Origin of the sequence: Clostridioides sp. ZZV15-6597 (assembly GCF_020657815.1) — a bacterium.
GTDB lineage: Bacteria > Bacillota > Clostridia > Peptostreptococcales > Peptostreptococcaceae > Clostridioides.
This window is the reverse complement of sequence record NZ_JAGWCT010000025.1, coordinates 1-46,684: the sequence shown is the minus strand read 5'-3', so window position 1 is coordinate 46,684 and position 46,684 is coordinate 1. Positions and strand designations below refer to the sequence as shown.

Below are 46,684 nucleotides of genomic sequence, written 5' to 3'. Positions count from 1 at the left end.
CAACAGGAGCAGATGGAGCAGTAGGTCCAACAGGAAATACAGGAGCAACAGGAGCAGATGGAGCAGTAGGTCCAACAGGAAATACAGGAGCAACAGGAGCAGATGGAGCAGTAGGTCCAACAGGAGCAGTAGGAGCAACAGGTCCAACAGGAGCAGATGGAGAGGTAGGTCCAACAGGACAGACAGGAGCAACAGGAGCAGATGGAGCAGTAGGCCCAACAGGAGCGACAGGAGCGACAGGACAGACAGGAGCAACAGGAGCAGTGGGAGCAACAGGCCCAACCGGAGCAGATGGAGTAGCTGGAGCAACAGGGGCAACAGGGGCAACTGGAGTAGGTGGAGCAGTAGGTCCAACAGGGGCAGTAGGAGCGACAGGTCCAACAGGAGCAGTAGGTTCAATAGGTCCAACAGGAGCAACTGGAGCCAATGGAGCAACAGGTCCAACAGGGAATACAGGAGCAACTGGAGCCAATGGAGCAACAGGTCCAACAGGAAATACAGGAGCAACTGGAGTATTGGCATCGAACAATGCACAATTTATAGTTTCATCTCCAAGTTTAACAAATAACTCACTAGTGACGTTTAACTCATCATTTATAAATGGAACAAATATAACTTTACCAACAAGTAACACTATAAACCTTGCAGTTGGAGGTATATATAATGTATCCTTTGGTATACGTGCTACACTTTCACTTGCAGGATTTATGGCAATTACTACTAATTTTAATGGCGCAGCTCAAAATAATTTTATTGCAAAAGCAGTAAATACTCTTACTTCATCAGATGTAAGTGTAGGATTGGATTTTTTAGTTGATGCTAGAGCAGCAGCTGTTACTTTAAGTTTTACATTTAATTCAGGCACAACAGGAACTTCACCATTTGGATTTGTTTCAGTCTATAGAATACAATAATTAGTTTTATAGGTGAAGAAAAAAGATAAATAAAATCTCAATCTATTAGATATTCAAATTGATAAATCTGAATATCTAAGTAGATTGAGATTCATTATGTATAAAAACTACCCTAATATATCTGACATTTTATAAAGCCCAGACTTTCTACCAACTAAAAATTTAGCTGCAACAATAGAACCATCTGCAAAGACTTCATCAGATTGAGAATGGTGACTTAATGTAAGAACTTCATTATCTCCTGCAAATATAACATCATGGTCACTGATTATATTTCCACCTCTTATAGAATGGATTCCAATTTCATTTGCTTTTCTTTTGCAATCTCTACCATATCTTCCATATTTATTTTCACTTTCAGGTAAGACCTCTTTAATTGCATTGGCTATCATAGTAGCAGTACCACTAGGAGCATCTTCTTTTCTATTATGATGCTTTTCTATGATTTCTATATCAAAACCTTCTAACATTTTTGATGCATCTTTAACTAATTTTATTAAAATATTTACACCTAGAGATGTATTTGAGGATAATAATATAGGAATATTTTTTGATGCTTTTTCTATTTTATTTAATTCATCCTCATCATATCCAGTAGTAGCTAATACTACAGGTGTATTGTTTTTTAGTGCATATGACAAGATTGGGTCTAAAGTTTCATGATGTGAAAAATCTATTATAACATCAGCTTTTTCAGTTACATCAGTCATTGTTTTATAAAGCTTCGTATCTCCATGATAAGCATTTTCATCAGCAGACCTAGCTACACCACAAACTAACTCTAATTCACTATCTTTTTTTACACATTCTGCTAACACTCTTCCCATTGTTCCATTATAACCACTAATTATAACTTTTAACATAAAATCCTCCTATGAAATTAATAAAAATTTGTTATATTTCTATAGGTTTATTTTATCACTAATATAATTTATATAAAATAATATTAGTGATAATAAACTTATAATTTACTGGATATTAAAAAAATTGTATTTAGATTTAATATGTATTAAATATAAGTTCATATATCATAAAATTTACTTAAAAATCAATACTAATATGTTAAAATTACTAAAGATGTGTCTTTAAAAATATATAAATCTAGAGTATTAATTTTAAACTCAACAATTTGAGCATTAAAAGTGATATTATTAAATTAGAAGTATCTTAACTTAATATAATAAGATGGGAGAGATGGCTATGTTAAAGGAAGAAAAAACTTATCAAGAAAAGGATGCTAAAGCATTTAATGGAGTAGTAGCTTTGATAATGATTATCTTATTTTTAGTAGTTTCAATAGGTGTTATGGTTTTTGGAATAATAAAACTTGACAATGGATTCACTGGAATAGGTTCATTTATGTTAGTTTTAAGTATTTTATTTATTGTGATAGATTTTATACTGTGTTTTGGACTAAAAATGATTAATCCAAAAGAGGCTATTGTTCTAGTTTTATTTGGGAACTACTATGGAACTATAAAAAAAGAAGGATACTATTGGGTAAATCCATTTTGTTCAGCAGTAAATCCAACATCATCAGGAATTAATGTATCAAAATCTTCATCTACTGAAAAAGTAGATATATCCTCTAATCCAAGAGGAAAGAAAGTATCTTTAAAAACAATGACTCTTAATAATGAAAAACAAAAAGTTAATGATTTATTAGGAAATCCTATTATAATAGGTGTTGTTGTAATTTGGAAAGTTATAGATGCAACTAAAGCTGTATTTAATGTTGATAATTATAATACTTTTTTATCAATTCAATGTGATTCAACTATTCGTAATGTTTCAAGACTTTACCCATATGATGTGTCTGAAGATGGTGATGAAAAATCTCTTCGTGGTAGTAGTCAAGAAATAGCAGATAAATTACAAAAAGAGTTACAATCTAGAGTAGATATTGCAGGAATTGAAGTATGTGAAGTAAGAATTACTCACCTTTCTTATGCACCAGAGATTGCAGTAGCTATGTTACAACGTCAACAAGCAGAAGCTATAATAGCAGCACGTAAAAAGATTGTTGAAGGGGCTGTAAGTATGGTAGAGATGGCATTAACTAATTTAAGTGAGAATAATGTTGTGACTTTAGATGAGGAACATAAAGCTGCTATGGTAAGCAATTTATTGGTTGTTCTTTGTGGTAATAAAGATGCACAACCAGTAGTAAACAGTGGTTCAATTTATTAGTATAGAAGTAAATACCAATTAAGAGCATTTAACTATTGTGTAAGTAAATCAAGAGTGTTTAACTTGTATATATGTAAATCAGTAAATTAAGGATATTTTAATTAGTGTGTAAGGAAACCAATAAATTAAGAATGTTTAAATTGCATGCAAGTAAACTAGTAAATTAAGGGTATTTAACAAAGATAAATTAAAAGGCTATAAAAAGAGGAGGGTGTCTCAAAATGAACTTTTTAGTTCATGAGACACTCTTTTTTGTATGAAATCAAATATATTTTCATCATTTCAACAATGAAAAAGAGGCTTATCTCTCTATTTTGAGACAGCCCCTTTTAATTAATAATATTATTTCTAATTAGTCTAAATTTCTAAGGTCTTCCATAAGTTTAGTCTTGTCAGCCGTTTTTTCGTCTTTCATTTTTATAACTTTAGCAGGAGAACCAGCAACAACAGCACCAGCTTCTACGTCAGTAGTTACAACAGCACCAGCTGCAACAACAGCACCTTTACCGATTCTAACACCTTCAAGAACAACTGCATTAGCTCCTATTAAAACATCATCTTCAACTATAACAGGAGTAGCAGAAGGTGGCTCTAAAACACCAGCAACAACAGCACCAGCACCTAAATGAACATTTTTACCAAGAGTACCTCTAGCACCAATAACAGCATTCATATCTACCATAGAACCTTCACCAACAACAGCTCCTATATTTATAACAGCTCCCATCATTACAACAGCATTTTTTTCTATAGTAACCATGTCTCTTATTATTGCACCTGGTTCGATTCTTGCATGTTCACTTAAAGTATTTTTTAGAGGAATAGCAGAATTTCTTCTATCATATTCTACATGAGTATCTATTATATCGTTACCATGTTTATCTAATACTTCCATTATATCCTCATAGTCACCTACAAATACATAAGAACCATTGTTTCCAAATACTTTAAATTTATCAGTTGATTGGAAATGTAAAGAGTTAGTATTTACATATACTTTAACAGGTGTTTTCTTTTTAACTTCTTTTATATATCTTGCTATTTCATAAGCATCGTTTAAATTTACCATTTGTTAATTCTCCTTGTATTTCATTATATTTCTTTTATTATATACTCATATATACTAATTTATCAACTTTAGTATATACTTACTATTATTTATTTTTTAATAGCATTATTATTTTAGCATAATATTGAGTAAATTTATTTATTATATCATATATCTTTTACTTGTGTATATTTTTTATTTGTGATATAGATTTTTACTATCCTAACATACTATCCATGTTATAAAATCCTGGTTTTTGTTTAACTAAGTATTTAGCAGCAGCTATAGAACCACTTGCAAAAATACCACGAGATTGAGCTTGATGACTTATTGTAAGGACTTCGTTATCTCCAGCAAATAGAGCATCATGTTCACCAACAATATTTCCACCTCTTATAGCATGGATACCAACCTCATTTGGTTGTCTTTTTGCACTACGCCCATATCTACCATAATTATTTTCAACGTTTGGTAAAACCTCTTTTATAGCGTTAGCAATCATAACAGCTGTGCCACTTGGGGCATCTACTTTTCTGTTGTGATGTTTTTCTATTATTTCTATATCGAATCCTTCTAATAATTTAGCTGCATCTTTAACCAATTTCACTAATACATTTACACCAAGAGACATATTATATGATTGGAATACAGGAATAACTTTAGCCGCTTCATGTATTCTATTAATTTCTTCATCATTATATCCAGTAGTAGCAATTACTAAAGGAGTTTTAGTTTTTAAAACATAAGATAAAATATTATCTAGATTAGAGTGATGAGAAAAATCTATAACTACATCAGCTTCTTCAACTATAGTATTCATATCTTCATAAATTTTAAGATTGCCTTCACAGCTATCCATACCTCTAGCTGCAACACAAACTAATTCTAGTTCACTATCATCTCTTATAGTATCGGCTAAAATCTTGCCCATTTTTCCATCATAACCAGTTGCTATAACTTTTAACATAATTTCCTCCTATGATTAAGGGCTAACTTTTGACCAAACTTAGTTTTTTATCATGCATTAATTTGTACTATGCATTAACTTTTAGTCCAAAGTTAACTAATTCTTTCTTTAATACCTCTAAGTTTGCTGGGTCCATTTCTGCTAGAGGAAGTCTTAAATCTCCAACATTGAATCCTAATAAATTCATTGCAGTCTTAACTGGTATAGGATTTACCTCTATAAATAAAGCAGCGATTAAAGCATCCATACCAAGTTGTAATTTTCTAGAACCTTCTATATCGCCTTCAAAGAATTTAGCCACTAAATCGTGTGTTTCTTGAGGGCAAACATTAGCAAGTACTGATATAACTCCTTGACCTCCTAAAGACAATAAAGGAAGTATAGTATCATCGTTACCAGAGTAGATAGCAAAGTCATCTGGAACTAAGCTAGCTATTTCTGCAACTTGTCCTAAGTCCCCACTAGCTTCTTTCACAGCAACTATATTATCTATCTTAGCAAGTTCAACTATAAGACTAGGGCTTATATTAACACAAGTTCTTCCAGGTACATTGTAAAGTATAATTGGAAGTTTAACACTGTTAGCGATTGTTTCAAAATGACGTTTAAGTCCAGCTTTATTGGCTTTATTGTAATAAGGAGTTATTATTAATAGAGCATCTACTCCTAGTTTTTCAGCTTCTTGACTTAAATTAACTGAGTGCATAGTATCATTAGAACCACTTCCTGCTATAACAGGAACTCTTTTATTAACTTTTTCAACAACATACTTAATAGTAGCAAGTTGTTCTTCATCGGTCATAGTATTAGCTTCACCAGTAGTACCACAAGCCACTATAGCATCAGTACCGTTAGCAATTTGGTACTCAACTAATTCACCTAATTTGTCGAAATCAACTTTGCTATCCTTTGTAAATGGAGTAACTAGAGCAACAGCAGAACCTTTAAATATCATAAAAAATCAATCCCCTCTTTTTTAGTTTTGTGTTTTATATTACAGTTACTTCTAATGCTTATTTTTACTTATTATTAATATTTTACAAAATCATATATTTATACAAATTTGTATACTATACTAAATCATATGATATAGCCATTTCAGCTATTTGGATTGCATTAGTTGCAGCACCTTTTCTTATATTGTCAGCAACAACCCAAAGGTTTACACCATTATCAACACTAAAGTCTCTTCTAATTCTTCCAACAAACACTTCATCTCTATCATCAAATTCTACAGCAGTTGGATATTCATTTTTAGCAGGATTATCAACTACTACAACTCCTGGAGCTTCTTCAAGTGTTTTTACTAAATCTTCTAATTCAAATGGATTATTAAACTCAATGTTTATAGATTCGCTATGACCATTTTTTACTGGAACTCTTACAGTAGTTGCAGTTATTTTTAAGTCGTAGTTATCAAGTATTTTCATAGTTTCGTTTACCATTTTCATTTCTTCCTTAGTATATCCATTTTCAGTAAATGAATCTATATGAGGAAGACAGTTATAAGAAATTTGATGTGGATAGAATCCAGTAGGATTACCAGTCATTCCTTTTTCTAAATCTTCAACCCCTTTAACACCAGAACCAGATACAGCTTGGTAAGTAGAGTAAACAACTCTCTTAATTTTGTATTTGTCATCTAGAGGTTTAAGAGGAACCATAGCTTGTATAGTAGAGCAGTTTGGATTAGCTATTATACCTTTATGTTTTTTTATAGCTTCTGGATTTACCTCAGGAACAACCAAAGGAACATCTGGATTCATTCTCCATTGACTAGAGTTATCTACTACTAAGATTCCATTTGATGCAGCTATTGGAGCATATTTTTCACTAATGCTTCCTCCAGCAGAGAATAATGCTATTTGTATCCCTCTATCAGTAAATGAAGTTTCTTTTAACTCTTCTACTATATATTCTTTACCACAAAACATTACTTTAGAACCAGCAGATTTAGAAGAAGAGAATAAAAATAGATTTTCTATTGGAAAATTTCTTTCTTCTAATACTTTTAAAAATGTTCTACCTACCATTCCAGTAGCACCAACTATTGCCACATTTACTTTTTTCATATTAAATTCACCCCAATTTTTAATTATTAAAACATTATTTGATTTTAGTTATACAAGTAAGATATGTTAATATTTTTATATATCTAAATACTTTAATATTATATTAACAACTTTAATTATATACAAAAAACGTACAAAGGTATACTTTGTACGTCTAGTTTATCACTCAAAGTAAACCTTGTAGCTCACCACCTACACAAATAAGTGACAGTATTACACATCTTATGTGTAATCCCAGAAAATATTATTGCGAGAAATATTTTCTTCGGCTATAAATCCTTTTTCCAATCATTAACGCTTGCCAGCTCCTATTGGATACTCTTATTTACAGCTACCTCTACCCTAGGTTAATAGGATATTAAAATTTGATTATTCTAATAATAATACATATTTTAGAAAAAATCAACTTATTTATAGAAATATTGCTAAAATTTAAATCCAAAATTTGTCAATTCTTGTTTTAAGATATTAAGATTAGCTTCTTCCATTTCAGCTAAAGGAAGTCTTAAATCTCCAACATTAAAACCTAAAATATTCATAGCAGTTTTAACTGGAACTGGATTTACTTCTATAAATAAGGCAGCAATTAAAGCATCCATATCAAGTTGTAATTTTTTAGAGCCTTCAATGTCACCTTCAAAGAATTTAGTTACTAAATCATGAGTTTCTTTAGGACAGATGTTAGCAAGTACAGAGATAACACCACTTCCACCTAATGATAATAGAGGTAATATAGTATCATCATTACCGGAGTATATAGCGAAGTCTTTAGGCACTAATTTAGCTATTTCTGCAACTTGAGCTAAATCTCCACTAGCTTCTTTCACAGCAACTATATTATCTATTTTAGCAAGCTCAGCTACAACAGATGGCTTTATATTTACCTTAGTTCTTCCTGGTACATTATATAAAATAATTGGTAATTTAACGCTTTTTGCTATTGTTTCAAAGTGAAGTTTAAGACCTTTTTCATTAGTCTTATTATAGTAAGGAGTTATGATTAAAAGACCATCCACTCCCAATTTTTCAGCTTCTTGGCTCATATGAACAGACAACATAGTATTGTTTGAACCAGTACCTGCTATAACTGGTATTCTCTTATTGACTTTTTCAACTGTATATTTTATTACAGCAAAAATCTCAGATTCACTCATAGTAGTAGCTTCACCTGTTGTTCCACAAACAACTAATGCATCTGTGTCATTTTCAATATGGTATTCGATTAATTCACCTAACTTTTCAAAGTTGACATTGTTATCCTCCGTAAATGGAGTAACTAAAGCAACAGCAGAACCTTTAAATAACATATAATCAAATCTCCTTTTTTATTTAAATTTAATTTTTTAAGTACAATAATAATTATAGTACAAATTAATTAATTTTAATAGGCATAGTTAATATCTTAACTGTATAAAGTAAGATATTTATATTATATTAATATTAAAAAAATTTTAAATAAATGTTTTATTCTCAAAATATGCATATTAATTTAATAAAATATACCAAAATGGAAATAAAAAATAAATTTTATGCGAATTTAATAACTAATAATTAATATATTTAGGTTATAATAAATATGTGCGTAAAAATAAATAATAAGCATTAACATAGAAAATTTAGGAGGAATAATATGGATACTTTAAAGGAACTTTTTAAAATAGGAAGTGGACCTTCAAGTTCTCATACTATGGGGCCGCAAAGAGCAGCGGAAAGATTTAAAAATGAAAATCCAGATGCAGAAAGTTTTAGAGCAATATTATATGGTAGTTTAGCTGCTACAGGAAAAGGTCACTTAACAGATTATATAATTGAAAAAACTATAGCACCAAAGAAAGTTGAAATCGTTTGGGAAGAAGACATAATAAAAGATTTTCATCCAAATGGAATGAAGTTTGAAGCTTTAGATAAAGATGGAAATGTGACAGCTGAATGGACTGTATATTCTGTTGGTGGAGGAACTATAGCAGAAGAAGGTCAAAGAAACAGTAAAAGCAATAGTATATATCATCTAGACACTATGGATGAAATAGTGAAGTGGTGTAAGGAAAATAATAAAACTTTAGTTGATTTTGTATTAGAATGTGAACCATCTGATATAAAAGACTATATAAAAACTATAAAAGATGCTATGAGAAAATCTATTGATGATGGACTAAGCACAGATGAAGTAATACCAGGTAAATTATTATTAAAAAGAAGAGCAAATAATTTTTATAAAGCGTATCAAGAAGATAAAAGTTTTTCGACACTTGTATATGCATATGCACTGGCAGCTTCAGAGCAAAATGCTTCTGGTAATATAATAGTTACAGCACCAACTTGTGGTTCTGCTGGAGTAATACCAGGAATATTCTTTGCAATGCAAGATTTCTATAAATACGATGATGAAAAAATAATTGAAGCATTACTTGTGGCTGGAATAATCGGAAATATAATAAAAACTAATGCATCAATATCTGGTGCGGAAGTAGGATGTCAAGGTGAGGTTGGAGCAGCTTGTTCGATGGCAGCAGCGGCAGTAGCGTATTTAAAGGGTGGTACTATAGACCATATTGAATATGCAGCAGAAATAGCGCTTGAACATCATCTAGGAATGACTTGTGACCCTGTATATGGATATGTTCAAATTCCATGTATAGAAAGAAATGCAATGGCAGCTCAAAGAGCTTATGATGCAGCTAAGTATGCATTATTAACTGATGGCTCACATTCTGTCTCCTTGGACCAAGTCGTTGAAACAATGAAAGAAACGGGTATTGATATGATGGATAAATACAAAGAAACTGCAAAAGGTGGACTTGCTAAACACTTCTTCTCTTGCTAAAATTAAAAATTTTTTAATAATAATTCCCCTGTTTTGATTTATGAAACAGGGGAATTATTATTAATGGTGAATTATTTAATAATGCAAAATATTTTTATATTCAATTTAGCTTTTTATTTTTAAATATGAAAGTATGTTATATAATATTTTAATTATAAGAGATATAGAAATATTTTTATAATAAATTATAATTTGGAGGAGATTACATGAGAGAGGCATCGTATTTACAAGAACAACTTTATAAGCATAGGAATGCATTAAATCCTATTGCAGAAATTGGAAGAAAAGAGTATAAGACTTCAAAATATATAAGGGATTATCTTGATAAAATAGGAGTTGAATATGAAGTTTACTTAGAAACAGGAATAGTAGGTGTGATAGAAGGGAAAAGACCAAGAAAAGATATAGCTTTCAGAGCTGATATAGACGGTCTTCGTAGTGAAGAAGGTGTAAAACACTTATGTGGCCATGATGGACATGCTACTATATTGCTTGGATTAATTGAGTATTTAAATGATAATAAAGAAGATTTAAATGATAATGTTGTATTTATATTCCAACCAGCAGAAGAAGGGCCAGGTGGAGCAAAAGCATTGATAGATGCAGGTGTGCTTAGAAAATACAATGTTGATGAGATATATGGGCTTCATATATACCCAGAATTACCAGAAGGTTATGTAGGTACAAGAGAAGGATACTTCATGGCTCAAATAGGAGATATTGATATAGAAATAGTGTCTAAAAGTGGACATGGAGCTATGCCACAAAATGGAATTGATGGTATAGTTATAGCTTCAAACTTTATAAGTTCACTTCAAACTATAGTATCAAGAAATATAAGCCCAATAGACAATGCAGTGTTGACTATAGGTAGAATTGAAGGAGGGGCTAGAAGAAATATAATAGCTGAAAATATAAAGATGGAAGGGACTATTAGATGCTTTAGTCCAGAAGTGTATGAGAGAATGAAACTTAGAGTTAAAGAACTTGCTAGAGGCTTTGAATTGTCTTATAACTGTAAGGTAAATATAAATATTATGGATGATTATATAGCTGTTAAAAACGATAAAGACTTGTATAAAGAGTTTGTAGAAGCTGTTGGAAAGGATACGGCTATAGAATTAGACCCACTTATGATATCAGAAGATTTTTCTTACTATCAAAAAGAAGTTCCAGGGCTGTTCTTTATGTTGGGCTCAAGAAATGAGAAAAAAGGATTTGTAAATGGACTTCATAATATAAACTTCAACTTTGATGAAAAGATATGTGTGGATGCACTAAATGTCTATGCAAAATTATTAAAATATAAAAAAGCAATAGATTAAAATATGTTAAGCTTTGTAATGAATAAGTTGTAGATAGTCTGGATAAAAAGGTCAATTTTTTTGATAAGATTGTAAATAACTATGATAAGACTATAAATAATATGTTGAAATTATAAATAACACATACTTAGAAAGAATAATTTTAAAAAGTCATAAATTTAAAATACTTAAATTTGAAAACATATGAATTGATAAATACCCCTTACTTATTTGTATAAATTTCTTTTAATTGACAAAAATACAAATAAGAAGGGGTGATTTTTTTGAAAGAAAATATGAAAAGAGAAAAGAAGATAACTAATGGCAAGAATACTAAAATATTGACAAATGATGATATAATGAAATATGAGATAGCCTCAGAACTAGGTCTTATGGACAAAGTTGGAGAACGTGGATGGGCAGGGCTTACAGCTAAAGAAGCTGGAAGAATCGGAGGTATGCTTACATCACGTAAAAAGAGGCTAAGAAAGATTGTGGAGGGGCAGAATAAAAAGGATGAGTCAATATAGTGATTTTGCGTTTGTATATGATGAACTTATGAATGAAGTTGATTATGATGGATGGGTTAAATATATAGAAGATATAATAGATAATGAAGGTGTAAAAGTAAAAAATATATTGGAATTAGCATGTGGTACAGGTAATCTCACAATTCCATTAACTAAAAAGAGCTATGATATAGCTGGGATTGATATATCTGATGAAATGCTTAGTGTAGCAAGAGAAAAGGCAGAAAAAGAAGGCGTAGAGTTAGTTTTACTTCAACAAGACATATCAGAGCTTGACTTTGATATATCCGATTTGGACTGTGTGCTTTGTGCCTGTGATGGATTTAATTATATAACTTATGATGATGATTTAGAAAATGTATTTTCAAAAACATATGAATTATTAAAGAAAGATGGAATCTTTATATTTGATATAAGTTCATTTTATAAATTAGCCAATATATTAGGAAATAATATGTATGGAGAAAATAGAGAAGATATAGCTTATATGTGGCAAAATTACTTTGATGATGAAGAAAATTTGATTGAAATGGAACTGACATTTTTTATTAAAGATGAAGATGGAAAGTTTGAAAGATTTGAAGAAGTACATCAACAAAGGGCATATACTGAGGATGAAATAGTTGATATGCTTAAAGAATCTGGATTTAGTGATATAAAATCTTATGGAGATTTTACATTTGAAAAACCTAATGAAGAAAGTCAAAGGATATTCTTTGTATGTAAAAAATAAAGCTTTTCTTGTTATGTACAAAAAGAAGTGTTATTAATATAAAATATTATTGCTGGAGATATAAAATATTATTGATAAAGATATAAAATATTATTGACAGAGATATAAAATGTTATTGGTAAAAATAAAAGAGGCAAAGTTTTCTGTATTAAAAATTAAAGTAATTTAAAGTAGTAATATAGAAAAATAGTATGATTAACAAAGTGTGGAGGAATACAAATGAAAGATTATGTACTAAGAGCGACATCAGGAAATGGTCAAGTTAGAGCATTTGTTGCAACTACTAGAAATACAGTAGAAGAAGCTAGAAGATTACATGAAACTACAAAAGTAGCAACAGCAGCACTTGGCAGGACATTAACAGCAACATCTATAATGGGATTGATGATGAAAAATGACAGTGATAAATTGACTGTAATAATAAAAGGTGGTGGACCAATTGGAACTATCATCGCAACAGCAAATTCTAAGGGAATAGTAAAAGGCTATGTAGGAAATCCTCATGTAGAAGTTGAAGATTATCCAAATGGAAAGTTGAATGTTGCAGCAGCCGTGGGGACAGAAGGTGTTGTAAAAGTTATTAAAGACTTAGGTCTTAGAGAGCCATACAATGGAACTTATCCATTAGTAAGTGGAGAAATTGCAGAAGACTTTACTTACTACTTTGCAGTGTCAGAACAAACTCCATCAGTGGTAGCTTTAGGTGTTCTTACAAAAGAGGATGAAGTTGAGTTTGCTGGAGGATTTATAGTTCAATTAATGCCAGATGCAGAAGAAGAAACTATCGCAAAATTAGAAGAAAATGTAGCTAAATTACCTTCAATAACTAATATGTTAAAGGAAGGAAACTTACCAGAAGATATATTAAATAGAGTTTTAGATGGTTTGGAGCCTAAAGTACTTGATACTTGTGAAGTTGGATTTGAGTGTGAATGTTCAAAGGAAAGAGTAAAAACTGCGTTAGTGGCAATAGGGAAAAAATCTTTGGCTCAAATAATAGAAGAAGATAAACAGGCAGAAGTTGGATGTCAGTTCTGTAATGAGAAATATATGTATAGTGAAGAAGAATTGATTGAAATTTTAAAGGAAATGTAGACTATGAAAATAGTCGTATTTATATAGCAATTAAAGTATAATTTATCAAAAATAGATATATTTATATTAAAAATAAGCTTAATAAATTTTAAGAATTAAGAAGCTTTCTAGCTGTAATGTTTGCAACATTGCAGTTAGAAAGCTTTTTTATTTTATTATAGTTCGTATCAAAGATTGTATGAAACAATAAAATATTGTAAAATAATTTGTATATTTCAACCTATTTGCCACAAAGGTTTATAAGATATTTGAATTGATAAGAAGGAGAAAATTTTAAATATGGAAAATAAAACGAAGCACATAGGAATAAGTATATTAATATTATTAATGATATTTTTAATTGCAAAGAATTTTAATGGAAAACTTGAAATGCCTATTCCTGAAAGTAATAGTAGAAAATTTAAATCGGCAGCAGTATTTTATCCTCAACACCAAGATGATGAGGTCCTATGGGGAGGAAGTGCCATTATTGATGCTATAAAACAGTGTGGTGTTGATAATGTATATGTGGTACTAGTATCAGATGGTTCTGGGGTTAACGTTTTTAGGGCTAATACAAAGTTTAGAAATCTGACCAGAAAGCAAAAAGAAGAGCTTAGGAACAATGAATTTAAGTCAGCATTAAAAGAGCTTGGAGTAAAACCACAAAATATAATTATACTTGCTGATATAGACAAAAAAGAGGGGACACATTATAAGTTAATGGAAAAGACAATATTAGATTTTGAAAATAAATTTAAGGGTGATGTAACTCATATAGCTCATCATTATAAGTACGATGACCATATAATGCATAGAAAAAATGGGGAAGTTTTAAAGAAGCTTAAACGTGAACGTAAGATAAAAGATGACTTGTATTTTATAAAACCAAAATATGTAAAGTACATACCAAGAAATGAAAGAGCCATCTATAAAGCAATGAATTTTAATGACTATAGTAAGGTCAAAAGTGCGTGTTATGAATATAAGGTTGTAAATTCAAAACGAAAAATGTATGGTATAGGGTATATCTCAGCACATAGCTATTTTGAACATCTTTTGGATGACCCTGAATTTACATCTGTGTTAAGTGAAGATTAATTTTTAGTGATTATGAACTTTGTTTAGTTTTTTGTATTAATTCATATTAAATATAAGAATTGCTTGTAAAATAATTAAATATTAGAGTAATTAAATATTAAAACAATTAAACATAAAGTAACTAAACATTAAAGCAATTTAATATTAAAGTAATTTAATATTAAATTAATTGAACATAAAGCTATCTTAAAAATATTATTTACTAATGATAAAAAAGTATTTGAGAATAATAAAAATATATTATTATTAAACAAGGTTTAGTATCTCAGTTGTGATTTTAAAAATCATTTTGAGGTACTTTTTTTATCCTCTTAATAAATTTATATGGATTTTTTATATGAAATTTTAAACCCTACAGTATACAACCATGGGATAAGTTACGTGCTATAATTTGCTATAAAAACAATTTAGGAGGATACAGTATGAGTAATGAATTTATAGTTTTAAAAGGATGTAAGGAAAATAATCTAGATAATATTTCATTAAAAATACCAAAAAGAAAAATAACCATATTTACAGGTGTATCTGGTTCTGGAAAATCATCTATTGTTTTTGAAACAATTGCAAAAGAATCACAACGTCAATTAAACGAGAGATTTAGTACTTTTGTAAGAAGTTTTTTACCTAAATATGGAGAAGTTAAAGCTGATTGTATAGAAAATTTATCAACACCAATTATTATAGACCAAAGTAGACTTGGAGGTAATTCAAGGTCAACTTTAGGTACTATCAGGTTATTAAAGATATAAATGAGCCAGAAGCACAACCTCTAATTAAAGGGATACTAGAAAAACTAAATAACATCATAGATATAGGTCTAGGGTATTTAACTTTAGATAGGGAGACATCATCACTATCAGGTGGAGAATCTCAGCGTATAAAGATGGTAAAATATTTAAATAGTAACCTTGTAGATTTGATGTATATTTTTGATGAACCAAGTATAGGTCTTCATCCAAGAGATGTTTATAAATTAAATAATCTTCTAAGAAAATTACGTGATAAAGGAAATACAATTATAGTTGTTGAGCATGACCCAGACGTGATTAAAATTGCAGACCACATTGTAGATGTAGGTCCAAAAGCTGGGAGGTATGGTGGTAAAGTTGTATATGAAGGAAGTTATGAAAAGTTGCTTTCAAGTGGGACATTAACAGGAAATGCCTTAAATAAAGTTCTTTCTATTAAGGAAAATGTAAGAGAACATAGAGGATATTTAGAGGTTAAAAATTGTAATCAAAACAATTTAAAAAATATATCTATAAAGATACCTAAAGGTGTATTAACTTTAGTGACAGGAGTAGCAGGAGCTGGTAAGAGTACATTAATTAAACATGAATTTTTAAAGCAAAATACAAATGCTGTATTAATAGACCAAAGCTCTGTATCAGCTAATTCTAGGTCAAGCTTAGCAACATATAGTGGAATTATGAACGATATAAGAAACATTTTTGCAAAAGCAAATGGTATTAAAGCTTCTTTGTTTAGCTCAAACTCAGAAGGAGCTTGTGATAACTGTAAAGGGTCTGGAATAGTACACACAAATCTTGCATTTATGGAAAGTATAAAAAGTACTTGCAATATTTGTGAAGGGAAAAAATTTAAAAAAGAAGTTTTAGAATATAGATTTCAAGGGCAAAATATAATAGAACTTCTTGAAATGTCGGTTTCAGATGCGATTGAATTTTTTAGTTTAAAATAGATTAAAAAGAAATTACAGTGCATTGAAAAAATGGGAATCGGATACCTTACTTTAGGGCAAACTCTAGATACATTATCTGGAGGAGAGTGTCAAAGATTAAAACTTGCTAATGAATTAAATAAGGAAAGTTCAGTGTATATATTAGATGAGCCGACAACTGGGCTTCATATGGCTGACATTGAAAATTTTATAAATATAATTGAAGAGATTGTAGATAATGGAAATACAGTTATCATAATTGAACATAATATAGATGTAATTAAAAGAGCGGATTGGATTATCGATATGGGTCTTGAAGGAGGGACAAAAGGTGGCAAAGTAATCTTTGAAGGAACTCCAAAAGAATTGTCTAACAATAAAATATCACTAACAGCAAAATATATAGTATAATAAATAAAATACAATAAATATAGATGATATATGAGTAAATATAATGGGTATATAATATGATAGTTAAGTTTAACAATAATAAATAATATGATAAATATTCAAATTTAATTAAATATAGTGTCAGAAGTCCGTTTAAATAGTAAGTTTTTAACGGCTCTGACATTTTTTATTATTTTCATGAAGATTGACAAGGTGGGATTTTCTATTAGTTACTTTTTAGTGCCTACTTGAAAATTTGATATTATGACCTTAACATGTAATTTATGGAATAATTTATTTAGTGTGGTACGATGAGAGCTATCACTAAACTATAATTTTATAATTTGAATCTTATTAAGTAAAACTCATAAAAAGGAGTGGAAGTAATGCTAAACGATATGCTAACACTATTATCTGAAAGAAGTGATTTTTTTATAAAACTATCCATCGAACATTTGACAATTTCTATTATTTCTATAGTAATTGCAATTGTTTTAGGTGGTATAATTGGTATCGTTGTAAGTGAATTTCATAAGTCGTCTAAGCCAATATTGGGGACTATTAATTTTCTATACACCATACCATCTATTTCTATGTTGGGTTTTTTGATACCATTCTCTGGAATTGGAAATACTACAGCTGTTATTGCTCTTACTATATATGCATTATTACCTATGGTTAGAAATACATATACTGGAATTACTAATGTAGATAAAAATATTCTTGAAGCAGCGAAAGGTATGGGAAGTACAGACTTTCAGATACTATATAAAATAAAACTTCCGCTAGCCTTACCTGTTATTATGTCTGGTATTAGAAACATGGTTATTATGACAATTGCATTGACTGGTATTGCTTCATTTATAGGTGCTGGTGGTCTGGGTGTAGCTATATATAGAGGAATCACAACAAACAACACAGTAATGACAGTCACTGGAAGTATTCTTATTGCTCTATTGGCTTTGTTATTTGATTTTATTCTAGGATTAGTAGAAAGATTTTTACAAAGAAAAAGAAAAAAGAAAAATAGGAAAAAAGTATTTGCCATTCTAGGAAGTCTTATCCTTATAATAACTATCTTTACATCTTACTTCTTTAATTCTGCAAAGACTCAAACTATTCATATCGCTACAAAACCAATGACTGAACAATATATTCTTGGTGAAATGCTGGATATTTTAATTGAAAAAAATACAGATTTGAAAGTAGAAATCACACAAGGTGTAGGCGGAGGAACATCCAATATTCAGCCAGCTATGGGCAATGGAGAATTTGATATTTATCCAGAGTATACAGGGACAGGCTGGAATATGGTACTGAAGAAAAATGAACTATATACTGAAAATATGTTTGAGAAGTTACAATCTGAATATAAAACTAAACTTAAAATGCAGTGGACTGGTATGTATGGTTTTTCTAATAGTTATGCGTTGGCAGTTAGAAAAGAAATTGCAGATAAATATAAACTAAAGAATATTTCAGATTTAAGAGATATATCTTCTAAATTGACATTTGGTGCAGAGTATGATTTTTATGAAAGAGAAGATGGCTATACTCCACTATGTAATACCTATGACCTACACTTTAAAAACACAGTTGATTTAGATATTGGACTTAAATATCAGGCAATTAATGAGGGAAAAATTGATGTAATGCCTATATTTACAACTGACGGACAGTATAGTGTTTCAGATGTTGTAGTCTTAAATGATGATAAAAGCTTTTATCCATCTTATCAATGTGGAAATGTTATTCGTTCAGAGGTGTTAGAGGAACATCCAGAACTTTCAGCAGTATTCCAGATGGTTAAAAATATTTTAACTGATAAAGAAATGGCTAAATTGAATTATGATGTAGAAAATAATAATTTAGAGCCTAGAGAAGTTGCACGCGAGTTTTTGAACAAAAAGGGACTTTTATAATTGGAGGAAATATAATGACACCTATTATACAATTTAAAAATATTGAAAAACGATATAATGATAAAACAATCATAAATAATCTCAATTTAGATATAGAAAAAGGCGAATTTTTAACTGTTATTGGGTCATCTGGAAGTGGAAAAACAACACTTCTAAAAATGATTAATGGTCTGATTTTGCCAGACACGGGAGATATTTTAATTAACAAAACAGACATTAAAAATGAGGACTTAATTAAATTAAGAAGAAAAATAGGCTATTGTGTTCAGGGAAGTGTTCTTTTTCCTCATATGACTGTTGAAGAAAACATTTCATATGTGCCAAATCTCCTTAATCGAAAAAATAAGTCAGAGATAAAAAATGCTGTAGATAAATGGATGCAAATCGTGGGATTAGCAAATGATATGAAAACAAGATACCCATCTGAATTATCAGGTGGTCAGCAACAGCGTGTAGGGATTGCACGTGCTTTAGCTTCTTCACCAGAAATCTTATTGATGGATGAACCTTTTGGTGCTGTTGATGAAATTACACGAAAACAGCTACAAAAAGAGATAAAAGAAATTCATAAAAAAACAGGAATTACAATTATCTTTATTACACATGATATTTATGAAGCCTTGATTTTAGGTACAAAAACTTTGGTATTGAATCATGGAGTCATTCAACAATATGATACTCCTGAAAATATCTTAAATGCCCCTGCTAATCAATTTGTAGACCAATTACTGAATGTAAAAAAATCTATAACAAGCTATGATGATTTAAAAGAATAAAGTTAATCTAAAAATTAAATTATGATAATACTAAAAAGCTATTGACCTTGAGTTAACTTTAAGTCGTATACTAAAAATGTAAGAATAGTTAAGCAAGGCATAGGAGGTATTAAATATGGATATAGAAAAAGATTTAGGTACAGGAGCAGTTTTCCCTATTGGGGAAGAAAACAAAGCATTTGCACAGTATTTTACAGGAGAATGTTATTTAAATATGCTTACTACTACTGGTGTGGGAATCGGGAATGTGACTTTTGCTCCTTCTACAATTAATTCATGGCACATACATCATAAGGGTGGGCAGATTTTACTTGTAACTGGAGGTAGAGGATATTATCAAGAGTTTGGCAAACCAGCACAGGAATTGCATGCAGGTGATGTAGTTAATATACCACCAGATGTAAAGCACTGGCATGGAGCTGCACCAGATAGTTGGTTTCAGCATCTAGCTGTAGAAGTCCCAGCAGAGGGAGCTTTCAATGAATGGTTGGAGCCTGTATCTGATGAAGACTATGGCAAACTAAAATAAAACATTTATAAACTTATAAACAATAATGAGTGTATATTAGTTAAAATTACTAAATATACACTTTTTTTATTTTGAATTAATAAAAACTTAAGATAATAATAGTTTTTTAGAAAATAAAATTAGTATAATAAAATAGGGAACCCAATGATTTAATGTGTATAAAAAATATGGAGGAAATAAAATGGAAACTATAATGGTTGTAGAAGATGATATTATGCTTAATAATGGTATATGTTTTAACTTACAAAGTGATGGATTTCGAGTTGTACCAGCATATAATCTAGAAGAAGCTAAAGAAAAATTTGAGAAAGAAAAAATAGATTTAATGATATTAGATGTAAATCTTCCTGATGGAAATGGATTTGACCTGTGCAAAGAAATAAGAACTAGTTCAAAAGTAGGTATTCTGTTTTTGACAGCCTGTGATATGGAATCTGATATTGTAAATGGATTTAAGATAGGAGCAGATGATTACATAACAAAGCCATTTAGTATAAATATATTGCTACAAAGAATAAAAGCATTGCTTAGAAGATGTAATATTGAAATGCAAGAAGAGGTCTTATTTGAGGGAGAATTTGAATTTAATTTTGCTAATATGACTGTAAGTAGGAATGGCGAAAATATAATTCTTTCACCCATAGAATATAGAATCGTAAAGAAATTGGTACAACATAAAAATGAAATAGTCACAAGACAAGCATTGATAGATGCCATATGGGACAATGATAGTGAGTATATGGAAGAACATGCATTGACTGTAAATATAAATAGATTGAGAAAGAGAATAGACCAGAAGACATCTAAACATAAGTACATAAGGACTATTTATGGAATAGGGTATATGTGGGTTGGTGAACAAGATGAAAAATAATAAAAATTTAAGTAAGAACTATTACAAAAACATTTCTATTATATATTTCATAGTATCATGTCTATCCTTAATAATAATAAGAATGCAAACTAACAAAATTTTATATATGCATCCTGATTTAGCTGAATTTATTGTAAATATTAATTGTATAATTTTAATTTTTATATTTACTATGTTTTTCTTATCACTATTTTTTGTATATAAAATAAGAAAAGACATAGTTGAATTTAGTAGCAATATTATATATAACATAGATGAATTTATATCGGGTAATAAAAATATTCTCTTTGATTTAAATAAAGATACTTTAACTGCCAAAGTTCAAAATAAAATTAAATATATGATAGAGGTTATGGAAGTTAAAAATAGTAAGTATTCAGCGGAAAAAGAAAATATAAAAACTTTGATATCAGATATATCGCATCAAATAAAAATACCAATAGCTAATATATCTATGTATAATGAAACTCTAATGCATAAAGAATTAGATAGAAAGAATCAAGTATTGTTTTTAGAAAACATGCAAAGTCAGGTAAATAAATTGGACTGGTTAGGAAAAGCCCTTATAAAAATTTCTAGATTAGAAACTGGTATTATATCTTTGAATACGACTAAAAGTAGAATAAGTGATACTATTGCAAGCGCATTAAGTGGAGTGTTTTTAAAATTAGAAGAAAAAAATATAGTACTAGAAATTGATTTAGATGATAAAATTGAAGTTTGCCATGATAAAAAATGGACTAGTGAAGCTTTATTTAATATTATAGAAAATGCAGTAAAATATACCCATGAGGGAGGAAAAATAAGTATAAAGGTTGACAAAATGGATATATTCACTAAAATTATCATAAGTGATAATGGAATGGGTATAGATGAAAGTGAAATAAACAATATATTTAAAAGGTTCTATAGGAGTATAGAAGTTGGAAATATAGAAGGTATTGGAGTGGGATTGTACTTAGCAAGAGAAATTATAAATAAACAGAATGGATATATAAAAGTAGATTCTCAAAAGAATATTGGAACTACGTTTAATGTTTATATGAAAAATTAGACTCAGCATTTATTTAAAATTGAGGATTATAATATATAACTTGAAAATAAAATCAAAAATTCTTAGAAGTAGTGTATATAGTGTTTGTTAGATAACATCATATGCACTATTTTTAGTTTCACTTCAATAAATATCACAAAATATCTCAAAATTGTTATAATTCATATCTAAAATATAACAGTACTGTGAGGATTAGAGAGGTACTTACATGATAATATCTAAGTAAGGAATCAATAAGCATGAAATTTTAATATACAATTAGAAAATATATAAAATAAAGTAAGAGGGAGATATGATTATGAAAATACTGGAGACTAATAATTTAAAAAAATATTATGGTAAGGGTGAAAATATAGTAAAAGCTTTAGATGGAATAAATATAAGTATAAATAGAGGAGAATTTGTAGCTATAGTAGGGACATCAGGAAGTGGAAAGAGTACCTTGTTACATATGATAGGGGGACTTGATAGAGCAAGTGATGGAAAAGTAATTGTTGATAATAATGATATATTTGTTATGGATGATGAAGAACTTACAATATTTAGAAGACGTAATGTAGGATTTATATTTCAAAATTATAACTTAGTTCCAATACTAAATGTTTATGAAAATATAGTATTACCTATAGAACTTGATGGGTGCAAAATAGACACTAAATATATAGATGAAATAATAGACGTTTTAGGACTAAGTCAAAAAGTGGATGACCTTCCAAACAATCTATCAGGAGGACAGCAACAGAGAGTAGCTATTGCAAGAGCTTTAGCAACAAAACCATCAATAATACTAGCTGATGAACCAACAGGGAACCTAGATAGCAAAACAGAACAAGATGTGTTAGGGCTTCTAAAAGTTACTAGTAGTAAATTTAGCCAAACTATAATTATGATAACTCATAATGAACAAATTGCTCAAATGGCTGACAGAATTATAAGGATTGAGGATGGAAAAGTTGTAAATAGAGGTGAGAACAATGTTACAAAATAACAATAAGGAAATTATAAAAAAATTAAGTGATAGAAGTTTTAAAACGAATAAAATGAGAAATATAGTTTCAGTTCTTGCAATAGTGTTAACTACAGTTTTGTTTACCTCATTGTTTACAGTAGGATGTAGTATGTTGGAAGCTTTTAATAATTATCAAGCTATGGAATATGGGACAAAGAGCCATGTTCAATTTCAAGATTTAAGTAATAGACAGATTGACATTATAAGAAAAGATAGTTCAGTAGATAAAAACAGTATTGGAATAGTAAAAAATATAGCAAGTTTAAAAAATCCAGAGTTTTCAACGCAGGCAGTGAATTTAACTGTTTATGATAAAAAAAGCCTTGAAAGTGCTGTAAATGTAGAGATGATTGAAGGGAGTTTACCAAAAAATAATGATGAAATAGTCATGCCTACAAAGATATTAGATATGATAGATGTACCTCATAAAATAGGTGCTGAAGTAAAATTAATAATTCCAAAAACTGAAGATGGAGTACTAACTAATGAAAAAGAAACATTCAAATTTAAACTAGTTGGATATTTTGAATACAAAACAGCTATAGCAATACCTCTTCATGATGTATTTACAAGTGAAGCCTTCTATGATAATTACAAGAAAACACATGAGGTAGCTCCTACAAGTGTATCCTTCAATTTTTTTAATGATAAAGATTTGCAGTCTAAATTTGATAAATTAATTGAGAAAATCCAACCTTATTCAGGAAAAGCAACTATAAATCCCATATACTTAAGTAAACAAGCAACTACTTTCAAAGAAGTTGTTAAAAATGTATTGCCAATAATCTTAATTGTAATACTTATACTTTTAAGTGGATATTTATTAATATATAATATTTTTTATATTTCAGTTGTTAAAGATATAAAATATTATGGCTTATTAAAAACAATAGGGACATCACCGTATCAATTAAAAAAACTGATTATTAAACAAGCTAATAGATTATGTATAGTAGCTATACCAATAGGTTTAGTATTGGGATTTTTACTAGGGATGGTATTTGTTCCTCTGGTTGGTAAGTTTATGGAGGGATTAAATAAAACTGCATTTGAATATTTCAATCCGTTAATATTTGTATTTGCTGTTATATTTTCATATGTAACTGTTAGATTGTCATGCAGAAAACCTGCTAAGATTGTAAGTTCTGTATCTCCTATAGACGCTGTAAGATATAGTGATAAAAGTAATAGGATTAAACGTAAGTCTAAAAGTGGGAAACATGGTTCTAAAATTCATAAGATGGCATTTTCAAATATATTTAGAAATAGACGCAAAGCTATTCTAGTTTTAGTTTCTATGTCACTAAGTTGTATAATATTTTTGACTGTATCTGCAATTATAAGTAGTTCTAACCCAGAAAGAGCAGCTGAAGGTATGATGTTAGGGGATATAGAAATACGTCATGGGCTTGCAGATACTGCGAAATTTGAAGATAACGAAGTTGCTCCAATTGATGAAAATCTTATAAAAGATATTAAGAATCTTGATGGAGTGAGTAATGTAAGTAAGGTGTACAAGGATTTAAGTTATATAGTTTATGAAGGGGATTTAAAAGATGAAGTGTTGACTCAAAAAGTAGATGAAGAATATAAAAAGCAATTTCTTCAAGGCAGAGACCCAGAAGAAATTGCAGAAAATAATGGTTTTTTAGCTTCAGATACAGTTGGATTATCTTCAGGTAGATTATTAAGTAAACTATCAAAAAACAATAATATATATTCTCAAAAGAATTCTAAAATACTGTCAGGTTCTATAGATGAGAAAAAATTTGATGAAGGCGGATATGTAGTAATTAATGGACATGAAGGAAGTAAAATAAAAGCAGGAGATAAAATTAAGTTTAGATATTTAAAAGGAGATACTATAGGGGAAGGATATATAGATAAAGAGTTTAAAGTCATGGCAGTTTTTGATGGTGCACAAAATTTTAATATGGGAATGTACATTAATGAAAATGACTTTAAAAATATGGTTATAAAGCCATATGTAGAAAGTCTGGTAATTGATACAAATGGTGATGTGAAGTCTGTTGAAAATAAAATAAATAATTTGAATAAGAAATACAATAATCCATATACAAAAGTTTATTCAAAAAATATCTATATAGAAGAGGCAAGAGAGAGTCAAAAGGTTATAAAGATTGTAGGTATGAGTGCAGTGTTTATAATAGGATTAATTGGAGTACTAAACTTTATAAATACTATGATAACAAATATAATGTCTCGTAAACAAGAGTTTGCAATGATTGAGGCAGTAGGAATGACAAGAAAACAGCTTCAAAAAATGATAATGCTTGAAGGTTTTTATTATGGGGTGATAATAACTATTGTAAATCTTACTTTTGGAAGTATGGCAACATTTTTAGGATTTAATATTATGAAATTAAGATATTCTGTGTATGCTTATCCAGTAGGAGCACTTATAATAAGTATATTAATAGTATTTTTAATAACATCTATAGTGCCTTTAATAGTTTATCATAATGTTTCTAAGGATAGTATTGTTGAAAGAATTAGAGAAGCTGAATAAGTTTATATGTATAGAAAAAAGGGTTCTTATAGGTAAGAGCCCTTTTTAAATGTCAGTTTTGTTATAATGTTTTATTTTTTTAGTATATCACTTTTGCTTAATCCATTTGATTTACCTAGAGGAGTCCATTGGTGGTTAGCCATAAATTTATATGCAAATCTAGGAAAGTTAGGTGAGATAAAAATAGTATCTTTACTAGAAGTGTTACTATCTATGTTGTTACTAAGTATATTCTTTGATAGTTCTCCTAATAAAGTTTCTAAGCTTTTTTTTGGACCTTTACCTAAAGGAACAGATTTTAATGAACCTATCATTTCTCCAGCACCAATTCCGATTCCTTGAACCCATGTAAAGTTAGCCTTTTTACACCAATTTTCTATCATTTGAATTGCTAAGTGAGTTTGTTGTCCCTCATAGAATCCACAGTTAACTATTGCATATACTGGAATAGATTTTTTATTTTGTTTCTTTGCAAGTTCTTCACATTCCTCTAAAAAACTAATTAAATGAGAAGGAATACCATCTACATAAAGAGGAAATGCAATTATTAACCTATCACAATTAAGTATGGAATCAATAGCTTTAGGATACTTAGATACATTGTCTATTTTAAATGTGAAAATCTCATTATCTTTTTGTATAAGTTTTTCTACCTCAGATAAAAAGTATTGTGAATTATTTTCTTTTACTTTTGGACTTCCATTTATCATTACTATATTCATAAAGATTCACCTCTTACATCTTGTGGATTTTTAAAAAATGAAACAGAATGTTCCTTCATATTGAGATTTACAGCATTTGCACGTATTAGATTAGTAGCAGTATCTTTTTCAGCATCTGTAATATAATCTCCATAGAATAGAACCTTTAAATTTATCTGTTTTTCATATCTATTCTTATGATGCATTTCATTATTCTTCATTACAAAGTATGGAAGTACATAGCTTATACTTCTATCAAGTATATTTTTAATAAATGGGCTAAAGCCACCATAACAACATCTACTTAGTATAATAAGTTCATCAGAATCAGCTATCAATTTACCCATATTTCTGTAATAGTCTTTTATGACGCATGTAGTAGGTGTTTTAATCCAACAACCAAAGCAACCAATACACTTATGGATTTCTTCATTGTTTGAAAGTACTTTTATATTGTTATCAAGTTTAGGTAATAAATTATCTAAATCTTTTTCAGTTAAATCATGTATTAAAAGTCTCATAAATTTTACCCCCTTTATATTATGTAGGTTGACTTTTATAATTCTATCCTACAATTTTTTTAATAAATCATTACACCAATTAATTACAAAACTATAATAGTCAACTCCATAAATCATTGTGAAATACATACATGTGTATTGGTCAATACAACAATTTTGTTCCACCTCAGTTTTTTGTGCATCTAATTTATTTAAAAGTAATTCAACTTCAGCTATTAACATTTTTAAGTTTGTTTCAATTATTTCTTTAGGTAAGTACTCATAAAAAAATATGTTAACAAGGTGCTCATGCTTTGTTTTAGAAAATTTAATTGGTTTTTTTAACCATTCGAGAAAGTATGATTTCCCTATATCAGTTATAGAGTATAGTTTTTTTAATTTACCACCATCTATAACTTCACAATAGTAGATATAACCTTTTTCCTCTAATCTTTTAAGTGCAGGATAAATACTGCCAAAGCTAGCATCAAAAAAGTATGAAGTACTCGTTGACATTCTTTGTTTTAAATCATATCCACTTAATTCTTTTTCCATAAGAAATCCTAAAATAATGTATTCTAACATAGTGCCTCCTAGTATCGTTTATGTATATATTGTTTAGTTATATATCGAATTGATATATTAATTATTACAAATAATAGGTAGACTGTCAATATGTTTTTAAATTAAATTTTAAACAGAAATACAGATTATCTCTTAAACACTAGGTTTATTGTCAATATCTTAAGTTTTAAGAGTTGAATTTACTATTAATCTACAGCTTACGTAAGAGCTTTGATATGACAATATGATTAAAAGCATATAAATTATTTGAGTAATGCACAAAACCGCAGATTATATATAATTCACTAATTAGTGATATATAACCTGCGGTTTTTCTTCGTTGAATTTATAGCTAACACCCCAGACAGTCAATATATATTGCGAATTATCTGGGTCCAGCTCTATTTTTTTCTTAGATTTGTACGAATGACGATGTTAGATTGCTTTCAAATTTTCTAGTCAGTTAATCATAAAGATAAACTGAAACTTGTGAACTCCATGTTATGCCAATAATAGATTTACTCATTTGATAGCAAAAATAATTTTTTTGTAGTGCTGGCATTCCTAATTGTTACTTTGTTATTAACTGAAGAACTTGCAATTTTATACCACCTTGTTTTTGATAATGTAGCTCTTGGCGCAGACCAAAAAATCACATTCTTATAATAATCAACCTGTTCATATTCTGGTTTGGCTTCTCCAACAGCTTTATATACTTCTTCAATAGTGACAGGTGGAATAGGGAAGATAGCTTGATGTATCACTTCTTCATCAGAATTTATATCCCACCATTTGGGAGTGTTATCCAAAGCTTCTGAAAATTCTTTTAGTGAAATGATTACTATAGGGACATCTAACATAAATCTTTCTTCTATCATGGTTTTACATAGTCTACTTATTTCACTTTTATCGTTGTTTTCACTGGAAAAAAGAACATTTCCACTATTGATATAGGTGCTAACATTCAAAAATCCCATATCTTCAAATGCCTCCTTTAATAATGGCATTGACACTTTGTTTTTACCGCTAATGTTTATACCACGTAAAAGAGCAATATATTTTTCCAACCTAAAGAACCTCCATATATTATAAATAATCTTCGCTTACCTCCAATGCTTAAATACTACAATCTCAGCATCAGAACCATAACCGCTATACTCAGATACCATGAGATATTTTTCGTCAGCAATAATTCCATAATATCTGTCACTGTCTTTTTTGCAAAGCTGATTTCCAAAATAAATTTGTAAATTTTATTTTATCGAGTACGCCTTATCCACTTAGTGAGTATTTTACAGTGGATAGGCTTACATCTTTTTCACAGGTCTAATGTACTTAAAATACTGTTCTGGGTCATAATAAAAGTACATGATTCTTCCAGGGGTAATATCAGGACAGTAACCCTTACCAGTGTAATCAAAAGTTGCCATAGCCGTTTCAATCTTTTCTTCCACACTGCAATTTTCCTGTTCATAATTAAACGGACCATGTTCAAAGATAATATACTCAGCTTCGGGAATATCAACCATAAGCATTTGTGGTGGCAGTTCCCCTTTATAATCAAAAGGAAGTCGTACGCCCCAACACTCTGTACGAAGAATACCCCAATCGCAGAGCCTGCCGTCCGAATCGTTCATGTAAGCCATAATCTGACCGCTTCCGCAGTTAACTTCACTTCCACCATCATCGTCCAATTTACCCTTGATACTGTCGAGCAAACCACAAATTGTTTCGTGGTCCTGTTCTGGAATAAGGTTTTGCTTTCGCCAAAAATCCCAATACCCGTTACTCTCATTATTTTTAATGTACAAAAATTTGTGAGCAGGTATGGTTGCGAAATAAATCTTGACACCATCTGTTGATTTAATCATACCTATTTCTCCCAATCCTAAAAAGTAGCGGTCAAAAGGGGTTATTTTTGTACGAAGAACGACTGGCTTAGGATTTTTTCGATATTCACTTGGAGTTACACCATAAGTTCCTTTGAAAGCTCTGGTAAAAGCTTCATGCGATGAAAATCCAAAATCAAAAGCAATATCCAATAGACTTTTATCACTGTCCCGAACCTCTTTTAATGCAAAGGCTAATTTTCTATTCCGCAAGTAATCTCTAAACTGCATACCCGATATCTCTTTGAACTTTTTCGTTGTATAAAATTCAGAATATCCCAATTTGCGAGAAAGAAAGCGTAGCGTTAAGACTTCGCCATTGTAATTTTTAATACATTTGTCAATCTCGTCAATGATTATCTGAATTTGTTGTTGCCACTCATACATTTAACTATTCACCTCGTTTCAATCACCCTATATTCATTATAACGAAATAAAGAAGTTATGGCTTGATTTTACTTGCTGTCACTTGATTTTAATTCTATCCATTTACGTATTGTCTAATTTACAATATTACATTACATCGATATGATAGATTAAAAGTAGGTTTTAATTTGCCTTGGTGTTAATTTCAACTTTTAATAGTGAAAATGACCGAATAGCTGATAAAATGAAGCTATTTAGATATATAAGAAGATTTAAAGAGATAATCAAAAATTTATATAAAGTTTACAAAAACTCAACAGGAATTAGGAATTATGGACTATTGACAAAGTATAAATTTAGCAGTAAAATAATTGCATGAGCAAATAGATTATTGCGCTCGCAATTAAAATATAAATAACAATATAAGGAGAAAACATGAGAGAGCTATTAAAATGGGTTTCCATTATAAATAGATATAACACAAACTATATTGACAGAAAATTGGCTGATATTGGAATTAACAATAGCCAATATTTTTATGTATTACACATATGTAGCAATCCAGGTATTACACAGGATACTATATTTAAAAGAATTCTTGTAAATCCTAGTAACATAACAAGAGCTTTGGCAAACCTAGAAAAAGAAGGATTTATCACTAGAGAGCCAAGTGTTAAAGATAAAAGAACATGGCATTTGTATCCTACAGAAAAATCTTTGGCATGTTACGATGAAATAATAAAAATAACGAATGGGTATGTAGAAGAATTGTTAAGTTCATTTGAAAAAGAAGAGCAAGAGTTGTTCATGTCAATGTTAAAAAAGACTGCTTTTATAGCCATTGATATGAATGAAGAAGCAAAATTGGAGGCGAAGGAAGATGGAAGAAAAATATAAAGAACCATTGGAGTATGAGAAAGTTTCAAAATTATTGACTAAGTATGCAATACCCAGTATTATAGCGATGTTAGTAAGTGCCTTATATAACATTGTTGACCAAATTTTTATCGGGCAAGGTGTTGGGGTATTAGGTAATGCTGCTACAAATGTTACCTTTCCACTAACAACAATATGTACTGCAATTGCTTTATTGTTAGGTATTGGAGGAGCATCTAAGTGTTCATTAGAATTAGGAGCTAAAAATTCAGAAAAAGCTACAAAAGCAGCAGGAAATTCTATTTGCTTGATGGCTATATTTGGAATAAGTTTATTTATAATAGTATCAATATTTTTAACACCACTGTTAAAATTCTTTGGTTCCACATCAGAAATATTACCTTATGCACACACATATACAAAGATTACATCAATTGGATTGCCATTTCTTATAATGTCTACTGGAATGAGTAAGTTGATACTTGCTGATGGAAAACCAAAAGCTTCTATGTTTTGTATGTTGGTAGGAGCAGTTATCAACACCATTTTAAATCCACTATTCATATTTGTGCTTGATATGGGAATTGCTGGGTCTGCTTTAGCTACTGTTATTGGGCAACTTATATCTTTTGGAATTAGTGTTTATTATGTAATGAATTTTCAACATATTAAATTACATAAGAAGAGTTTTAAATTAGAGAGTATGATTTATAAACATATATTTGCACTAGGTTCAAGTTCATGTTTTAACCAATTAGCAATGACTGTAACACAAATAGTTATGAATAATACACTAGCATATTATGGAGCAATGTCAGTTTATGGAAGTGAGATTCCACTTGCTTGTGTTGGTATCATTATTAAAGTAAATATGATTTTTATATCTATAATTATTGGTATATCACAAGGAATGCAACCAATCATAGGATACAATTATGGGGCTGAAAAATATAATCGTGTAAAAGAAGCTTATAAGATGGCAGTAGGAAGTGCAACTGTTATATCTGTTATTGCATTCTTATGTTTCCAATTATTTCCACGACAAATTACATCTATATTTGGTAATGGGAACGAAACTTACTTTATATTTGCAGAACATTACTTTAGAACTTTCTTGTTATTAACATTTATAAATGGTGTTCAAATAGTATCATCAACTTTCTTTACATCAATTGGGAAATCAGTACTGGGACTTTTTACTTCTTTGACTCGTCAGATTCTGTTTTTAATTCCATTAATAGTGATTTTACCGATGTTTATGGGTATTGATGGAGTAATGTATGCAGGGCCAATAGCTGACGCCGCTGCTGCAATGGTATGTATATATTTTGCAGTTCATGAAATGAAAGCATTGACTATAAAGCAAAATAAAGTGGTGAGTAATCATAAGGAGATTGTAGAGGTATAAGATAATCTTCAATAGTTCTAGTAGTATAGTAAGCAAATTATTTTTTATGGTAAGTAAATTGTTTTTATTGAATTTACTTACCATATTTTGGTTATAAATAGTTATTTATCTCCATTCAGTTACATCATTTAATTTTAATCTAGGTCTTTTTGATGGTTGTTCATCAGGATAACCTAAGGATATTGCTGCAACCAATTGACTATTTGTATCTAACCACTCACATAATTTATGATATGCAAAGTACACATCACAAATCCAAAGACTACCTAGGCCTAACTCTACAGCTGTAAGAGACATATTTTGAATTGCAGCTCCAATTGATTGTATATTTGCCATTTCATAAAAACGTTCTTCAGCAGATAAGTTTTCTAAAGGTGACTTTCCTAACTTGTTTAAAATAAAAATTGTTATGGGGGCTTGTTTCATAATTTCAACAGTATAATTTGCTCCTGCAATATGTTGGCGACTTTCTGGAAGAAGTCCATTGTTATCAATTTCATTTTGAATACCTTTGCTCATAGCTCTAAGCATAGATTCTTTTTCTTTTTCAGTGACAACAATAAATTTCCATGGTTGTCTATTTTTAGATGAAGGTGCATTTATTCCAGCTTCAATTATTTTCTCTATAGTTTCATGTGAAATACTTTGATTTTTATATTTTCTAATGCTACGTCTTTTCGATATAGAATCGCTTATCATTGTAGTAACCTCCATTTAGTTTTGTTAATTTTTCAAGTATGGTTTTTTATTTTAAAGATTATATTAGTTTTAAACATATATTTACATAAAATATGTTTATATAAAATATATTTACGTTATGTTTACATAAAACATATTTGCATATAGAAAAATTGTTTTAATTATTTTATCATTAATTTAGAAAAAAGTCATTGTCTTTAGAAGTAGAGCATAAGAATTCTGGTAAAAATAACACTAAAAATTTAATATAGTTTTATCAAGGTATTAGTACTTGTATATTTACATTAAGTGATTAATATACTATAATTATCTAAACATAAACATAAACATAAACATAAACATAAACATAAACATAAACATAGACATAAACATAGACATAGACATAGACATAAAAACAAATATAAATACTGATGAGGTGATGTAATGAGATTGGATATGGATAATCTGTTGTATATACTAGTTTATATGACATTATTAGTATCTATCCTTGGATGCATAATTTACTTTTGTAAAGACCTCTTATATCATAGAGTTAAATATGTTTTGATAAGAAATATATTTATAAATAGATTTACATATTCTGAAAAAAGATTGCCTAAGCATTATATTGTTTTTCAAAAATATGATATTTGGAGGTATTATAGTATATTTTAATTTGAAATGATTCTATTACAGTTCAAGAATTTAAAATAAAAGGAGAGAATAGAATGGATTTCATTTCAAATATACTACAAGAGGTATTAAATATATTATTTAGTTTTACAGGAGATTTTGGGATTGCAATAGTACTTATAACTTTAATAGTAAAGTTGGTACTAATGCCATTGTCATTAAAACAAAGATTTTCTATGAAAAAACAACAAGAATTGGCAGAAAAAATGGAACATATAAAAGAAAAATATAAGGATAATGCTAAAGAACTTGAAAAGCAACTACAGATACACTCTGTAGAAAGTATGAAGAGTATGATTGGGTGTTCCACGATTTTACTACAAATGCCAGTAATATATGCACTGTATCATGTATGTTTAAACATGCCAAAGGGATTTACAACAGTTATAATTCCTTGGATTGCTAATTTAAATACAGCTGATAATTTATTTATACTACCTTGTATATACACATTAACTATGCTAGCTCCAAATTTGATAAATTATATACCATATTTTAAGGTGAATTCTCAAAGAACATTTAATAAACAAACGGTTATAATGACTACTATAATGAGTCTTATATTAACTGTTAGAACTCCAGTAGCCTTAGGTCTATATTTTATAACAAGTGCAATTTATACATTAATTGAAGAGATTTGTTTTAGCATATATTTTAATCAAAAAAATAAACTAGCATTAAAATAATATAATAAGTATTTTTAAAATTTTTAGCCTGCCAACATGAAGCAAAGTTGGCAGGCTATTTTTATAAATTGGTAGATTATTTTTAGAAACATGTTATTTTCTAAAAAACAGTTACAAAATAAATAAATTAATATAAACTAAAATAAAGTTAAAAAACTGAGGTGATAAAATAATAATGGCTAAAATACTAGTTGTAGAAGATGAAAAAAGAATGCAAGATATTATTGTAGAATATATGCAAAAAGGAGGGTATACTTGCATAACTGCTGATGATGGAGTAGAAGCACTTACAATACTAAAGAATACTGATATAGATTTAATGATATTAGATATTATGATGCCATATTTAGATGGATTCTCAGTATGTAGAGTTTCACGTGAAATGACTGATATACCTATTATTATGTTGACAGCTAAAGGTGAAGAAGAAGATAAATTAAAAGGCTATGAGTATGGAGCTGATGATTATATAACAAAGCCATTTAGTCCAAAGGTACTACTAGCAAAGGTGACAGCCTTACTTCGTAGGTATACTGTCGATATTCCAAAAAGTTCATTAAGTGTAGGTAAGATATTTATTATACTGAAGTCAAGGCAAGTATATGTAGAAGATAAACTTATTGATTTAACATATAAGGAATTTGAATTATTACGTTTATTTGTGGAAAATCCTAATCAAGTTTTTTCTAGAGACAAACTATTGAATTGTATATGGGGATATGATTTTGAAGGAAATACACGAACTGTAGATACACACATAAAAACTCTGCGTAAAAAACTTGGTAATGAAGGTCATCATATAGTTACATTAATTCGTTCAGGATATAAGTTTGAGGTTAAATAATGGATAATTTAAGAAAGTTTATAAATAAATTAAAGAATGTAAATATGTCAAATTGGATTAAGACAAATTTTGGATTATACTCAGTGAGAAAGAAAGTATTTTTTCTTTCTAAATTAGCAGGAGCAACTATTATATTGTTTTATCTTATTGTTGAGGAACTTCCAGTAAATAGTAAGTTTGGATTTTGGATTTGGTTTATAGTAATGATTATATTTATTTTAGGTATTGATTTTTTATTGGGAAGGTTTATTTCAGAGCCGATTACTTCTATAAATAAATCTGCAAAGAGTATGTCACAACTAGATTTTTCTAATCCGTGTACTGTTAATACGAATGATGAATTTGGAGAGCTTTCTAGGAGTCTAAATACAATGTCTACAAATTTACAACAGGCTTTGTTAGAACTGGAAGATGCAAATATCCAACTTGAAAAAGATGTAAATAAGGAAAGAATGTTATTAGAGCAAAGAAAGGAATTAGTGGACACAATTTCACATGAAATGAAAACACCACTTGGTATTATTCGTGCCTATACAGAGGGTCTTATGGATGAAGTTGATGAAGAGAAGAAGAAGCTTTATATGAACATCATTATAGAAGAAACTGATAGAATGAACAATATGATTGTATCTTTATTGGATTTATCTGCTTTAGAAGCAGGAGTCTCTAAACTCAATCCAGAGCGTTTTGATTTTATAGAATTTGTTGAAACTGTAGCAGGGCGTCTATTAATTGATGTTCCAGATATTGATTTTTATTTTACTTATGATTTGCCAGAAAATAAAGTTTTTGTTGTTGTAGATAAAATGAGAATGGAGCAAGTAGTAGAAAATTTAATTATCAATGCAAAAAAGCATGTTAAATATAATGGCAATTTAGACTTATCTGTTATATGCTGTAATGATTTACTTGTTTTTAAGATTTATAATGATGGTAAGACTATAGATTTAGATGAGATTCCAAAGATTTGGTCTAAATTTTATCGTAGTACTGAATCTCAAAGAAAAGGTGGTTCTGGTCTAGGGCTTGCTATTGTTTCACAAATACTTACAATGCAAGGTTTAAAATATGGAGTTAAAAATCGTGATAAAGGAGTAGAGTTTTATTTTATGATTCCAGTTGATGATGAGTGAAGAATAGCTTATAAATCATAAAAGATAAAAAATAAAAATACCTAATAAAAAAAATTAATAAAAAGTCTTGATGAGAAGTATTTAATAAAAAGTCCTGTTTTCTTGGTGAAAACAGGACTTTTTATTATTTCACTTCGATTTCACAAGAGAGACACTTTGATTTCACTTAATGGCAATAAAATAAGTTAAAGAAATAAATAAAACATAATCACTAAGTAAAACAGGAGGGTGAGGTATTTGTGAAATGGTATACGTGGTTAATTATTGTATTAATAGTTTTAATTTCTATTCCATTTAAAGTTAAATTTATAAAATGGTGGGATAGACGACAAAAAGAAAAAAAGGACAAGGAGGATTATGATATATGATAAAAGTCAAAGAACTGACATTCTCTTATGGAAAAGATAAACAGATATTACATGGACTTGATTTTGATGTAAAAGAAGGTGAGATATTTGGATTTCTTGGACCTAATGGTTCAGGAAAATCCACAACACAAAAAATTTTAAATGGAGTTTTAAAAGGGTATGGTGGTCAAGTGTCTCTTTTTGGCAAAGAAGTTGAAGAATATACAGACTCTTTATATCAAAAGATTGGTGTCCTATTTGAGTTTCCATATTTATATACAAATTTAAGTGCAATTGACAACCTTGAATATTTTTCATCTTTTTATCCTAAGAGACAGAGAAGAGATATAGGTGAGATTTTAGATTTGTTAGAGTTTAAGAAAGAGTTCATAAACAAGCCTGTATCATCTTATTCAAAAGGAATGAAACAACGTATCAGCATGGCAAGGGCATTGATAAGTAATCCAAAACTGTTGTTTTTAGATGAGCCTACTAGTGGGCTTGACCCATCTGGAGCTGTATTGTTCCGTAAAATTATTGAAGAGGAACGAAAAAAAGGAACAACTATATTTTTAACTACTCATAATATGTTGGATGCTGATTTAATGTGTAATAGAGTAGCTTTCATTGCAGATGGCAAAATCATAGCAATAGATAGCCCTAAAAATCTAAAGGTGAAAAACAGTAATAATAAGGTTGAAGTTGAGTTTATACATCATGGTAAACGAGAGGTTAAGAGTTTAGATATAGAGGAATTGGAATCTGGTATGACTTTTGAGTATGATGAAATAGTGAGTGTGCATTCAAAAGAACCGACCTTAGAAGAAATTTTTATTAAATATACAGGAAGGATGTTATATTGATGTATTCTAAATTTTTTACTTTAATGAAAAAAGATTTACGGATGATTATTTATGGCAAATTCTTTATATTAGCATTTTCATCTCTTATACTTTATTCATGCTATATTAATTTTGGCTATATAAAATTTATGGATGAAGATTCCTATCACAATAGTGTTTATATGTACGAACCAGAGAATACAAGTGTGTATGAATCTCCATTAATTCATCCTGTTTCTTCTATTGATGAATTAAAATCAAAACTATCTGAAGATACAAATGCAGTTGGGATTGATGCTAGTGGGAATAGAGCAAAAGTAATTTTGCATGAAAGTCTTGAAAGAGTTGATAATTATAGAGCTGATTATGCATTGTCCTTGTTACTATCAGAAAAAGATAATGATGTAAAAACATCAGGAAAAGATGAAGTAATTCAAATCGATGATAAAGAGACATCTGAGATGAAACTTAGAAAAGAAATGACTTGTGAGATTTTGTTTTTTGAAATTGTAGCAATTGGATTTTTAGGTATTGCTTCTTTACTATTTAAAGAAAAGCAAATGGGTGTAATGCGCATAACAGGTATTTTGCCTGTAAAAAGAAGTCTTTTTATATTATCAAAAGTATCTATATTTCTGATATGTGACCTATGTTTTACAGTGCTTTTGTTAATAATTAATGTTGGATTGTTTGAAGGAATAAAAATACTACCTCAGGTACTAGTTCAAACTGGAATTTTATCCATAATTATGTCTTTAGTTGGATTTGGATGTTCAATGTTATTAAAGGATTTCAAACAATTCTCTCTTGCATATCTTTTAGTTGCAGTGTTTATAACTACACCTGTGTTTTTATCTGCAAATACATCTTTTGAAATAAGTTGGATTAAATATCACCCTTTTTATCATGTTTATAATGAGTTAAAAAATGCTTTTTTTATAAGTTTCTCAAGTGAAATTAGTTATTTTATTGCATGCTTTCTGACAATAATAGTTCTTTTTTTACTTGTTAAATATGTTTTTGATAAAGAATTGATTAGGGAGGGATAGTGTTGATTGGATTACGATATCAGTTGAAGAGTATAAGGAAAGATAAAATGTGCATAATTTCCTTCTTTTTACCAATTGTTATGGCTGTTTTAATAAATTTTGTTGGAACTATTGATATATCTTCTATAGGAGAGTTGCAATTTGGGACAATAAAAAACAACCTTTCTACACAAACAGAGCAATGGCTAAGTAGATATGGGTCAGTGAAACAATATAAAACTAAGAATCATTTAATAAGTGAAGTTAAAAACATTAAAACAAATACAATTGGGGTTATTAGTAATGGTGAGGGGGTTCAAACTATACTTTATGGAAATGAGATTAATGCTATAAAAAATGTAGCAAAGATGTTACCTAAAATTTTTATACTAAAGGGAAATTTAGAAAATATTGAGGTTACAATACTACCTAAAGATAATGTGTTAAAAGAATTTCAAAATATTTTTATTGCTATGATTCTAATTACAGCTATGTTTATGGGATGTACTTTTAATGCAATGAATATCATATCTGAAAAAGAAGATGGAATTTCATTTATCAATGAAATCTTACCACAAACTAGGAGTCAATATATTATTCAGAAAATATTTATAGGTTTTCTATGTGGGTGTCTATCTTCAATTGTAACTGTCTTTATATGTCTAAGGATTTCAATGTTAGATATGGTAATGATGTTGTTACTTATCATATTTTCGACATTTATATCATCACTAATAGGTTTATTTATTGGTAAACTATCAGAAGGTCTTATGGTAGGGATTATTTATATTAAGTTAATAATGATTTTATTTATAGGGACTCCATTACTGGTATACATTTTAGGCGTTGATATTAGAGGAATAGGCAATTTATGTTATATAATGCCATCGATAGCAACATTTAAAGGAATTATGGAAATTATTGATGGAAATATTACTGTTATAAAAGAAGTTGTAGTTTTAGTGGGACATTGTATTGTATGGTTTTTGCTGTATATGACTTTAGATAAGAAAAGAAATCTATTTTTTAGTAGATAATTAAATCTAATTGCTTGATATACTTATATTATATGTTTATTATATGATTAAGATGGATAGATAATTTGATTATAAAGACTTATGATAAGTGAAAATATCTTATTAAAATGATTTTTTATAATGATACTGTTCAAAAACTTCATGATTCCAATAATTAGAGTTGTTCAAGAATTAAGAATACTATAGAAAGGGATAATATATTATGAAAATGCCCAATAAGATTGAAAATATTATGCTTGCCCCTTGTGGTATGAATTGTAAAGTCTGTTATAAACATTGTTATTCAAAGAAATCTTGTCAGGGATGTTATGTAAGTGATTTGGGGAAACCAGAACATTGCAGAACGTGTAAGATAAAAGAATGTGCAAAGATAGAAAAGATTACATATTGTTTTGAGTGTGAAAAATTTCCATGCAAATTGGTCAAAAACTTGGAAAAAAGCTACAATAAAAGATACGAAGAGAGCCTTATAAAAAACAGTCTTTTAGCGAAAGAGTCTGGAATAAGTACTTTTATGGAAGAAGAATTAAAAAAATGGACTTGTGTTTATTGTGGTGGAATTATTTCTTTACATGACTCTGAATGTTCTGAGTGTCATGCTAAAAAGGAATCAAAATAATAATAAACTTATTGGCATATTACTTTTCTCCGTTTCATTTAATCTTTGATGTAAATGAAACGGAGATTATAAAATTTGAACTAGGCTAATTAAAACTATCTTAGTGTATTACTTAATTTTCCTAGTGCATTACTTAATTTCTATAGTATATTACTTAGTTTCCTTTGATTTAAAGATACCTTGTGCATAAAATTGCCTTGAGTAAGGAATAGATAAAGCAAAAAATGCAATTATTACGCCTGAAACAATAATCAAACTGTTAATAGATAATATATCAGCGAGTGGTCCAAAAAGTACCATCCCAAGAGGTATAAGACCAGTATATATAATAGTAGGTAAGCCCAATACACGACCTTGCATTTCTGGTACTACATGTTCTTGCAACATGGTCATAGCTGTTGCTTGAATAATTGGAATTGAAAAACTGGTAAAAAACATAAATATAAAAAATTGCCAAGCTTGTGTAACAGACCCCAAAATAATGGAAAAGATGGCGTAAGATAACATTGACAAGAAAAATGTCTTATTTCGATTTTTAAAGCCACCAAATATTCCTATAACTAATCCGCCTAAAACCATACCTGCAAAGCCAATCATTTCAATAATAGATAGATAAACATAGCCTTTACCAAATGTACGCTCAATCAATAATCCTATAAGAAAGCCTGATGGTACACAAAGAAAAATGAAAGCTCCATAAGTAAAAACTACTTTTCTAATAAATTTATCCGAAAAAGAGTATTTTATTCCAGATATCATGTCTGCTAAAAATGATACTTTTTCAGTCTGTTTTACTATATTATGTTTAGGTATTTTAATGAAGCAAAGTAATACAATAGCTATAATTGCAGTAATGATATCAATTAAAAGTACCTGAGATATTTTATTGCCTAGACCAAGAATTGCTGCGGCTACAACAGGAACTATAAATTGTACTATAGATTGAAGACTGCCATTTATACCATTAAAACGCATCAAGTGTTCTTCTGGTACAAGTTGAGGAATCATTGCATTTACAGCAGGTGTCTGTACACCACTTCCTAAAGAGCGAATAATGGATACGACTGCAATTGCGATTAATTCATTTTCTCCTTTAATTCCTGACATCATAAGCAGAAGTAGTATCAGTGTAGAAGCAGCGATTATGGCATCAGATATAATGATGAGTATTTTTCGATTGTAGTAATCTGCCCATACTCCTGCAAAAAAAGATATTAGCATTTGTGGTATGAAGGAGCATATGGTTAAAATTGTTACCCATAGGCCTGATGATGTTTGAAGTGTGATATACCATATCATTGCCATCTGTACAAGTGATGAACCAAATAGGGAAATATATTGGCTCACTAAAAAGGTAATGATTTTTTTCTTCCATGTAAAATGAGTATTTTTGTTTTCCATTCTATTCCTCCTTTGATTTGTGTGTTTAATTTTTCTCGCTCTTAAGAATAACACACAAATCAAAGTATGGAGTTAGAGTGGAGGGTTAAGAAAATTGTTCTTTCATGCTTTGAAGATGAGATTTCATTGCTTTTGCGTTATATTCTGCCTCTTTCAATGAGGTTATCAATTTGTCACATACTGAGATGATTTCATCGTCATCTTTTGGAGTGTCAATAACAGTTTTAATATTAGCATTGGGATTACAAGACAAAGCATTTAACATTCTTAAAATAGCTGAAAGAGAATAGTTTGCACAACGTAATGAATTAATAATTTTAAGACGCTTTATATCTTCATCAGTATATACACGATAACCATTTTGTTTTCTTTTTACTTTTAACAACCCGTTCATTTCCCAATTTCTTAAAGTGTCTATTGTGACATTTAGGTGTTCTGCGGTTTCTTTTCTAGTTAAAAATAACTTGTCTGTTTCATGTGTGTTTCCTTTTAAAATCTCTGTAACAATAGTGATTGCTTCTTCAGCATTTGATTTTTCTATTTCTAATTGTTGTAAGTAATGACTCACAAGACAAATAGCTTTGTCAAAATCTTTATTTGCTGATGTTCTGACAATCTCAACTGCATTTTTTCTCAATCCTCTTTGTGTAACTTCAATTTTTAAGGCTGTACGAGCAAATTTAAATTGCTCTATATGAAAATCGTTAAAGATACGGTAGCCATTAGGATTGCGTTTAGGTTTAGGTATTAGTTCAAGTTCTTCATATAAACGTACTGTATTAGGATGTATACCAATTAAATCTGCTATTTCTGATGTCGTGTAGGTATTCATTTATATTCAACTCCTCTTGTGTATATAGCATCAATAATAATATCACTAAACTAAAGTCTGGTGTTATAGTGGAGGGTTGTTATAATCATTCTATATACAACTATTCTATTATAGAAGTAAGTATATGTTTTTTAATAAACTGCCATCTATCACGAGGTTTAAAAACTATCTTAGATGGTATTGCTATCACCAAGTCATAGTGTGGTATACAACAGATAGCATTTCCTCCAGCTCCCATTGCTGAGTACCAAAGAACTCCATCTTCTTCACATAGCCACCATAGATAACCATACTCATTGGAATTCATTTTAGTTGATTCTTCAATCCATGATTTAGATATAATACGTTTATTATTCCAAATACCATCATTTAAATACAGAGAACCAAATCGTAACATATCTCTGGCACTCAATGTAAGTCCCCAGCCACCTGTAGTATTACCTTGTCTATCTTTTGCCCAACCTTTAAGGTTTTTTCCAAACAAATCTTCAAAGCCAAAATCTTTTATATCATAATCTGGTATTTCTCTCATACCAATAGGTTTGAATAGATGTTCATTAGCAAATTCACGAGCACACTTTCCTGTGGTATTTGTAATAATAGCTGAAAGTAGGTGGACTCCGGCCGAAGAATATTTGAAAGTTCCAATATTTTTGTTTTGACCAAGTTGATTTAGGGTGTATTTTACCCAATCTCGTTGCTTAGAAAGTCTCTCCAATGACTCAGTTGTATTTTTAAAAGGGTATGGTGCAGTCATTGTAAGCAAATGGCGTATAGTTACTGCTTTTTTGTATATATCAGCAGGGCTACAATTATATTCAGGGAAAAAATCAACAACTTTTTGCTCAACATCCTTTATATAACCCTTGTCTATTGCGATACCAATTAGGGCTGATATGATACTTTTTGTGACAGATGCAACATGAAAAGTATCGTCAGCATTATAACCATTATAATATTTTTCAAAGACGATATTTCCTCTTCTTGCTATGATTATTGCGTTTATATTACTATATTGTGAGATTATTAAAGGTTCAAGTTGTGAAAGTTTTTTTGAATCCATTCCAACACTTGAAGGGTCTATATTTTCAAATTTCAAATCTAAGCAGTAGTCTTTATCCATTATAAATACCTCCCTGTTATAGACTTTGAGTTTTCTTTTAGTTGTTGAGGAGAACCCTCTGCAATGATATATCCGCCTTTGTCTCCACCTTCTGGACCAAGTTCAATAATCCAATCACAAGTATTTAGAACTTCTATATCGTGTTCAACAACAATTACAGAATTTCCATTTTCGACTAGTTCATCCAACAATTGAATTAGTTTAGCAGTATCATATAAACTTAGACCAGTAGTGGGTTCATCCAATACATAGAGAATATTGCCTTTTCGCTTTTTGCCAATCTCTTTTGCAAGCTTGATTCTTTGAGATTCGCCACCACTTAAAGTAGGGGTAGGTTGACCTAGCTTTATATAACCCATACCGATTTGTTCTAGTACTTTTAAGTGTGAAACAATATTTGGAGTATCTTCGAAAAAACTAACAGCTTCGGATACACTCATATTTAGGACATCATAGATATTTTTATTCTTATTTTTAATGGATAGGGATTCATCATTAAATCTTTTTCCATGACACTCATTACATATACTGTCCATACTTAAATTATTTCCCAACCAGATTTTTTCATATCCGCTACCACTACATTTAGAACAAGCACCCTTTGAATTGAATGAAAAATGTCCAGCAGTGAAATTTTGTTTTATTGATTCTGGTTGACCTGCAAATAAAACACGTATCTTATCCCATATACCAATATAAGATGCAGGTGTTGAGTTCATATTTCTACCAATAGGAGTTTGAGATATTTCTGAATATCCAGAGATATATTGTGTACCACTTAATTTATCTGAAATAGTTTCTACAATTGCATAATCATCCTCATCACTTACTTCATTTTCTTTAATAGTTGCTTTATTATTATTTGGTTGATTATTGAAGTAACTTCTAAGAAGAGGTAGTAATGTATCTGATATAAGGGAACTTTTTCCACTGCCAGATTTTCCAGCTATTCCAATCATAGCACCTAAAGGTAATGATGCAGTAACGTTTTTAAGATTATTCGTACTTGCATTTTGAACAACTATACAAGGCATTTTTTCAATATCCGTAATATTTTTAGATGCTGTTCTAGTAGGCATGGAGTATTTTCCTGATATATATTGTCCAGTAATTGACTCATTTGACTTAAGCAGACCTTCTAAATCGCCTTGATATATTAACTGTCCACCTTCAACACCAGCTTTTGGCCCTATATCAATAATATGTTCTGCCATATTAATTGTATTTTTATCATGTTCAACTACAATGACAGTGTTACCTAAATCTTTTAAATCTTTAATGGATTTTAGAATATCGATTTTTTCAGATTCATGTAATCCCGCAGTTGGTTCGTCAAGTACGTAAATTAATGAATCCATTTCTGAATCAAGGTGAGAATTTAAAAATAGCCTTTGTATTTCTCCACCACTTAAAGTTGACATCTCTCTGTACAAGGACAGATGACCTAGTCTTGATTTTATTAGATTGTTTGTCTTAATCAAAATATCATTTATCAAATTTTTACCTAGAGTAGTTAGTTTGTCTTGATTTAATAAGGACTTTAGGAATTCATGAACTTCTAAAATGCTCATTTTTCCAAGTTCACCAATATGCTTTCCATTTAATAAAACTTGGCGTGCTTCTTCACCAATTTTAAAACCATTGCACTCAGAGCAAGTAGTCATGCTATAAATACCATTTAAGTCTTCACCTCTTTGGTGACGACCATGAAGTACTTTTGCTAAAGAAGAACTTCGTTTTCCATTTTCATAATGGCCATAGAGTACCTCGTTTTGTACTTCCTCAGGCAATTGTAAGAATGGCATCTCTAAATAATCTTTGAATTTTTTAGATAGAACTCTCAAATATCCTGGTGTAATTTGGGCTCTATCTAAAACTTTTTTTAGGGTAGTGTGCTTATCCAAGATAAGTTTTTCAATATTAATTTCAAAGTATGCTCCACGTCCAGAACACTTCATACACATTCCATCTGAAGATGTATATGAAAAATAACTTGGTCTTAATCGTTCTTCCTCATTACCACAATTATTACAAATAAGATTATTGTCTACAGGAGTGTTACACGCAGAACATAGTACTTGTCCTTCTCCTGCATATAATAGTGTAAGCATACTAATAATATTGGTTCTAGTACCTACTGTTGAACGAGGATTACTCTGACGAATGATATTTTGTTTAACAGCTATAGTAGGAGCTAATCCTTGAATGTTATCGAATTTATTCTCATTATCAATGCCTGAAAGTATGCCTAAGGACTGTAAGTACTGTTTACGCCCTTCCTCAAATACAATATCAAACATAAGACTGGACTTACCTGAGCCACTGACACCTGTTGCAACTACAAGCTTATTTTTGGGGATAGAGATATCTATATTTTTTAGGTTATGAATTTTTGCTCCTTTAATTTTTATTTCTTTCATTAATTCACCTCATTTTATTAATTTTATCAAACTATAAAATTGGGATGTTTTAATCCTTAATATAAGAAGAGGTTAAGCGAAATCATAGTATTAAAAAGACTCTATAGGTAAATATATATCAACTATATGTTTATTTTGTGGGTGAGTATTTGGGTCATTAAGGTATACTTCAAAAGGGAAAGAATTACGTAATTTATGCTCATCATTTGATAGCCATTCATTATACATAAAATCCCAAGCATCACTATATTCATTTTGAAAAATACTAAAATGTCCCACAAGATATTTACCAGAAGGTATTGTCATATTACCAAGGTCGCTATTTTCTTTGACAACAATATTATCTGGAATTGTCATACAAATACTAGTCCTCAAATGATGTTCTTGTGTAAATTGAGGATTATCATGATAAATAGCTAATATATTTGTCTTTTCAAGTTCAACTAGATTCTGCTCATTTGCATATTCAAAGAGTTTTTCTACAATCTTTGGAAAATGACTAGCTAAATTTCCATATGACCCAGTGTATCTAATATAAGCTGTATTTACATTATCAAGTTCTAAGATTTCAATTTCTCCTTTAACCTCTCTATTATTTTTAGATTTAAGTTTTGATATGTATCTATTATACTGAGAAATTTTATATGGTTCTTTGCAATTCTTGCTATAATTATTTCTATATTTTATAGGGCTTATCTTATAGTAATTTTTGAATGCTCGCGAAAAAACCGCAGAATCAGTAAAACCAAAATAATGTGCAATATCAGTAATTGTCATGTCAGTACGATGAATAAGAAAAGACGTGGCTCCTTCTAGTTTTAACCTATTTACATACTGTGATAATGTTTCTTTTTCTATCGCTTTGAAAATCCTATGAAAATGAAACTTTGAAAAACCTGCTATATTAGAGAGCTCTTCAAGAGAAAGAGAATCATACAAATGCTCTTCTATATAGTCCTGTACTTTGCAAATACTACGTAAGTATTCTTTTTTACTTTGGGAATCAGTCATAAGTATACCTCCTTATTACAAAAATATATATTTTAAATATCCTTATTTATAGTAAATAAAGCGTTGAGTATGTGAGATTTAAAGTAAACAAAATGTTAAATAGATTTTTTATTAGGAATTTTTCTTATATATAATAACAATTTATATTATAAGAGAATTAGTAT

41 protein-coding genes, 2 pseudogenes and 1 riboswitch are annotated in these 46,684 nt (G+C 29.5%); of the genes and pseudogenes, 26 read left to right on the top strand and 17 right to left on the bottom strand.

The features are described from left to right. Positions 1-914 (top strand): annotated as a pseudogene (locus KGF52_RS08050) (collagen-like protein); the annotation flags it as partial. A gap of 107 nt (positions 915-1,021) precedes the next feature. Here the strand turns inward: KGF52_RS08050 and dapB (KGF52_RS08045) are convergent. Next, positions 1,022-1,777, bottom strand: coding sequence for a 4-hydroxy-tetrahydrodipicolinate reductase (dapB, locus tag KGF52_RS08045; RefSeq protein WP_227839741.1), 756 nt, complete (start codon positions 1,775-1,777; stop codon positions 1,022-1,024). Between the two features lie 337 nt (positions 1,778-2,114). Between dapB (KGF52_RS08045) and KGF52_RS08040 the strand changes: the two genes are divergently transcribed. After that, positions 2,115-3,104 (top strand): SPFH domain-containing protein, encoded by a 990-nt coding sequence (locus tag KGF52_RS08040; protein ID WP_227839740.1) that lies wholly within the window; start codon positions 2,115-2,117, stop codon positions 3,102-3,104. 352 nt (positions 3,105-3,456) lie between these two features. On the opposite strand, the gene dapD is transcribed toward KGF52_RS08040, so the two are convergent. From dapD to dapA (KGF52_RS08015), 5 genes are all read right to left on the bottom strand, one after another. Then, entirely contained in the window at positions 3,457-4,173 is a 717-nt protein-coding gene (dapD, locus tag KGF52_RS08035; protein WP_227828335.1) for a 2,3,4,5-tetrahydropyridine-2,6-dicarboxylate N-acetyltransferase, read from the bottom strand. 196 nt (positions 4,174-4,369) lie between these two features. Beyond that, positions 4,370-5,119 (bottom strand): 4-hydroxy-tetrahydrodipicolinate reductase, encoded by a 750-nt coding sequence (dapB, locus tag KGF52_RS08030; protein ID WP_227433723.1) that lies wholly within the window; start codon positions 5,117-5,119, stop codon positions 4,370-4,372. A 67-nt stretch (positions 5,120-5,186) separates the two neighbouring features. Then, on the bottom strand, positions 5,187-6,074 hold the full coding sequence (dapA, locus tag KGF52_RS08025; protein WP_227433724.1) for a 4-hydroxy-tetrahydrodipicolinate synthase: 888 nt from the start codon (positions 6,072-6,074) through the stop codon (positions 5,187-5,189). A gap of 115 nt (positions 6,075-6,189) precedes the next feature. After that, positions 6,190-7,191, bottom strand: coding sequence for an aspartate-semialdehyde dehydrogenase (locus tag KGF52_RS08020; protein ID WP_227433725.1), 1,002 nt, complete (start codon positions 7,189-7,191; stop codon positions 6,190-6,192). A gap of 173 nt (positions 7,192-7,364) precedes the next feature. Then, positions 7,365-7,539: riboswitch (Lysine riboswitch) on the bottom strand. A 77-nt stretch (positions 7,540-7,616) separates the two neighbouring features. After that, positions 7,617-8,498: a 4-hydroxy-tetrahydrodipicolinate synthase gene (gene dapA / locus KGF52_RS08015; protein ID WP_227828337.1), complete on the bottom strand. Its 882-nt coding sequence runs from the start codon at positions 8,496-8,498 to the stop codon at positions 7,617-7,619. Between the two features lie 323 nt (positions 8,499-8,821). On the opposite strand from dapA (KGF52_RS08015), the gene KGF52_RS08010 reads away from it, so the two are divergent. The 14 genes and pseudogenes from KGF52_RS08010 (at position 8,822) to KGF52_RS07945 (ending at position 25,522) form a co-directional block, all read left to right on the top strand. Then, entirely contained in the window at positions 8,822-10,015 is a 1,194-nt protein-coding gene (locus tag KGF52_RS08010; RefSeq protein ID WP_227433727.1) for an L-serine ammonia-lyase, read from the top strand. A gap of 206 nt (positions 10,016-10,221) precedes the next feature. Further along, positions 10,222-11,340: an N-acetyldiaminopimelate deacetylase gene (locus KGF52_RS08005; protein ID WP_227828338.1), complete on the top strand. Its 1,119-nt coding sequence runs from the start codon at positions 10,222-10,224 to the stop codon at positions 11,338-11,340. Positions 11,341-11,615: 275 nt separating this feature from the next. Further along, positions 11,616-11,849: a small, acid-soluble spore protein, alpha/beta type gene (locus KGF52_RS08000; protein ID WP_227433989.1), complete on the top strand. Its 234-nt coding sequence runs from the start codon at positions 11,616-11,618 to the stop codon at positions 11,847-11,849. Continuing rightward, positions 11,836-12,582, top strand: coding sequence for a class I SAM-dependent methyltransferase (locus KGF52_RS07995; RefSeq protein WP_227828339.1), 747 nt, complete (start codon positions 11,836-11,838; stop codon positions 12,580-12,582). Before KGF52_RS08000 ends, KGF52_RS07995 begins: the two co-directional genes overlap by 14 nt. A 219-nt stretch (positions 12,583-12,801) precedes the next feature. Further along, positions 12,802-13,677 carry an Hsp33 family molecular chaperone HslO gene (gene hslO, locus KGF52_RS07990; RefSeq protein WP_227433730.1) on the top strand — a complete coding sequence of 292 codons (876 nt, stop codon included), beginning with the start codon at positions 12,802-12,804 and terminating at the stop codon, positions 13,675-13,677. Between the two features lie 279 nt (positions 13,678-13,956). After that, positions 13,957-14,757 (top strand): PIG-L family deacetylase, encoded by an 801-nt coding sequence (locus KGF52_RS07985; protein WP_227839739.1) that lies wholly within the window; start codon positions 13,957-13,959, stop codon positions 14,755-14,757. A gap of 422 nt (positions 14,758-15,179) precedes the next feature. Next, positions 15,180-16,849 (top strand): annotated as a pseudogene (locus KGF52_RS07980) (ATP-binding cassette domain-containing protein). Between the two features lie 365 nt (positions 16,850-17,214). Beyond that, positions 17,215-18,750 carry a glycine betaine ABC transporter substrate-binding protein gene (locus KGF52_RS07975; protein ID WP_227839738.1) on the top strand — a complete coding sequence of 512 codons (1,536 nt, stop codon included), beginning with the start codon at positions 17,215-17,217 and terminating at the stop codon, positions 18,748-18,750. A 14-nt stretch (positions 18,751-18,764) separates the two neighbouring features. Beyond that, complete coding sequence (locus KGF52_RS07970) at positions 18,765-19,526, top strand: ABC transporter ATP-binding protein (protein ID WP_227839737.1); 762 nt, start codon at positions 18,765-18,767, stop codon at positions 19,524-19,526. Positions 19,527-19,641: 115 nt separating this feature from the next. After that, positions 19,642-20,055 carry a cupin domain-containing protein gene (locus KGF52_RS07965; protein ID WP_227839736.1) on the top strand — a complete coding sequence of 138 codons (414 nt, stop codon included), beginning with the start codon at positions 19,642-19,644 and terminating at the stop codon, positions 20,053-20,055. A 181-nt stretch (positions 20,056-20,236) separates the two neighbouring features. Next, on the top strand, positions 20,237-20,929 hold the full coding sequence (locus KGF52_RS07960; protein WP_227839735.1) for a response regulator transcription factor: 693 nt from the start codon (positions 20,237-20,239) through the stop codon (positions 20,927-20,929). Beyond that, positions 20,919-21,983 (top strand): sensor histidine kinase, encoded by a 1,065-nt coding sequence (locus KGF52_RS07955; protein WP_227839734.1) that lies wholly within the window; start codon positions 20,919-20,921, stop codon positions 21,981-21,983. The genes KGF52_RS07960 and KGF52_RS07955 overlap by 11 nt, the downstream gene beginning before the upstream one ends. Before the next feature lie 298 nt (positions 21,984-22,281). Continuing rightward, positions 22,282-22,971, top strand: a complete 690-nt coding sequence (locus KGF52_RS07950; RefSeq protein ID WP_227828346.1) for an ABC transporter ATP-binding protein — start codon at positions 22,282-22,284, stop codon at positions 22,969-22,971. After that, entirely contained in the window at positions 22,958-25,522 is a 2,565-nt protein-coding gene (locus KGF52_RS07945; RefSeq protein WP_227839733.1) for an ABC transporter permease, read from the top strand. The genes KGF52_RS07950 and KGF52_RS07945 overlap by 14 nt, the downstream gene beginning before the upstream one ends. Before the next feature lie 71 nt (positions 25,523-25,593). Here the strand turns inward: KGF52_RS07945 and KGF52_RS07940 are convergent, their stop codons facing one another. From KGF52_RS07940 to KGF52_RS07920, 5 genes are all read right to left on the bottom strand, one after another. Beyond that, positions 25,594-26,244: a hypothetical protein gene (locus tag KGF52_RS07940; RefSeq protein WP_227828348.1), complete on the bottom strand. Its 651-nt coding sequence runs from the start codon at positions 26,242-26,244 to the stop codon at positions 25,594-25,596. Continuing rightward, positions 26,241-26,744 carry a flavodoxin family protein gene (locus KGF52_RS07935; protein ID WP_227839732.1) on the bottom strand — a complete coding sequence of 168 codons (504 nt, stop codon included), beginning with the start codon at positions 26,742-26,744 and terminating at the stop codon, positions 26,241-26,243. Before KGF52_RS07935 ends, KGF52_RS07940 begins: the two co-directional genes overlap by 4 nt. A 48-nt stretch (positions 26,745-26,792) precedes the next feature. Beyond that, complete coding sequence (locus KGF52_RS07930; protein WP_227839731.1) at positions 26,793-27,308, bottom strand: PadR family transcriptional regulator; 516 nt, start codon at positions 27,306-27,308, stop codon at positions 26,793-26,795. 497 nt (positions 27,309-27,805) lie between these two features. After that, entirely contained in the window at positions 27,806-28,354 is a 549-nt protein-coding gene (locus KGF52_RS07925; RefSeq protein WP_227839730.1) for a DUF1697 domain-containing protein, read from the bottom strand. Between the two features lie 240 nt (positions 28,355-28,594). After that, positions 28,595-29,563: a helix-turn-helix transcriptional regulator gene (locus KGF52_RS07920; RefSeq protein WP_227839729.1), complete on the bottom strand. Its 969-nt coding sequence runs from the start codon at positions 29,561-29,563 to the stop codon at positions 28,595-28,597. A 414-nt stretch (positions 29,564-29,977) separates the two neighbouring features. Between KGF52_RS07920 and KGF52_RS07915 the strand changes: the two genes are divergently transcribed. Continuing rightward, positions 29,978-30,439, top strand: a complete 462-nt coding sequence (locus KGF52_RS07915) for a MarR family winged helix-turn-helix transcriptional regulator (RefSeq protein WP_227828354.1) — start codon at positions 29,978-29,980, stop codon at positions 30,437-30,439. Beyond that, positions 30,423-31,826 (top strand): MATE family efflux transporter, encoded by a 1,404-nt coding sequence (locus tag KGF52_RS07910; protein ID WP_227839728.1) that lies wholly within the window; start codon positions 30,423-30,425, stop codon positions 31,824-31,826. Before KGF52_RS07915 ends, KGF52_RS07910 begins: the two co-directional genes overlap by 17 nt. Before the next feature lie 105 nt (positions 31,827-31,931). Here KGF52_RS07910 and KGF52_RS07905 read toward each other — a convergent pair whose 3' ends face one another. After that, positions 31,932-32,525, bottom strand: a complete 594-nt coding sequence (locus KGF52_RS07905) for a nitroreductase family protein (RefSeq protein WP_227839727.1) — start codon at positions 32,523-32,525, stop codon at positions 31,932-31,934. A gap of 707 nt (positions 32,526-33,232) precedes the next feature. Here KGF52_RS07905 and KGF52_RS07900 point away from each other — a divergent pair. The 8 genes from KGF52_RS07900 (at position 33,233) to KGF52_RS07870 (ending at position 39,733) form a co-directional block, all read left to right on the top strand. Further along, a complete protein-coding gene (locus KGF52_RS07900; RefSeq protein ID WP_227839726.1) occupies positions 33,233-33,883 on the top strand; it encodes a membrane protein insertase YidC in 651 nt (216 codons plus the stop codon). A 175-nt stretch (positions 33,884-34,058) separates the two neighbouring features. Next, positions 34,059-34,727 (top strand): response regulator transcription factor, encoded by a 669-nt coding sequence (locus KGF52_RS07895; RefSeq protein ID WP_227839725.1) that lies wholly within the window; start codon positions 34,059-34,061, stop codon positions 34,725-34,727. Further along, positions 34,727-35,860, top strand: coding sequence for a sensor histidine kinase (locus tag KGF52_RS07890; protein ID WP_227839724.1), 1,134 nt, complete (start codon positions 34,727-34,729; stop codon positions 35,858-35,860). The genes KGF52_RS07895 and KGF52_RS07890 overlap by 1 nt, the downstream gene beginning before the upstream one ends. Before the next feature lie 239 nt (positions 35,861-36,099). Then, the gene (locus KGF52_RS21425) at positions 36,100-36,228 is read left to right on the top strand and encodes a hypothetical protein (RefSeq protein ID WP_304521268.1); all 129 of its coding nucleotides are present in this window, start codon (positions 36,100-36,102) and stop codon (positions 36,226-36,228) included. Beyond that, positions 36,225-37,070, top strand: coding sequence for an ABC transporter ATP-binding protein (locus KGF52_RS07885; protein ID WP_227839723.1), 846 nt, complete (start codon positions 36,225-36,227; stop codon positions 37,068-37,070). The genes KGF52_RS21425 and KGF52_RS07885 overlap by 4 nt, the downstream gene beginning before the upstream one ends. Further along, the gene (locus KGF52_RS07880) at positions 37,070-38,098 is read left to right on the top strand and encodes an ABC transporter permease (RefSeq protein WP_227828361.1); all 1,029 of its coding nucleotides are present in this window, start codon (positions 37,070-37,072) and stop codon (positions 38,096-38,098) included. The genes KGF52_RS07885 and KGF52_RS07880 overlap by 1 nt, the downstream gene beginning before the upstream one ends. A gap of 2 nt (positions 38,099-38,100) precedes the next feature. Beyond that, entirely contained in the window at positions 38,101-39,114 is a 1,014-nt protein-coding gene (locus KGF52_RS07875) for an ABC transporter permease (RefSeq protein WP_227839722.1), read from the top strand. A 202-nt stretch (positions 39,115-39,316) separates the two neighbouring features. Next, complete coding sequence (locus tag KGF52_RS07870; protein WP_227839721.1) at positions 39,317-39,733, top strand: DUF3795 domain-containing protein; 417 nt, start codon at positions 39,317-39,319, stop codon at positions 39,731-39,733. A 150-nt stretch (positions 39,734-39,883) separates the two neighbouring features. Here KGF52_RS07870 and KGF52_RS07865 read toward each other — a convergent pair whose 3' ends face one another. From KGF52_RS07865 to KGF52_RS07845, 5 genes are all read right to left on the bottom strand, one after another. Next, positions 39,884-41,134, bottom strand: coding sequence for an MFS transporter (locus KGF52_RS07865; RefSeq protein WP_227839720.1), 1,251 nt, complete (start codon positions 41,132-41,134; stop codon positions 39,884-39,886). Between the two features lie 85 nt (positions 41,135-41,219). Then, the gene (locus tag KGF52_RS07860; protein WP_227839719.1) at positions 41,220-41,966 is read right to left on the bottom strand and encodes a MerR family transcriptional regulator; all 747 of its coding nucleotides are present in this window, start codon (positions 41,964-41,966) and stop codon (positions 41,220-41,222) included. A gap of 100 nt (positions 41,967-42,066) precedes the next feature. Continuing rightward, positions 42,067-43,089 carry a serine hydrolase domain-containing protein gene (locus tag KGF52_RS07855; protein ID WP_227839718.1) on the bottom strand — a complete coding sequence of 341 codons (1,023 nt, stop codon included), beginning with the start codon at positions 43,087-43,089 and terminating at the stop codon, positions 42,067-42,069. Beyond that, on the bottom strand, positions 43,089-45,509 hold the full coding sequence (locus KGF52_RS07850) for an excinuclease ABC subunit UvrA (RefSeq protein ID WP_227839717.1): 2,421 nt from the start codon (positions 45,507-45,509) through the stop codon (positions 43,089-43,091). The genes KGF52_RS07855 and KGF52_RS07850 overlap by 1 nt, the downstream gene beginning before the upstream one ends. A 90-nt stretch (positions 45,510-45,599) precedes the next feature. After that, positions 45,600-46,520, bottom strand: a complete 921-nt coding sequence (locus tag KGF52_RS07845) for a GyrI-like domain-containing protein (protein ID WP_227839716.1) — start codon at positions 46,518-46,520, stop codon at positions 45,600-45,602. Positions 46,521-46,684 lie beyond the last annotated feature (164 nt).

What these genes read in the sequence shown, in the direction of transcription:
- KGF52_RS07895 (WP_227839725.1), top strand. Translation starts at nt 34,059, where the DNA reads ATGGCTAAAATACTAGTTGTAGAAGATGAAAAAAGAATGCAAGATATT.
- KGF52_RS07960 (WP_227839735.1), top strand. Translation starts at nt 20,237, where the DNA reads ATGGAAACTATAATGGTTGTAGAAGATGATATTATGCTTAATAATGGT.
- dapB (WP_227433723.1), bottom strand. Translation starts at nt 5,119, where the DNA reads ATGTTAAAAGTTATAGCAACTGGTTATGATGGAAAAATGGGCAAGATT.
- KGF52_RS07880 (WP_227828361.1), top strand. Translation starts at nt 37,070, where the DNA reads ATGTATTCTAAATTTTTTACTTTAATGAAAAAAGATTTACGGATGATT.
- KGF52_RS07860 (WP_227839719.1), bottom strand. Translation starts at nt 41,966, where the DNA reads ATGAATACCTACACGACATCAGAAATAGCAGATTTAATTGGTATACAT.
- KGF52_RS07905 (WP_227839727.1), bottom strand. Translation starts at nt 32,525, where the DNA reads ATGATAAGCGATTCTATATCGAAAAGACGTAGCATTAGAAAATATAAA.
- KGF52_RS07850 (WP_227839717.1), bottom strand. Translation starts at nt 45,509, where the DNA reads ATGAAAGAAATAAAAATTAAAGGAGCAAAAATTCATAACCTAAAAAAT.
- KGF52_RS07910 (WP_227839728.1), top strand. Translation starts at nt 30,423, where the DNA reads ATGGAAGAAAAATATAAAGAACCATTGGAGTATGAGAAAGTTTCAAAA.
- KGF52_RS07965 (WP_227839736.1), top strand. Translation starts at nt 19,642, where the DNA reads ATGGATATAGAAAAAGATTTAGGTACAGGAGCAGTTTTCCCTATTGGG.
- KGF52_RS07900 (WP_227839726.1), top strand. Translation starts at nt 33,233, where the DNA reads ATGGATTTCATTTCAAATATACTACAAGAGGTATTAAATATATTATTT.
- KGF52_RS07870 (WP_227839721.1), top strand. Translation starts at nt 39,317, where the DNA reads ATGAAAATGCCCAATAAGATTGAAAATATTATGCTTGCCCCTTGTGGT.
- KGF52_RS07885 (WP_227839723.1), top strand. Translation starts at nt 36,225, where the DNA reads ATGATAAAAGTCAAAGAACTGACATTCTCTTATGGAAAAGATAAACAG.
- KGF52_RS07970 (WP_227839737.1), top strand. Translation starts at nt 18,765, where the DNA reads ATGACACCTATTATACAATTTAAAAATATTGAAAAACGATATAATGAT.
- KGF52_RS08000 (WP_227433989.1), top strand. Translation starts at nt 11,616, where the DNA reads ATGAAAAGAGAAAAGAAGATAACTAATGGCAAGAATACTAAAATATTG.
- KGF52_RS08005 (WP_227828338.1), top strand. Translation starts at nt 10,222, where the DNA reads ATGAGAGAGGCATCGTATTTACAAGAACAACTTTATAAGCATAGGAAT.
- KGF52_RS07950 (WP_227828346.1), top strand. Translation starts at nt 22,282, where the DNA reads ATGAAAATACTGGAGACTAATAATTTAAAAAAATATTATGGTAAGGGT.
- hslO (WP_227433730.1), top strand. Translation starts at nt 12,802, where the DNA reads ATGAAAGATTATGTACTAAGAGCGACATCAGGAAATGGTCAAGTTAGA.
- KGF52_RS07995 (WP_227828339.1), top strand. Translation starts at nt 11,836, where the DNA reads ATGAGTCAATATAGTGATTTTGCGTTTGTATATGATGAACTTATGAAT.
- KGF52_RS07865 (WP_227839720.1), bottom strand. Translation starts at nt 41,134, where the DNA reads ATGGAAAACAAAAATACTCATTTTACATGGAAGAAAAAAATCATTACC.
- KGF52_RS07855 (WP_227839718.1), bottom strand. Translation starts at nt 43,089, where the DNA reads ATGGATAAAGACTACTGCTTAGATTTGAAATTTGAAAATATAGACCCT.
- KGF52_RS07940 (WP_227828348.1), bottom strand. Translation starts at nt 26,244, where the DNA reads ATGAATATAGTAATGATAAATGGAAGTCCAAAAGTAAAAGAAAATAAT.
- KGF52_RS07890 (WP_227839724.1), top strand. Translation starts at nt 34,727, where the DNA reads ATGGATAATTTAAGAAAGTTTATAAATAAATTAAAGAATGTAAATATG.
- KGF52_RS07920 (WP_227839729.1), bottom strand. Translation starts at nt 29,563, where the DNA reads ATGTATGAGTGGCAACAACAAATTCAGATAATCATTGACGAGATTGAC.
- KGF52_RS07945 (WP_227839733.1), top strand. Translation starts at nt 22,958, where the DNA reads ATGTTACAAAATAACAATAAGGAAATTATAAAAAAATTAAGTGATAGA.
- KGF52_RS07985 (WP_227839739.1), top strand. Translation starts at nt 13,957, where the DNA reads ATGGAAAATAAAACGAAGCACATAGGAATAAGTATATTAATATTATTA.
- KGF52_RS07845 (WP_227839716.1), bottom strand. Translation starts at nt 46,520, where the DNA reads ATGACTGATTCCCAAAGTAAAAAAGAATACTTACGTAGTATTTGCAAA.
- KGF52_RS07915 (WP_227828354.1), top strand. Translation starts at nt 29,978, where the DNA reads ATGAGAGAGCTATTAAAATGGGTTTCCATTATAAATAGATATAACACA.
- dapB (WP_227839741.1), bottom strand. Translation starts at nt 1,777, where the DNA reads ATGTTAAAAGTTATAATTAGTGGTTATAATGGAACAATGGGAAGAGTG.
- dapA (WP_227433724.1), bottom strand. Translation starts at nt 6,074, where the DNA reads ATGATATTTAAAGGTTCTGCTGTTGCTCTAGTTACTCCATTTACAAAG.
- KGF52_RS08040 (WP_227839740.1), top strand. Translation starts at nt 2,115, where the DNA reads ATGTTAAAGGAAGAAAAAACTTATCAAGAAAAGGATGCTAAAGCATTT.
- KGF52_RS07975 (WP_227839738.1), top strand. Translation starts at nt 17,215, where the DNA reads ATGCTAAACGATATGCTAACACTATTATCTGAAAGAAGTGATTTTTTT.
- KGF52_RS07955 (WP_227839734.1), top strand. Translation starts at nt 20,919, where the DNA reads ATGAAAAATAATAAAAATTTAAGTAAGAACTATTACAAAAACATTTCT.
- dapA (WP_227828337.1), bottom strand. Translation starts at nt 8,498, where the DNA reads ATGTTATTTAAAGGTTCTGCTGTTGCTTTAGTTACTCCATTTACGGAG.
- KGF52_RS08010 (WP_227433727.1), top strand. Translation starts at nt 8,822, where the DNA reads ATGGATACTTTAAAGGAACTTTTTAAAATAGGAAGTGGACCTTCAAGT.
- dapD (WP_227828335.1), bottom strand. Translation starts at nt 4,173, where the DNA reads ATGGTAAATTTAAACGATGCTTATGAAATAGCAAGATATATAAAAGAA.
- KGF52_RS07930 (WP_227839731.1), bottom strand. Translation starts at nt 27,308, where the DNA reads ATGTTAGAATACATTATTTTAGGATTTCTTATGGAAAAAGAATTAAGT.
- KGF52_RS08020 (WP_227433725.1), bottom strand. Translation starts at nt 7,191, where the DNA reads ATGAAAAAAGTAAATGTGGCAATAGTTGGTGCTACTGGAATGGTAGGT.
- KGF52_RS07935 (WP_227839732.1), bottom strand. Translation starts at nt 26,744, where the DNA reads ATGAGACTTTTAATACATGATTTAACTGAAAAAGATTTAGATAATTTA.